Raw genomic sequence first — 45,290 nt, 5'->3', positions numbered from 1 at the left:
TTGGGGGGGGGGGAGCTGCTCTGAGGCTACCTGTTGGGCGGCCCCGCCGTGCCACGGAACGTTCCGTCGACGGGCGCCGATGCATGTAAACCAGCCGGTCCGCAAGGCCGCGCGGACCTGCCTGGGGCGGGGGTCAGTGGATGATGCCCGTTCGCAGGGCGACGGCGACCATTCCGGCGCGGTCTCCGGTGCCGAGCTTGCGGGCGATTCGGGCGAGGTGGCTCTTGACGGTCAGGGCGGACAGGCCCATGGAGACGCCGATGGCCTTGTTGGACTGGCCCTCGGCGACCAGCCGCAGGACCTCGACCTCGCGGCCGGACAGTTCGCGATAGCCGCCCGGGTGGCTCGGGGTGCCGGGGGGCCGGCGGTGCATACGGGCGGCATTGGCGCCGATGGGGGCGACGCCGGGACGGGTGGGGTGGCCGATGTTGGTTCGGGTGCCGGTGACGACGTAGCCCTTCACGCCGCCCGCGAGGGCGTTGCGTACGGCGCCGATGTCATCGGCGGCGGAAAGGGCGAGGCCGTTCGGCCAGCCGGCGGCTCGGGTCTCGGACAACAGGGTCAGCCCGGAACCGTCGGGCAGGTGGACGTCGGCTACGCAGATGTCGCGTGGATTGCCGACGCGGGGACGGGCCTCCGCGATGGACGACGCCTCGATGACGTCACGTACTCCGAGTGCCCACAGATGGCGGGTGACGGTGGAACGGACGCGCGGGTCGGCCACGACGACCATGGCCGTCGGCTTGTTCGGGCGGTAGGCGACCAGGCTTGCGGGCTGCTCTAGGAGAACGGACACCAGGCCTCCTGGGGAGTGGCGGGACGGGCCGGCTCGAGGATGAAGCCGGGGCGAACCGTGCTTGAAGGGTCATTGACCTCTTCGGCAGCAGACCCGTCCTCCTTTAGGGGAAGATCACGATTTGCTGAGTAACAATTAGGGCAAATCGGACGCACAATCGATTGTACGAAAAAAAGGCCGGTAACACCGCGTTTTATGTCACGCAGTGTTACCGGCCTTGAGGGAGAGGTTTCAGGAAACCTGGGGGCCGCGCCGCTGGGGGAGCGTCACCACTGCCGCATCCGCGGTACCCGACGGAGGCAGCCCGGCGATCTGGCAGAGCAGATCGCCCCACGCCATCAGATGCGCCGCTGTGTCCGGCACCCCGCCACGGCCCTCGCGCGGCGTCCATGACGCCCGGATCTCGATCTGCGTCGCCGGGCGGCGCGTGGCCAGTGCACCGAAGTAGTGCGAGCCCGCCCGGGTCACCGTGCCGCCCGCCTCCCCGTACGACAGGCCGCGTGCCTCCAGCGCACCGGTCAGCCACGACCAGCACACCTCCGGCAACAGCGGATCGGAAGCCATCTCCGGCTCCAGCTCGGCCCGCACCAGCGTCACCAGGCGGAAGGTCCCCTGCCAGGCCTCGTGCCCGGCCGGATCATGGAGCAGCACCAGACGGCCGTCGGCGAGATCCTCCTCGCCCTGGACGACCGCCGCTTCCAGCGCGTACGCGTACGGAGCGAGCCGCTTGGGCGGCCTCGTCGACTCCACCTCCAGCTCGGGGCGCAGCCGCGCCGCGTGCAACGCGTCCACCGCCGACCGGAACGCGGGCGGGACGGAACCACCCTCCGCGCTGTCCTTGCTGTCAGCGCCATCGGATTGATCGGAGAACTGTCCCTGAGCCGGAGCCATGCGGGGAAGAGTAGGCGGAATGGCGGCCTCGCGCAGGGAGGGACACCCGGGCGGGCCCCGGCTGCTTGCGGCTTCGTGCGAAGATTCTGTGTGTGAGTGCCAACGACCGCCCCATGGGCCAGCAGACGAAGACCTACGCCACCCATGAGTCGGCGTTCCTGAAGGCATGCCGCCGCGAGCCCGTGCCGCACACGCCGGTCTGGTTCATGCGCCAGGCGGGGCGTTCGCTGCCCGAGTACCTGAAGGTCCGCGAAGGCATCCCGATGCTCGACTCCTGCACGATGCCGGAGCTGGTCGCCGAGATCACGATGCAGCCCGTACGGCGCCACAAGGTGGACGCCGCGGTCTACTACAGCGACATCGTCGTCCCGCTCAAGGCCATCGGGATCGACCTGGACATCAAGCCCGGCGTCGGCCCCGTCATCGCCGACCCGATCCGCACCCGCGCCGATCTGGCCCGGCTGCGCGACCTCACGCCCGAGGACGTCCACTACGTCACCGAGGCCATCGGCCTGCTCACCGCCGAACTGGGCGCCACCCCTCTCATCGGCTTCGCGGGCGCGCCCTTCACCCTCGCGAGCTACCTCGTGGAGGGCGGCCCGTCCCGCAACCACGAGCACACCAAGGCCCTGATGTACGGCGACCCGCAGCTCTGGGCCGACCTGCTCGACCGGCTCGCCGAGATCACCGGTGCCTTCCTCAAGGTCCAGATCGAGGCCGGCGCCTCGGCCGTCCAGCTCTTCGACTCCTGGGTGGGCGCGCTGGCCCCCGCCGACTACCGGCGTTCGGTGCTGCCCGCCTCGGCGAAGGTCTTCGAGGCCGTCGCCCCGTACGGGGTCCCGCGCATCCACTTCGGTGTCGGCACGGGCGAACTCCTCGGCCTGATGGGCGAGGCGGGCGCGGATGTCGTCGGCGTCGACTGGCGGGTTCCGCTGGACGAGGCCGCGCGGCGGGTCGGTCCCGGCAAGGCACTGCAGGGCAACCTCGACCCCGCGGTGCTGTTCGCGCCGACGACGGTGGTGGAGGAGAAGGCCCAGGAGGTGCTGGACGCGGCCGCCGGCCTGGAGGGCCACGTCTTCAACCTGGGCCACGGCGTGATGCCGTCGATGGACCCGGACGCCCTGACGCGGCTCGTGGAGTACGTGCACGAGCGGACCGCGCGCTGAGCGACGGGGGGAACCGGGCACCGCGACTCGGCGGAGCACACAAAATGGGCGCCCGGCTCCCATTTTTGTGAGCTCCTCTCAGGCGGTGCCCGCCTGCCGCACCGCTGTCACCGCCTTGCGGGCCGCCACCAGGATCGGGTCCCAGACGGGGGAGAACGGTGGGGCGTAGCCCAGATCCAGGGCGGTCATCCGGTCCACCGTCATCCCGGCGGTGAGCGCCACGGCCGCGATGTCCACGCGCTTGGCCGCCCCTTCCCGGCCCACGATCTGCACACCGAGCAGCCGCCCCGTGCGGTACTCGGCGAGCATCTTCACCGTCATGGGCTGCGCCCCCGGGTAGTAGCCCGCCCGGCCCGTCGACTCGATCGTCGCCGTGACGTACCGCAGCCCGACCGCGCGCGCGTCCTTCTCGCGCAGCCCGGTGCGGGCGATCTCCAGATCGCACACCTTGCTCACCGCGGTGCCCACCACGCCCGGGAACGTCCCGTACCCGCCGCCCACATTGGCCCCGATGATCTGGCCGTGCTTGTTGGCATGGGTGCCCAGCGCGATATGACGGGTGCGGCCCGCCACCAGGTCGAGGACCTCGACGCAGTCGCCGCCCGCCCAGATGTTGTCGTGCCCGACCACCCGCATCGACAGATCGGTGAGCAGACCGCCGTGCGGCCCCAGCGGGAGGCCGACGGCGCGCGCCAGCGTCGTCTCCGGCTCCACGCCGATGCCGAGCACCACCACATCCGCCGGGCAGGAGGTGTCGCCGGTGGCGACCGCTCTGACCCGCCCGTCCGGTCCGGTGCGGATCGCGGTGACCTCGGCCCCGTTGACCGTGGTGATGCCCAGGCCGTCCATCGCCTCGTGGACCAGCCGCCCCATGTCGGGGTCGAGCGTCGCCATCGGCTGCTCGCCGCGGTTGAGCACGGTCACCTCGAAGCCGCGCTTCAGCATCGCCTCCGCCATCTCGACGCCGATGTAGCCCGCTCCGACCACGACCGCCCGTTTGCGCCCCGGCGCTCGGTCCAGCGACTCCAGCAGCGCCTGCCCGTCGTCCAGCGTCTGCACTCCGTGCACCCCGGGGGCGTCCATGCCGGGCAGCGCCGGACGCACCGGCCGGGCGCCGGTCGCGATCACCAGCTTGTCGAAGGCCGTCCAATACGTCTCACCGGACTCCCGGTCCAGGGCCCGCACCCGCTGCCCGGCGACATCGACCTCGGTGACCTCGGTGCGCATCCGCAGCTCGATGTCGCGGGCCCGGTGCTCCTGCGGTGTACGGGCGATCAGCTCGTCCCGCTCCGCGACATCGCCGCCGACCCAGTACGGGATGCCGCAGGCGGAGTACGAGGTGAAGTGGCCGCGCTCGAAGACGACGATGCTCAGCTCGTCGGGTCCCTTGAGCCTGCGGGCCTGGGACGCGGCGGACATGCCCGCCGCGTCACCACCGATGACCACCAGTCGCTCCGCCGTCATACCTGGTCCCTCCGATCCGGCCTCCGAAGGGAACCACGCTACGACGCCGGGGGTGCGGACGGGGCCTGCGAAGGCTCGGCCGCACGCGGCGCGCGGCGTGCGGCCGACCGGTTCCGCAGCCGCCGCCACAGCGGCAGGAGTACGGCGACCGCGGCCAGGAACGGGGCCGCGGCACCGATCGCCATCGCGAGCCACCGCAGCATCGTGACGAATGCGTGCCAGCCGCCGCCGAGCGCGTCCGGGAAGCCGGGGTCGTCGTCACCGCCCTCGGCCGCCGTCTTTGGCTCGGACAGGTCGAGGGTGATCGTGGCCAGCGTGGTGCGGTCCTTCAACGACGCCTGCTGGGCGAGCAGCGACTCCAAGGACGCCTGACGGCTGCTCAGCTCCCCTTCCAGCGTGACCACATCGGTGAGCTTCTCGGCCCGGTCCATCAGCTTGCGCACCCGTGCCACGCTCGCCCGCTGGGTGGCGATCCGGCTCTCCACGTCGACCACCTGGTCGGTGACGTCCTTCGCGGACGACGTGCGCGAGAGCAGCTTCCCGGCACCCGCGAGATCCCGCAGTGCCGCGCCGTACTCATTCTGTGGAACACGCAGCACGATATGTGACATCTCACGCGTGTCGTCGACCCGCTCGGTCTCCTCGCTCGCCACCAGGCCACCCGCACTCTCCGCGACCGCGCGGGCGGCCGCCGCGGCCTTCGGCACGCTCTTCACCTCCACCGAGAGCGAGGCGGTACGGATGACATGGGTGCCGACGGGCAGGGCATCGGGCTTCTTCCGCTCCGCCGGCGAACCGCCCGCCTCCTGCGGGCCCTGCGCCCTCTTCCCGTCCGCGGCGTCGGCGGCGCCCCGCTCGCCCGCGGAGAAGGCCTTCTTGCTGTCGCCGGAACCCGAATCACTCGCGCTGTCGGAGCCGCCGCAGCCGCTGAGCGCGAGGAGGCCGGCCAGGAGTCCGGCGGCCAGGACCGTGCGCGAACGACGGACGGATGAACGGCCGGAATGCCGGTCTGTCTGCATAACTGCTCCCCCGGGACGGGTGGTTGATGGTGCCGGTTCGACGCGCGGGGCGGGGGTGCGGGTTGCCCGATACCGGTTTCGAAGCGGTCACGTTCAGGACTCGGATGAGGTTTGAGAGAGTGGGGGCATGCAGCGTTCACACAACCGCGCGGACACAGGTACGGGTCATGTCGTCGTCATCGGCGGCGGCATCGCCGGTCTCGCCGCCGCTCACCGGCTCCTCGGGGCCGGGCTGCGGGTCACCCTCCTGGAGGCCACCGACCGGCTCGGCGGCAAGCTCATGACCGGTGAGATCGCGGGGACCCGGGTCGACCTGGGTGCCGAGTCGATGCTCGCCCGGCGCCCGGAAGCGGTCGCCCTGGCACGCGCCGTCGGGCTCGGCGACCGCCTCCAGCCACCCGCCACCGCCACCGCGTCGGTCTGGACGCGCGACGCCCTGCGGCCCATGCCCAAGGGCCATGTGATGGGCGTACCGAGCGACCCGGCGGCGCTCGGCGCGGTGCTCTCCCCGGAGGGCCTCGCCCGCATCGCGCAGGAGCGCGATCTCACCCCGACCCCCGTCGGCGACGATGTCGCGGTCGGTGCGTACGTCGCCGACCGGCTGGGCCGCGAGGTCGTCGACCGGCTCGTGGAGCCGCTGCTCGGCGGGGTGTACGCGGGCGACGCCTACCGGATCTCGATGCGCGCCGCCGTACCCCAGCTCTTCGAGGTGGCACGGGAGGGCGGCTCACTGCTCGACGGCGTCCGGCGTGTTCAGGAGCGGGCTGCGGCCCGGCAGCAGACCGGGCCGGTGTTCCAGGGCATCGACGGCGGCATCGGTACCCTGCCGTACGCCGTTGCCGACGCCGTGCGCGCGGCGGGCGGGGAGATCCTGACCGCCACCCCCGTCCTCGGCCTGACTCGTACCACCGACGGCTGGGACGTCCGCACGGACGCCCGGGTGATCACCGCCGACGGCATCGTGCTGGCCGCGCCCGCCTGGTCCGCCTCCACCCTGCTCGCCGCCGAGTCCCCGGCCGCCTCCGCCGAGCTCGCCGGTGTCGAGTACGCGTCGATGGCACTGATCACCATGGCGTTCCGCCGCTCCGACGTGGCCGGCACCGACGCACTCGAAGGGCGCTCCGGCTTCCTCGTGCCCCCGGTGGACGGTCGCACCATCAAGGCCTCCACCTTCTCCACGCACAAGTGGAACTGGGTCGCCGACGGCGCCCCCGACCTGTTCGTCCTGCGCACCTCCGTCGGCCGGTACGGCGAGGAGGACCATCTGCACCGTGAGGACGGCGAACTGGTCGACGTGTCGCTGCGCGACCTCGCGACGGCGACCGGACTGACCGCGAAGCCCGTGGACACCGAGGTCACCCGGTGGATAGGCGGACTGCCCCAGTACCCCGTGGGCCACCTCTCCCGGGTCGCCCGGATCCGCGACGAGGTCGCCAGGCTGCCGGCGCTGCGCGTCTGCGGAGCGGTCTACGACGGCGTCGGCATCCCGGCGTGCATCGCCAGCGCCCACCGCGCCGCCGACGAGATCGTCCGCGACATCTCGGGCGGTTCCGGGGAAGAGATCATCGCCACGCCGACCCTGGTTCAGGGCACTCGGAGCGAGGCGGGACAATAGCCGTATGAGTGCGCCTGAGACTGTTCAATCAAGCAAGGGTCCCAACGCGGGCAAGAAGGCCAAGGACCTCAACGAGGTCATCCGCTACACGCTGTGGTCCGTCTTCAAGCTGCGCGATGTCCTGCCCGCGGACCGCGCCGGTTACGCCGACGAGGTCCAGGAGCTGTTCGACCAGCTCGCGGCGAAGGACATCACCGTCCGTGGCACCTACGACCTCTCCGGTCTGCGTGCCGACGCCGACATCATGATCTGGTGGCACGCCGAGACCGCGGACGAGCTGCAGGAGGCGTACAACCTCTTCCGGCGCACCAAGCTGGGCCTGGCGCTGGAGCCGGTCTGGTCGAACATGGCGCTGCACCGCCCCGCCGAGTTCAACAAGTCGCACATCCCGGCGTTCCTGGCCGACGAGACGCCGCGCAACTACATCAGCGTCTACCCCTTCGTGCGCTCCTACGACTGGTACCTGCTGCCGGACGAGGACCGCCGCCGCATGCTCGCGGACCACGGCAAGATGGCCCGCGGCTACCCCGACGTCCGGGCCAACACCGTCGCCTCCTTCTCGCTCGGCGACTACGAGTGGATCCTCGCCTTCGAGGCCGACGAGCTGCACCGGATCGTCGACCTGATGCGCCACCTGCGGGCCTCCGAGGCGCGGATGCACGTCCGCGAGGAGGTTCCGTTCTACACGGGCCGCAGGAAGTCGGTCGCAGACCTGGTGGCCGGGCTCGCGTAGCGAGCGGGCTTCGACCACCCCGGCCCGGAAGATCAGACGGCGGGCGTCGGCGCGTTCCGCGCTGCCCGTCGTTCCAGCGACACCGGGTTCGGCTCCGGGTTCGCCGCAGGCACCGGCCTGCGGCGACCCCGGAACCCAGAGACAAGCACGCGGAGCACGGCGCCCTTGCCCGGCGCCGTCGAACGCTCGGCCTCGAAGGGGACAGCTGTCTCTTCGAGCCGACCGCGGGTGGTGTGCGGACGGTGATTCCCCCTTCCACCGCCAACCCCCAGAATGCGACCGCGGTGCCGATGCCGCCGAGGCACAGGGCGAAGGCTGCTTCACGCCAACCGTCCTTTCCCCAGCGGAAGGGACGGTCGAGGGCGAGCCGTCCGGGGCCGATGGTGCTGGGGCGTACGCAGCATCACCAGCCCGGGTTCGCGCTCCAGATGCGCACGGGGCGGTACGTGGGCCTGTTTCTGGGAGAGCCTCACTCGTGCGGGACTTCCTCCATCACGGTCTCCCCGAAGCGCCACGACCCCCGGTTGCCCGCCGCCTCCGCACGCAGCCCCATCTCCCAAGCAATTCGAGCCGCCCGCTGCTGCGACAGATCGGGATACGCCTCCGACGGCACCTTGATGTAACCGCGCCGGTCAGTGGGATGGGTACGCAGAGCCTCCCGGAGCTTCGCCTCCTGCTCCTCCTCCGTGCCGTGGTCACCCGTAACCACCTTGTACGCCCTCCGCACCCCGGACGGCTTCTTCCCCTTCTCCGCATCCCGCCGCCTCGCGGCGTCCGACCCGCGCCACGTCATCCAACCGACGGCGCCCAGCGCCGCGAGAGTAAACGCCGCGGCGCCGATCAAGTAGGGAGTGGCTTCGGTCTGCCCGGGTGTCTGGGGCGCGAGCTTGCCCTCAGGATTGCGTGGCATCGGGGGCCGCCGGGGCCCGCCTCCTGACCGGGTACCAGCAGTGCGGCGGCGCCCATCGCGGCCACCGGCAGAGCCGCTCCCCGCACCACGCGGACCGCGGGGGACTGGCCCAGGGGCCCCATCGCACGGATCACCGTGCGTATGCGGGGCGGGCGGCGCAGCGCCATGGCCGGTTCATCATGCGGACGGTGCGGCGCCGCGGGTGAGGGCGCGGGACACCGCGGGTGTTCAGGAACTGCTGCCGCAACTGGAACCACCCCCACCGCAGCTGGAACCGCTGCTGCTGGAACAACTGGAGCCGCTGGATCCGCCGCAGCTGGACCCCGAGCCGCAGCTGGACCCCGCGCCGCAGTTCGACCCCGAACCGCACCCGCCACCACCTGGGCCGCCGCTGTTCACGCCGCTGGAGCTCCCGCAACTGCCGTTGCCGGGGCCGGTACCTGCGCACCACACCGCCGGTGCGACGAACAGGTTCGAGGAGTCCGACGACGCGTGCGAGCCCGAACCCGGGCCCGCGAGCAGGGGCCGTCCGGCCGGGCGCATCCTCGCCGCCGCGAGCAGCTGCGGCCGCAGTACGGGGTCGGGGAGGGCGCGCAGTCCGAGCGTGGCCACCAGCTCGGCCGGCTGCGGGTCGTACGCGTGGGCGGCGCGGTACGCCTCGGCCGCCCGCCGCCCCGGCTTGGTGACGCGGCCCCGGGAGATGCCCGCGCAGAGGAAGCCGATCGGGAAGCCGATGACCAGGGCCGGGAGGACCTTGAAGACGAAGGGCACGGAGAAGTCCACCTCGGGCGAGTCGTCGGCCATGTACTGCATGGCCGTCACCACGGCGGTGACCGGGATGGCCAGCAGACATACCAGCCCCTGTACGACGCCCCAGCGGCGCCACACGCGGGTCGTCGCGGGCGAAGCCAGCAGACCGCGGGCCGCGAGGCCGTCGCCGATCTCCTGAACCGCGGGGTGCCGCATCACCGCGTCGCGCAGGGTGTGCAGGGCGCCGCTGGGAGCCGTGGCGTGTGTGTGTTGCACCGCGCGCTCGACCGGGTCACGGGCGTCCACCTGCTGGACGGCGACGATGCCGGGGCCGCCGATGGTGAGCCGTCCGTCCGTGTGCATCGCGGTGAGCGTGGTGTCCACGACCCTGCCCGGCCCCCCGTTCAGGAAGGCGACTTCGAGGAGATCGTGGACGGAGCCGCCGGAGCCGCCGGACCCCCGTCGGGCGCGGGCGAGCCCCACGGCCAGGAGGACGGAGGAGACCGCTACGGCGAGGTCCACCAGCAGTGCGAGCGTGTTCGTGTCAGTCATCTTCGGGTCACCTTCCGACCAGGGCCGCGCGGGCCGCTCGGACCAGCCGGGTGGTGCGGCGCGGCGGTCGCGCGCCGGCCCGGTCCTGCCACCAGTGCGTCAGCCGGCGCCGTGCCGCGGCGTCGGCGGGCCGGCCGACGATCAGCAGTCCCTCGGCGAAGTCCAGTGCGTCGCGCCGGTATCCGGCGGACATGGGACGGGTCCTGGCGTATGCGAGGAAGGCGTCCCGGTAGCCGGCGCCCAGGATCTCCGGCAGTTCGGGGGCCACCTTGGCGACGACCCCGGCCCGCTTGGCGGCCAGGGCACGGCTCTGGATCCCGAGCCGGTGGTGGTCGAAGCCGTGCGGGGCGGGGGTGCCCGCGACGAGGGCGGAGAGCAGAGCGGTCTGGGCGACCGCGACCCGGTCGCGCACCGAGTCGGCGTGCGCGGACCCCTCGGCGCCCGGGGCGGGCCGGGAGGCGACCCGTCCAGCGGTTGCGGCCGGGGTGGAGGGGGTCTCCTTGCGAAGGGCCCCGAGGGTGGCCGCCCGGTCCAGCGTGGCGCGGATCGTGGTGAGTTCGTCCGCCAGTTCCGAGGCCGGCGGGAAGTCGTCGTCCCGCTCCAGCAGTACGCCGGGCGGGTCGACCCGGGAGCGGAGTTCGGCCAGGACGTCGAGGACGGGTCGGGTGACCGGGTGGGCGTGGGTGTCGTGCCAGACGCCGTCCTTCTCGACGCCGCCCGCCACATGCACGTACGCGATGGCCTCCACCGGCAGCTCGTCGAGCGCGGTGGCCGGGTCCTCCCCGCGGTTGACATGGTTGGTGTGCAGATTGGCGACATCGATCAGCAGCCGGACGCCGGTGCGCTCGACCAGCTCCGCCAGGAACTGTCCCTCCGTCAGCTCCTCGTCGGGCCAGGAGACCAGCGCCGCGATGTTCTCCAGTGCCAGCGGTACCGGCAGCGAGTCCTGCGCGATCCGTACGTTCTCGCACAGCACGTCCAGCGCGTCCCAGGTCCGGGGGACGGGGAGCAGATGGCCCGCTTCCAGTCCCGGCGAAGCGGTGCGCGGCCCCCCGGCCCGTACGAACGCGATGTGCTCGGTGACCAGCGGACTGCCCAGCAGCTCGGCGCGGGCCGCGAGGTCCGCGAGCCGGCCGGCGTCGGGGCGCTCGGCCCCGCCGAGGCCCAGCGCGACGCCGTGCGGGACGACGGTGACACCGCGGTCCCTGAGCCGTACCAGCGAGTCGGGCAGATGGCCGGTGCAGACGTTCTCCGCGACCGTCTCCACCCAGTCGATCCCCGGCAGTGCCTCGACCGCGTCCGCGATCTCCGGCCGCCAGCCGATACCGATTCCCAGCTTCATGTCGTCCCCCTCCTGCACTCCGTGCAGGGCTGATGGCCCCGGCGAGCAGCGGCCAATCCGAACAGGGGGACGTTCAGAGGTTCATTTGAGGTTCCGGGCCCGGGGAGATCAGCGCGGCGGCACGGTGGAGGCGTGCGAGGCGTGCGAGGCGTGCGAGGCGGCCGACCGGCCCCGCACCGGCCCCCGATCAACCCCGCAGGGCGGGATGGTCGGCGACCACCGTGCACGACCCGGGCGCGATCTCGGTGAATCCGGCGTCGCGCACGACCGGGAGCCCGCTCACCGTGAGTTCCCGCCAGCGGCCCGCCTCCGGGGTGGCGACGGACAGCGGGAAGCCCGCCTCGCGCCAGGCCTTGCGCTCCGTGTCCGACAGCTCCCACCAGGCGAGCTGCGCACCGTGCCCGGCCTGTGCCATCGCCTTGCCGGCCGACATCTCCAGCTCCGGATTGAGCCAGAGCACCGGCCCCGCGGGATCGGGCGCGGCCGGTGGTTCGGGGTCGTCCAGATCCGTCCCCGACACCTGGAGCTTCGCCAGCTCCTTCGGCCAGCCGTCGAGGGGAACCGGCGGGAAGACCCGGACCTCGGCGCTCTCGCCCGTGACCGTGAGTCCGGGCAGCGCGGACGCCTTGCGCCACTCCGCGCCGCGCGCCCGACGTACCACCTTGCGGATCCGGGCGTCCTGCCAGTCCCGCATCGCCCTCGCCCACTCGCCCTGGCCGGCCGACCGCTCGTCGGAGAGCATCACGAGCACCGCGCGGGCGGCGGTCCGCAGCGCGTCGTTGCGCGCCGGGGGCGCCGTCTTCTCGATGTGCACGACCAGCGGCAGGACGTACTGCGGGGCCTCGTCGCGGTTCGTCCGCTCGGACCTGAACGGGCTGTCCGCCGCAGTGCTGCGGGACTCCGGCCGAGACGTGGCCGGAAATTCGGACGGGAGTGCGGGGGTGTCGTTGTCGCTCACCCGGTCCAGTCTGCCAGCCGCCGAAGAAACGCTTCTTGGCGGAATGAATCACTCCGGGTGAGGATGCAGCGCATGAAGAGCGATCTCTTTTCCAACGAGAACCTGGCGCAGCAGGCAACAGCCCCCGGGATGACTCTGCAGAACGCCAAATCCATCAAGTACGCCGTCAACGGCGAGATGCACGCCCGCCAGGGATCGATGATCGCGTTCCGCGGCGATCTGCAGTTCGAGCGCAAGGGGCAGGGCATCGGCGGGATGCTCAAGCGCGCCGTCACCGGTGAGGGGCTGCCGCTGATGGCGGTCCGTGGCCAGGGCGAGGCGTGGTTCGCGCACGAGGCCGCGAACTGTTTCATCGTGGAGATGGAACAGGGCGACGTCCTCACCGTCAACGGCCGCAACGTGCTCTGTTTCGACCCCACGCTCGCCTACGAGATCAAGACAGTGAAGGGCGCCGGAATGACCGGCGGCGGCATCTTCAACAGCGTCTTCACCGGATACGGCAAGCTCGGGCTGATGTGTGAGGGCCACCCCATCGTGATACCCGTCACGCCCCACCAGCCGGTGTGCGTCGACACGGACGCGGTGGTCGGCTGGAGCGCCAGTCTGACCACGTCGCTGCACCGCTCGCAGAGCTTCGGCTCGATGATGCGCGGCGGGTCGGGGGAGGCCGTCCAACTGCGGCTGGACGGTGAGGGCTTCGTGATCGTACGGCCCAGCGAGCTCAAGCAGGAGAAGGCATCGGCCAACTGAGACCGAGTGGGGTCGGCCGCCGGTACGGCCTGCGCGGACCATGGGTGCTGCGCGGGATCGACCTCGACCTGCCCCCGCACGGCCTGGTCCGGATCGAGGGCGCCGGCGCACGTCCGCGGCCGACGGGGGCGTACGCCTCACCGTCGCGGCGGCGCACTCCGACGAGCTGCTGCGCGCCCTGCTCACCGAGCGCCCGCCCTGGCACATCCGACGCCTGACGCCCGCCCCGGATCCCGCCCCGGCCGCCGGTGTCGGCGCACTGTGCACCCGGCCGCTGCTGCACCGGCGCGGGTGGTCCGTCGTCGCCACCGTGCTCGCCGCACTGTCGGCCCTGGTGACCAGCGGTTCGCCCGCGCATCACGCCGTGACGGGGCTGGTCACCGGCTCGCGGACCGGCACGGTGCACATGCCGGTCCTGCCGCTGCTCGCGGCCACCGCCCTCGCGGCTGCGGCGGCCGCGTTCACCTGCAGACTCAGCTCGCCGCGCGGCTGAGTAGGCTCGTCCGCATGGACGAGCGCAAGGACGAGTCGTACTGCGGGACGCCCGCCGTCGCCCCCGCACCCGCCGGGGCGGAGCCCGCCGCGGGACCTCCGTACGCCGAGTGCGTCCTGTGCCGGAAACCGACCGAGTACCCCGAGTCGGTCAAGGGCATCACGCTCTGCCCGGTCTGCGCATGGCAGGAGGCTCAGCGCACGGCGTGCTCGGGCTGACTCCGCCCGGTCAGCCGCGCATCAGGTCAAAGACCCCGCCACGTCTCCCCGCGCAGACACCACGGGCCGGTCAGCCGCGCATCAGGTCGGAGACCTTCACGAAGCGGTACCCGCGCCTGCGCAGCTCCGGGACCACCTGGCCCACCGCCTCGTCCGTGACCGGCGCAGCGCTGCGGGTGCAGTGCATGACGACCAGGGAGCCGGGACGCACCCCGTCCAGCACCTGCCGCGCCACCGCGTCCGCGTTCGTCGCGAACGCGTCGCCGCTGACCACGTCCCACTGCACCGCCGTCACCCTCTCGGGCGCGAGCGCGCGCCGCACCGCGTCGTCGTAGCAGCCGCCGGGGAAGCGGAAGTACGGCACCACATCGCGCACACCGGCCTTCCGGAACGCGGCGAAGGCCCGTTCCACATCACCGCGCATGTCGCCCTTCGCCACGGTCGGCAGCCCGTAGCAGGGGGACGTGAAGGCGTAGTGGCTGTACGAGTGGTTGGCGACCTCGAAGAGCGGATCGGTGCCGATGGACCGGGCCTGCGCCGGGTACTCATCGGCCCACCGCCCCGTCATGAACACCGTCGCGGGCACCTTCAACCGGCGCAGCAGCGCGATCAGTTCGGGGTTGTCGAAGTGCTCGCCCGCGGCCGCACGCGGGCCCTCGTCGGCCGTCATGTCGGCGTCGAAGGTCAGCGCCACCACCTTCTCGCCCGTCCGCGCCCCGTGTGCGAAGACCGGCGTCAGCCCGCCCGGTGCCGGGGCCAGCGTGGGCGGCTGCTTCGTCGCGGTGGGGGTCGCGCCCACGGACGGCGAGGCCGAGGGGGCATGGACGGCATCGGGGCTACGTCCTCCGGCCGAGGGGTGGTCGGTGGAGGACGTTCCGCCGCTCCCACAGCCGGCGAGACTGCCGAGCACCGCACCCAGAACAGTCAGAGCCGTAAGATTTCGTGCAGAGTTGATCACTCGCGGAAAGTATCGGACTATCCGATGAAGGGGCGTATGCGGCGCTCCTGCGCATCGAAGTCGCTCCCGGATTCACTCGGGCCGTCCAGCAGATGCTCCGCGGTGAAGCCGAGGAGTCGTCGCGCGGCCGTGGTGTCCACCGGCGCGGTACGTCCGGGCAGCGGGCGCAGCAGCCGGGCGGTCGGGTGATAGCGGCGCAGGAGTTCCTCCGTCGGGAACGGCACGAGCGTCTCGGGAGCGCACAGATGCACCGCGTGCGCACCCGGGCCGGGTACGTCCAGGGCCAACAGGGCGGCCCGTGCGGCGTCCCGGACCTCCAGGTAGGTCCACAGATCCCGGGCACCGGCGGCCGGTTGTGCGGTGAGACGTGCCGCGTGCGCGCGCAGCCGCTCGTCGAAGCCGCCGACGAACGGGTAGCGCAGGCAGATCACGCTCATCGAGTGCCGCCGTGCCATCATCGTGGCCGTCGTCTCGTCGACCTGCTTGGACAGCCCGTACGCGTCCTCCACCTGGGGCGTCATGGCCTCGTCGACCGGGACGTACGAGGGGTGCGGGGCGGGATCACCCGACCAGGGCAGGCCGGTGACCCCCCAGGAGCCGGCGACCGCCGCGTGCCGCACACCGGCCCGACCCGCCTCCTCCAGGACCGTGAACGTGGTCAGGGTGTTGGTGGTGAAGACCTCCTGCGGGGTGTTGTGCTGCGGTGTGGGGATGGCGGCCAGATGGATCACCGCGTCGGCCCCGTCCAGCGCCGCCCGCACGGTGTCCGTGTCGGCGGCGTCACCCGTCACGACCAGCCGCGCGGGCAGGTCACCCGGGTCCTCCAGCACGAGCGCGTTCGCGGCGATGTCGCGCTCGGCGAGCAGGGCCAGCACCGCCCGGCCGATCCGCCCGGCAGCCCCTGTGACCAGAACCCTGGTGACCATGCGCATGCTCCTATGCGTACGCGCGAACGGCGACGATGTGCGCCGACGCGGCTCCGTTGGTTGCCTCGACGACGATCCTCACCGATGCCGCGGTGACCGGCTCGTCCAGGGTGTGGATCTGGCGGCGGCGCCGGTTGTCCCTCGTGTGGGAGACGGTCCGCCAGGCCCCGTCCGGGCCGCGCGCCTCGACGCGGTAGTCCCGCAGCAGGGTGGGCAGTGTGTCGAACGGGGTCCTGTGGTGGTGCAGGTTGATCAGATCCTCGTTGACGTCGTCGTCGGCGAGGATGTCGATCCGGCTGAGCGTGACAGGCTGCGGCCAGGCCAGCTCCAGCCAGGCTCCGACGTCCTCCTGGAGGGGAGCGGAGACCCACATGTGCGGGCCGGCGTACGGGCGGGCGTAGCCGTCCACGGCCTTGGCCGGGGCGTACGCGGAGGTTTCCCCCGCCCGGAGGCAGAAGGCGCGTCGCCGCAGGCCGGTGTCGGTCCACTCGCGCAGCGGCTGCGGCGACTCGTCCTGCGGTCTCAGCGCAATGCGGGTGAGGCTCAGGACGCCCGGGGCCGGCGCGCCGGTGTTGTACAGGGCGAGATCCTCGTTGGCGCGCACGACGACGAAGGCGTTGCGGGCGCTCTCGGGCGACCACCGCAGTCCTGTCGCGACCCACTGTTTCGCCCCGGCCGCGACCGGGACGGTGACGGAGGCGACGAGGCGGCGGGGGACGTAGTTCTGGCCGAGCTCCGGGTCGTGGAGCTCGACGACGAGTTCCGTGTCCCGCTCGGCGTCGACGAGCAGTTCGAGGCCGGTCAGCTCGGGATCGACGGGCAGCATCAGCCCCGCGTCGGCGGTCAGCGGCCACCGATCCAGCGGTGTCGCGAGCGTGAGAGCGGTCAGGCTGGACGATGCCGTGACGGTGGCGCGCAGGGCCAGGTCGTCCGGGTCGGCCGAGGCCAGACCGACGACGGAGGCGTCCTCGCGCAGCAGGGTGCGTTGCAGCGCCGGCACGTCCAGTGCGCGCGGAGTGACTCCTTCCGTGACACACAGCGCGGCGGCGGTGCCCGCCGCCTGGCCGATCGTGGCGCAGGTCGCCATGACCCGGGTGGAGCCGAAGGCGACATGGCTGGCGGAGATGTTGCGTCCGGCGAAGAGCAGGTTCGTGGTGTTCACCGAGTACAGGCTTCGGTAGGGGATGTGGTAAACGCCGTCCGCGTAGCGCTGCTTGGCCCCGTCCTCGCCGGCGTACATGCCCTTCGGCGGATGCAGATCGATGGACCAGCCGCCGAACGCGACCCGGTCGGCGAACTCGGTCTGGCCGAGTATGTCCCCCTGGTGGAGCACGTGGTCGCCGAGGAAGCGCCGGTACTCGCGCTTGCCGGGCACCGAACCCACCCACTCCAGTGTCATGTTCGCGGCGTCGAACTCCCCGGAGTTCTTGATGTGGTCCCAGATGCCGTGGATGACCGCCCACAACTCGTCACGGATGCGCTCGTTGTCGTGCACCGTGTCGAGCTCTCCGCCGAACTCGATCCACCAGTACGCACAGCCGTTGTCGCCGGACCTGATGACGCGGCGCTGCGGGATGGATGTCTCGGCGATGTTCCTGGCGAAGTCCGGCGGCACGTATTTGACCGGGCGTCCCGCGTCCCTGGTGTAGAAGAGCAGGGTCGACCCCAGCGTGATGCGATCGGCCGTCTCGGGCGCCCACGGTTCGAGGTACTCCGCCCGCGACTCCCGGCCGATGCGGTGGCGGGCACCCGCCAGGGCACCGATGAGGCCGTCTCCCGAGCAGTCCAGGAAGAGCTCGCTCTCGAAGCGGACGCGACGCTCCGAGCCCATCATCCAGCCGGTGACGGCGGTGATGCGCCGGGCGTCCCCGGGCCCGTCCGCGTCCACTTCGCGCACATCGGTATTGAGGTAGAGCGTGATGCCGGGCTCGGCCCGGACGGCGTCCAGGACGACCGTGTCCCAGTAGTAGGGGTTTCCGTCCGGGTTGCGGAACTGGTTCTCGACGAACAGCTCACCCATGATGCCGCCCTCGCGGGCGTGGTGGTTCTTGCCGTGCCCGGTGGCGCCGCAGACCCAGACCCGCACCTCGCTGCTGGAATTGCCGCCCAGCACCGGCCGGTTGTTGATCAGCGCGACGGAACGGCCCAGCCGGGCGGCGGCGATGGCCGCGCAGACTCCGGCCAGCCCGCCGCCGACGACGGTGATGTCATGCCGTGCGGTTTCGTTCCTCATCGCTTACTTCCAATCGGGGCTGGCCGCGAGGCCGTAGTAGATGCGCGGCGCACCGTCGAGACGCAACGAGACCTTGCCGTCGGCCGCCGTGAGGGTGCGTTCCTGGCCGATGCAATTCAACTCCCTCACCACCGTGCCGTTCACGGCAGCGGAGTGCGCCACGACCACCGTCTTCGTCGTCCAGGTGTCGATCCAGGGCTCCGGCGAGGCGTACCAGGAGTCTTCTCCGTGGTCGGAGTTGAGGATGTAGCCGTCCTTGCGGCTCCACAGGATCGAGACCGGGCCGTCCGGCGTGGTGAAGAGCAGGCCCTTGACATCAGGGTCGGCGAAGACGAGCGGGCGGACGAAGGAGGCCCGGTCGAGGACGCGGGCGGCGGTGGCGTAGGCGAGCAGCGAGGGCTTGGCACTCGTGTCGCGGTTCATCAGGCCGAAGTGGTACTCGATGTCGGCGGGGGCGGCCTCCTGGGCGTGCAGAACGGTCGAGTCGTGCAGCTGGTACCAGTTGACACCGCGTACGCCTTCGGACTTGGCGAGGGCGAGGGTCAGCAGTACGTTCTCGGCGGCGTGCCGGTAGGTGTCGGTCCACCAGGCGTTGGGCCGGGTGGACGCGTATGCCTCGGTGAGCCAGAGCTCCTTGTTCCCGCCGTACTCCGCGATGACCTGCTTGGCCTTGCGAAGGGCGCCGAGGAAGTTCCAGTACGTGCCCGCCGCGCCCTGTGTCCACTCCTGCGGCGGCGGGGCGTAGTCAGGGGTGAAATTGCCACGGCCGGGGTGGAAGGCGAAGGCGTCGATGAGATCCCAGCCGCCGACGGCCTTGAATCTCTCGGTCCAGACGTAGTCCATGCCGCCGAGGCCCGCGTTCATGACCTTCATGGTCGATCCGGCGGCGGCCAGCCGGTCCGTGACCTGGCGCAGCCCGTCGCTGATGTACGCCTCGACGCCCCTGCCCTGCATCCAGGGGTTGTTGACCTCGTTGCTCACCTCGAAGTATTGGGCCTTTGCCGCGATCGCCCTGGCGACGTTGGTGTCGGCCCAGCCGGCGATCTGCTCGGGGCTGCCGCCGATCGGGATCCCGCTGAGTTCGACGTTGTGCGCGATGCCGTGCGCGTCCAGGGTCGCGATGTCGATGCCGGGCGCGCCCGCGTAGGCGATCCGGATCCACTTGACGCCGATCGTCTTCAGCAGTCCGAGCACGGCGTCCTTGCCCGGCTTGAGCAGCCAGGGGTAGTTGGCGATGCCGAACATGGACTCCGGCCCCGCCCGGTAGGAGAAGTCCGGCAGTACGGCGAGGTTGGTGCGGGCAAGTGCCCGGTGGCCGCCGCCGACCGCCTCCACCTCGGTGAAGACGATGCCCTGGGACGGCGAGGTGAGGGTGAAGGAGGTGTCCCACGCCGTACCCGGATCCAGCGTCCTGGAGACCGTGCCATCGGCGATCACCGTGCCCGCGTAGTCGCGCGCCCACCAGTTCACGGTCACCGGCTTCGCCGCGGATCCGCCGTTGACGACCTGCGCCTTGAGCGTCATGGTCTGCCCGGCGGCCTGGTACAGATTGAACGGCTGGTCGGTCCACACCTCCACGCCCAGCGGCCGGGCGGTCGCGATCGCCCCCGCGGCACGCGGCCGCAGATCACCGAGTACGAGGTCCGCCTCGGTGACGGCGGTGGCCGGACCGGTCGCCGTACCGGGGGAGTGGACCCACGCGGCGCTGGTGTAGGCGGCGTTGGTGGAGGGCAGGCAGAAGAAGCCCTGGGTGTCCGGCCAGGTCTCGACGTACGCCCCTCCCGCGTTCGTCTCGTACGGAATGCCGCCGCGGGCATCCCGTTCCCAGACGGTCAGTGCCTCGTACGACTCCGCCGCGCTCGTCCCGTACAGGGTGCGGCCGAACATGAAGCCCGTGGGCGTCAGCGTGCCCGAGCCGCCGACCTCCCACTTCAGGTGCGCCCTGTGCGCGGTGACATCGAAGGTGCCCCGTACGGTGACGCCCGGAGCGCCGCTGCCCATGGTGTACGTGACCCGGAGGGCGGGTCTCCCGTCGGGCAGGGTGATCTGCTGCGGCGTGCCGCCGAAGGTGCGCTGCTGGCCCAGCACACTGTCCTTGATCATGAAGTGGGTGAGCAGGACGCGGTCGGTCGCCGCGCTGCCCCGTACGAGCACGCTGCCGTCGCTCCGGCCGATGAGCGTGATGCCCTCGGCGGAGACGATGACCGGGTCCGCGGCGTGCGCGGTGCCCATCGGAAGCAGCGCGGCGCCCGTGGCGACGGCCGTTCCCCGGAGGAATCCGCGGCGGTGAACTGACATGGAGGTGCCTTTCTCTTGTCCCGAAGAGGAAGGAGCATGGGTCGAGTTGCGGTTCAGCCCTTGACGCCGGTGAAGCCGAGCCCGGCGACGATGTACTTCTGGCAGACGGCGAAGACGAGGACGGGCGGGGCGACCGCGAGGACCATCGCGGCGATGAGCTGGTCCTGCGGAGCCTGGGTGGCGAGCTGGGCGAGGGCGACGCTGATCGGCTGCTTCTCGGGGTCGGTGATCGCGACCAGCGGCCAGATGAAGTCCTTCCAGCTGTGCATGACCGCCAGCAGACTGATCACGGCCAGCACCGGCCGGCTCATCGGCAGCACGATCTTCGTCAGCAGCTGGCGGGTGCTCGCGCCGTCGACCCGCGCGGCGTCGAACAGCTCCTTGGGCAGCGCGTCGAAGAACTGCTTGGCGAGCAGCACCGTGAAGGCGTTGGTACCGGCCGGCAGCCAGATCGCCCAGTAGGTGTCACCCAGGTTCAGATGCACGAACGGAACGTCGATCACGGTCATGAAGAGGCTGACCATGTTCACCGTGTACGGCACGAACATCGTCGCCAGGATCGCGCCGTAGACGACCTTGCCGAATCGCGGCCTGAGGACGGACAGCGCGAAACCTGCGGTGGCCGAGACGAACAACTGGACGAACCACGAACCGCCGACCACCAGGAAGGTGTTCATCAGATAGCGCCCGACGCTCAGATCGGTGTACGCGGTGGCGAAGTTGCTTATCACCGGCCGGTCCGGCCACAGGGCGAGCGGCTGCGTGGTGAGCTCGGTCGGCGGTGAGACCGCGCCCTTGACCATCCAGTAGAGCGGCCCGATGCCGATGAGCAGCAGCAGAACGAGGGTGAGCAGCTGAACGGAGCGTACGGCCGCCCGGACACCCGGCCGCTGCCGGTCGTTCACGGAGACGAATGTGGTGGGAGAGGTCATGATGTGCTCCAGCTGCGGGTGGCGCGCAGGTAGATCGCGGAGAGCAGGGCGAGCGCGAGCACCATCAGGAAGGAGAGCGCGGCTGCCTGGCCGTACGCGCCGTCCTGGAAGGCGTAGCGGAAGATCAGCAGCAGCACGGTGAGGGTGGAGTTCTGCGGGCCGCCCCCGGTGAAGACGTACGGCTCGGTGAAGACCTGGACGGTGTTGATGAGCTGCACCAGCAGCAACAGACCGATGACCGGCCGCAGCTGAGGGAGCATGATGTGCCGGATCCGCCGCCCGATCCCGGCGCCGTCGACCTCGGCGGCCTCGTACAGCTCGCCCGGGATGCCGACCATCGCCGCGAGGTAGATCAGCACGGCGCCGCCCATGCCGGCCCACGTCGCCTCCAGGACCAGCGACAGCATCGCGCTGTCGGAGGATTCGAGCCAGTGGAACGGGCCGATCCCGACCGTCCCGAGAGCGTTGTTGAAGAGCCCGCTTCCCGGGTCGTAGAACCACTTCCACAGCAGGATCGCGACCACCGGCGGGATGACCACGGGCAGGTAGACGAGGAAGCGGTACACCCCCGCGCCACGCCGCACCGTGGACATGACGGCGGCCAGCACGAGTGGGGCGGGGAAGCCGATCAGGATACCCAGGCCGACGAAGAGCAGCGTGTTCTGTACGGCGGTCCCCAGCAGCGGATCGTCGAAGACGGCGCGGAAGTTGTCGAGGCCCACCCAGGCGGCCGGGTCGACGAGATTGGTCCGCTGGAAGCTGAGCAGCAGGCTGCGCACGATCGGCCACCAGGCGAAGAGCCCGAAGACCAGGAGCGCCGGGACCAGGAAGAGCCACGCCGTGAACTGCTTGCGGGCGCTCGCGCCGCGCGGACCGGGCCGTCGTCCCGCAGACCGCGGCAGCGGCTGCTCGAACGCGGTGGCGGGACGCCGGGAAGAGGTGAGCAGGCTCATGACGGGCTACTTCTGGTCGGCGGAGAACTTGGCGTTGACGTCCTTCTCGGCCGCGGCCAGCAGGGCGTCGATGTCGGCGCCCCGCTCGGTGAGGACCGACTGGACGACCGGGTCGAGCGCCGTGTAGAGCTGCTGCGCCTGGTACGGCGGCTCCGGCTTGAGGGCGAGCTTCGTCAGACCGTCGGTGTACGGCCGGAAGTTCGCCTGCTCGACATTGACGTACGGCAGAATCGCCGCGTTGATCTCGTTCTGCCGCTTCGCGTCGAACACCGGCAGGGTCGGCACGCCCACCGCGGACTTGGGATCGGCGGAGAGGGTCTCGGCCTGCTGGGCGGCGATGTCCGTGCTGTACTGCGGCTCGGCATAGGCGAAGGTCAGCCACTTGACCGCGGCCGCGGCGCGCTTGCTGTCCACCGACTTCGGGACCATGTAGATGTCACCGCCGGTCAGCGTGGCGTTGCCGCCCGACTGAGGCATCGGACCGACACCGAAGACATCGGTGTTCTTCATGCCGAACTGCATGGTGGCGAGCCGGTAGGTGCCGGGGCTGCCCATGAACATCCCGACCTGCCCGGCCGCGAACTGCTTGATGACGTCGTTCTGGTTGTTCAGCAGATTCCTGCCCAGCGAGTCGTCCTTCCAGCGCATGTCCTTGAGCAGGCCGAGCGCCTTCTTCGTCTCCGCGCCGGTCAGCGTGGCGGTGTATGTGCCGCCCTCCCGCTTCTCCAGCTCGCCGCCGAAGGCGTACGAGAGCATCGTGAGCTGCCAGCCGCCCTGGTTGTCCTTCGACTCGTGGACGAAGCCGGCCTTGCCGGTCCTCTCGCTGATCCTCTTCGCGGCGGTCCGGACCTCCTCCCACGTCGTCGGCGGCTTGTCGGGGTCGAGACCGGCCTTCCGGAACAGCTCGCGGTTGTAGACCAGGCCCTGGGCGTACGGGTTCTGCGGTACGCCGTAGACCTGGCCGGCGCTGTCGCTGACGGGCCCCAGCACCTGCGGGTTGAACTCCTTGAAGTGGTCCCACTCGCTGAGTCGCTCGGTGATCGGCTGGACCTGCTTCTGCTGGATGAGCCGTTGCGGTTCGGTGAGCGGCACCCTGATGACGTCCTCGACATTGCCGCCGGACAGCTTGGCGGAGAACGTCAGCGGGTCGTAGACCGTCGTGGAGCCCTTGACCCGGATGCCCGGATTGGCCTTCTCGAAGTCGGCGACCTGCTTCTTGAACAGGGCCAGCGCCGGCTTGTCGGTGGCCGGCGGCATGCCCTGGACGCGGAGTACGAGGTCTCCTCCCGAGCCGGAGCTGCTCGGGGTGACGGCGGAACAGCCCGTGAGGGCCACGGACACGGCTATGCACCCCAGTACGGCTGCACGGTGGAATGTTCTGGACATTTCGACTCCAAGAAGGGCAGGGGAAAGCAGGGGAGGGCCCGATGCGGGGATTTCAGGAGGTCCGGCGGTGAGGGGTGCTGCTCAGTTGGCGGGGGCGGGACCCGTGGAAGCGCGCGGGATCAGACGGGAGCCGATCTCCACGCACGGGGCCGCGTCGTCCTTCGTCCGGCCGTTGATCGTTTCGATGAGCAGATCGCTGGCCCGGGTGGCGATTTCCTCGGGATCGATCCTGATGGTGGTCAGATTGGGGGTGGAGACCGAGGCCAGCAACGTGTCGTCGATGCCGATGACGCTGATGTCGCCGGGGACGCTGACGCCGAGGCCTGCCATCTGGTGCAGCACACCGAGGGCGACCAGGTCGTTGTGGGCGATGACCGCCGTGGCGCCGTGCGCGGCGACCAGCGTCGCCGCGTGCACGCCGGTCTCGAACCGCGGTTCGTACGGGCCGAGTTCGACGAGGGAGAGGTCCAGCGCCTCGAAGGACTCCTGAATGGACTTGCCGCGGCTGAGCTCGGCCCGTGAGGCGTTGATGAACACACAGCGCCGGTGGCCGTACGCGCACAGGTGCTCGGCGGCCTGGGTGATACCGGCCGACAGCGAGATCCGTACCTCGGGGATGCCCGGCACATGGCGGTTCACGACCACCACCGGCATCTGGGCGGCGAGTTCGCGCAGCCGGTCCTCGGTGAGCGTGGAGGCCCACAGGAGCAGACCGTCGACCCGCTTGGAGAATGCCGCGATCGTCTCCAGCTCGTCGGCCTCGCGCTCGTCGCTGTCGGCGACCAGGATCGTGTAGCCCAGGCGCCGGGCGCGGGCCTGCATCGCCTTGACGATCGGCGGGAAGAACGGGTTGGCGATGTCCGGGACGATCAGCCCGAGGGTACCGGTGCCGCCGCCGCGCAGGCTGCGGGCCGCCGGGTTGGGGGAGTAGCCGAGCTTGGCCGCGGCGTCGAGGATGCGCTGCCGGGTCTTCGGCTGGACCTGATCGGGTGCGGTGAACGCACGGGACACCGTCGACACCGAGACGCCCGCGGCGCTCGCCACCTCCCGGATTGTGACTGCCACGACCGGCCTCCTCGTCTGACCCCTGCTGGATGCGGTGGATCCTTGCGAACGTTCTCGGACGTGTCAAGAGTGTTTCCACGAGGAAAATCCGCTGTGCGCAAGGGGATTGTGCTGGGCCCCACTCATTGCCGATGATGCGTTCTCAACAACTGCCCTGCAATTGCGGGAACGTTTTCATAGAGGAGTGGCATGAAGATCACCGGCCTGGAAGTGCTGACTCTCCCCGACCACGGCGACAGCATGATGCTGGTCGTGGTCGACACCGACGAGGGCATCCACGGCTTGGGCGAGGTCGGAATCAGATCCCGGCAGAAGGCGGTTGCGGGTGGGCTGGAGCACCTGGCCGAGCTGATCACCGGCGAGGACCCGCGGCGGATCGAACACCTCTGGCAGGTGATGTTCCGCCGCGGCTTCTTCCCCGCCGACCGCATCCTCGGCGCCGCCGTCGCCGCCGTGGACGTGGCGCTGTGGGACATCCGCGGCAAGGCACTCGGCGTCCCCGCGCACGAACTTTTCGGCGGCCGGGTGCGTGACCACGTACCCGCCTATGTGCACGTCGGTGACGGCTACCACGACCGGGAGTGGTTCCTCGACCGCTGCCGCGACCTCGTCGCGACGGGCTGGCGCCACCTCCGCTTCGCCGCACCGCACGACGCCGACGGCGTGCTGGACGCCCGTCGTTGCCTGCGCGACACCGTCGAACTCTTCCACCAGGTACGGGACGCCGTGGGCGACGAGGTGGAGCTCGTGCTCGATGTGCACACGCGGCTGGATCCGCCCGAGGCGCTGACCTTGTGCCGGGAGATCGAGGCGGCACGCCCGTACTTCGTCGAGGACCCGCTGCGCTGCGAGAACCCGGACAGCTACCGGATGCTGCGGGCGCGCACGGGGGTGCCGTTGGCAGCCGGCGAACAGTACGGTTCCAAATGGGAGTTCAGGAGCCTCATCGAGGAGGAGCTCATCGACTACGCCCGGGTCGACATCGGCGTCGCCGCCGGTCTCACCGAGGCGAAGAAGATCGCCGCGATGGCGGAGGCCCACCACATCAAACTCGCCACGCACAATCCCCTCGGCCCGGTCACCGCCGCGTCGTCGCTCCAGCTCAACCTCGCCTGCCCCAATGTGGCGATACAGGAGCACCAGACCGACCCCGAACCGGCCATCGCCGGCCTCTTCGCCGAACGGCCCACGGTCCTCCCCGGCCGGGTCGAGCGCAGCGACCTGCCCGGCATCGGTGTCGTCATCGACCGCGAAGAGGCCCGTAAGTACCAGGCCACCGCCGCCGAACGGCCTCATCTGCGCACGACGGACGGGGCGTTCACCAACTGGTAGGAGATCTCGCCCCGAGCAGCGGCACGGGGGACGGGCGACAAGGCCCGCCCCCCGCGCGCGTCAGCGCGTCAGCGCCACGGGCCGGTCACCGCGAACGTCGTCCCCGGCGTATAGCAGTTGACGAACATCGTCCCGCCGTCCGGAGCGAACGTGACCCCGGCGAACTCGCCCCACGCGGGCTCCTCGGGCGTCCCGATGTTCTGGCGGCCCCGCGCCATCGCGTACACCTCGCCGCCCCGCGTCAGGCCGAAAACATGCTGTGCGCCGTCGCCGTCCTCGCACACCATCAGCCCACCGTCGGAGGCCAGACAGATGTTGTCCGGGGACTCGCCGGGCAGTTGGACGTCCGTACCGGGACCGAAGACGATCACCAGCGTGAGGCGGCGCCGCTTCGGCTCGTACCGCCACACCTGGCCGTAGTGGTCGGCCGCCGAACCCTGCGAGCTGTGCGCGAAGCTGGAGACGAAGTAGACCGAGGTCCCGCCCCAGTAGCAGCCCTCCAGCTTCTGCGCGTGCGTGATGCCCTTCGGGCCGAAGTCCTGGAACCGGATCGGGGTCACGGCCGCCTGCGGATCCGGTACGGGCACCCACTCGACGCCGTCGAAGCTCGCGCCGGTCTCCTGGACCACGGAGAGGTCGGGGACGCCCGGCACCCGCATGGCCTCCAGATGGCCGCCCGCCCGCAGCGAGCCCGTCCCGCCGAGCGGCTTGTCCGGCAGGAAGCGGTAGAAGAGCCCGAACGGCTTGTCGAACGCGTCCTCCGTCTCGTACACGATCCCGCTCTTCGGATCGATCGCGATCGCCTCGTGCTGGAAGCGGCCCATCGCGGTGAGCGGCACGGCGCCGGTGCGGCGCGGATCGGCGCCGTCCACCTCGAAGACGAAGCCGTGGTCCTTGGTATAGCCGTTGGTACCGGCCCGGTCCTCGGTCTCCTCGCAGGTCAGCCAGGTGTTCCAAGGGGTGCGGCCACCCGCGCAGTTCACCGCCGTACCGGCGATGGCGACGCGTTCGCCGAGGACGTTGTTGCGGCCGTCCAGCTCCAGAGCTGTACAGCCGCCCTTGCCCATCGGGTCGTAGGTGAGGCCCTCGACGACCGGGACCGGGATCTTGGCTGTGACGCGGTTCTCGTGGTTGCGCACGAGGCGGACGTGACCGTGTCGGCCCGCGAAGGCGGCCATGCCGTCATGGTTGCTGGGGACCTGGCCCTCCCCGGAGCGGAGCGCATCGCCCTCCCGGGACAGGACCCGGTAGCGGAAGCCCTTCGGGAGGTCGAGCAGCCCGTCGGGGTCCGGCACCAGCGGGCCGTAGCCGCTGTGTCCCCGGGCGGCGGCGGTACCCGCGAAGAGTTCGGAGAACGCCCCGGCGAAGGCGATCGAGGCAACGGCCGCGCCGCTGCCTGCCAGGACCTGTCGTCGTGTTGCGAGGTGTCGTGCTGCTGTCGATGACATGAGGCAACTCCCTGCTGGCGGACAGGAGAAGTGACCCGCATGTGTGTACCACGCGTATCGTCGCGCGGAAACCATGCGGGTCACCGTGCCTCGTGCGTGTCACGGGCCCGCGGGGGCCCGTGGGGTCAGGCCAGGGACGCGGTGAGCGTGATCGTCGTACCCGTGAGTGCCTGGCTGACCGGGCAGTTCGCCTTGGCGTCCTCGGCGGCCTTGACGAAGCCCGCCTCGTCGAGTCCGGGCACCTCGCCCTGGACGGTGAGGTGGATACCGGTGATGCCGGTACCGGGCTGGAAGGTCACCTCGGCCCGGGTGTCCAGCCGGGTCGGCGGGGTGCCGGCCGTGGCCAGACCGTTGGACAGCGCCATCGAGAAGCAGCTGGAGTGGGCCGCCGCGATGAGCTCCTCGGGGCTCGTCCTGCCGTTCGCCTTCTCCGCGCGCGACGGCCAGGAGACCTCGTACTCACCGATGCCCGAGGAGTCGAAGGTGACGACGCCCTTGCCCTGGATCAGGTTGCCTTCCCAGATCGTGTGCGCCTGACGCGTGGTAGCCATGCTGGATCCTTTCAAACGGTGTGCGCGGTTGCTGCGGGAGGAACGAGGCGCCCCGGGGCACCTCGGGTGGTACGCCCCCCGAAGGGTGGTACGCCCCCGAACCTACTGCGCCACCAGCCCCTTTGCGTCGCGCGCCAGCGCCGTCAGCCGGGAGATCGCCCGGAAATACTTCTTCCGGTACCCGCCGTTCAGCATCTCCTCGCTGAACAGCCTGTCGAACGGGACCCCGGAGGCGAGCACCGGGACCTCACGGTCGTACAGCCGGTCGGCGAGGACGACGAGCCGCAGCGCGGTCGACTGGTCCGGCACCGGCTGGACCTCGGTCAGGCAGACCGCCCGCAGGCCGTCCGTCAGCGCGCCGTAGCGGCTCGGATGGACCCGGGCGAGATGGTCGAGGAGCGCGGGGAAGTCGTCCAGGCTCGCGCCCTCGGTGGCGTACGCGGCCCGGGTGACCTGCTCGGCGGAGTACGGGGCGGGGGCCTCGGGCAGCCCGCGGTGGCGGTAGTCCTCGCCGTCGATCCGCAGCGGACGGAAGTGCGCGGACAGCCCCTGGATCTCCCGCAGGAAGTCGGCGGCGGCGAACCGGCCCTCGCCGAGCTTGCCGGGCAGCGTGTTGGACGTGGCGGCGAGCGCGACCCCCGCCTCGACGAGCCTGCTGAGCAGCGACGACACCAGGACGGTGTCGCCCGGGTCGTCCAGCTCGAATTCGTCGATGCACAGCAGCCGGTGCCCGCTCAGCGTCTGCACGGTCTGCTGGAAGCCCAGGGCACCGACCAGGTTCGTCAGCTCGACGAACGTGCCGAACGCCTTCAGTGAGGGCGCGGCGGGCGTGGCGTGCCAGAGGGAGGCCAGCAGATGGGTCTTGCCGACGCCGTAGCCGCCGTCGAGATAGACCCCGAGAGGGGCCGCGGGCGCCGTCGGCTTCCTGCTGAACCGCCCACCCGTCGCCCGCCACCACCCCTCCGAGGACGCGCTTCGCGCTCTTTTGTTCTTGCCGGAGCCGCTGGCGTGCGCCCCGCCGAGCCCGGCCGCGAAGCCGCTCAGGACCTCGACCGCCTCGGTCTGGCTCGGCCGGCCCGGGTCCGGGACATAGGTATCGAAACGCACGGAGTCGAAACGCGGCGGCGGCACCATCTCGGCGACCAGTCGGTCGGCGGGAACGTGCGGTTCGAGCGCGCACAGGGACAGCGGGGCCGTTTCGGCTATGGGGCTCTGCCCCGGCACGGCGGTGGAGGACGACACAACCGTCAAGCTTAAGGGCCGTGCCAGACTGCGGGGCATGCGACGCCTCTTCCCTGTGACCGACCCGACACCGGCCGACGACGAGGGGGAGTGGAGTCTGGACGATCTGGCCGACGCCTACGCGTACCCCGAACACGACGGCCCCTGGCTCCGCGCCAACATGGTTTCGACGCTCGACGGCGCCGCTCAGCACGACGGGCGCTCGCAGCCGATCTCGTGCGAGAGCGACATGCGGATCTTCGGCACGCTGCGCGGTCTGGCCGATGTGGTGGTGGCGGGGGCGGAGACGGTGCGGCTGGAGGGCTACCGGCCGGCCAGGGCCCGCGAGGCCTTCGCCGCCCGCCGGGCCGCGGCCGGGCAGGGGCCCGCACCGGCGATCGCCGTGGTGAGCGGCAGCCTGGACCTGGACTTCTCGCTGCCGCTCTTCGTCTCGCCGCTCGTTCCGACCCTCGTGCTGACCGGCGCCGGAGCCCCTGAGGGCCGGATCGAGGAGGCCCTCAGGGCGGGCGCCGAGGTGGTCATCGCGGGGGAGGGGTCCCGGGTGGACCCCGCCAGGGCCGTACGGGAGCTGGCGGACCGGGGACTCAAGCGGCTGCTGACCGAGGGCGGGCCCAGGATGCTGGGTCAGTTCGTGGCGGCCGGGGTGCTGGACGAACTCTGTCTGACCCTCTCGCCGATGCTGACCGCCGGAGACGCGCAGCGGATCGCCGGTGGCCCCTCGGTGGCCGTGCCGGAACGATTCGCCCTGGCATCGATGCTGGAAGAGGCCGGGTTCCTCTTCACCCGATACCGTCGGATCTGACAATCGGCGGAATTTACCGTTCCGCTTAGCTTCCGGTGGGCACAATTACTCTCGCAGACCCCGTGTCGGCACGGGGAAGGATGGTTTCAGCAGAGACCGCCGACGGTCACTGAAGCAGAAGGGCGCCCGTGGTGTTCACCAGCGTTTTGATGATCGAGAAGCCCCTCACTTCCGAGGACGTCGAGTTCGTCACCACCCTGCACGGGGAGGAGCAGACCTCCTTCGTCGTGCTCATGCAGCCGCGCGGTGACCAGGCCGATGTGCTGTTGCGGGCCATCGACGACCTGGCGATGGGAGAGCTGAAGGAGGCCGCCCGTGAGGGTGAGGAGCCGGAGGGCAAGAATGCCAGGCAGTCCGCCGAACTGGCGCTCGAAGTGTCACTCGAAGCGCTGCGGCAGGCAGGCTCGGAAGCGGTCGGGCAGGTGATCGAGGAGCACCCGCTGGACAAGCTGAAGTCCGTGGTCGACGACGCCGAGGCGGACGAGGTCATCGTGCTCACCGCGCCGCACTACGTGGAGGAGTTCTTCCACCGGGACTGGGCGTCGAGGGCCCGGCACAAGGTCGGCGTACCGGTGCTCAAGCTCTTCGCGCACAGCGAATAGGCTGGGGGCGACTCGCATCGACATTTGGGGAGACATACGCATGGCACCCGGTATTCCTGCCGCCATGGAACGGCCGCACTTCATCGGCATCGGCGGCGCCGGAATGTCGGGCATCGCGAAGATCCTCACCCAGCGCGGCGCGAAGGTCGCGGGCAGTGACGCCAAGGAGTCGGGCACGGCCGAGGCGCTGCGGGCGCTGGGGGCGACCGTCCACATCGGGCACGCCGCCGCACATCTGGCGGACGACGCCTCGTGCGTGGTCGTCTCCAGCGCCATCCGCCCCGACAATCCGGAGCTGGTGCGCGCCGCCGAGCTGTCGATCCCCGTCGTGCACCGCTCCGACGCGCTGGCCTCCCTGATGGGCGGCCTGCGTGCGATCGCGGTGGCCGGTACGCACGGCAAGACGACCACCACATCGATGCTGGCCGTCGCCCTGTCCGAACTGAACCTCGACCCCTCGTACGCCATCGGCGGCGACCTCGCGGGGCCCGGCACCAACGCCGCGCACGGCGCGGGCGAGATCTTCGTCGCGGAGGCGGACGAAAGCGATCGCAGCTTCCAGAAGTACGACCCCGAGGTCGCGATCGTCCTCAATGTCGAGCTGGACCACCACGCGAACTACGCCTCGATGGACGAGATCTACGAGTCCTTCGAGACGTTCGCCGGCAAGATCGTTCCCGGTGGCACCCTGGTGATCTCCGCCGATCAGGCCGGCGCCGTCGAGCTGACGAAGCGGGTGCGTGACCTCTCCTCGGTGAAGGTCGTCACCTACGGCGCCTCCGAGACCGCCGACGTACGCGTCCACAAGGTCACCCCGCGTGGTCTGACCAGCGAGGTCACGGTCGTCCTGAACGGGAAGTACCTCACGTTCACGGTCTCCGTGCCCGGCCGCCACTACGCCCTCAACGCGGTCGCGGCCCTTGCCGCCGGTGTCGCCCTCGGCATCCCGGCCCACAACCTGGCCTCGGCCCTCGGCAAGTACACCGGCGTCAAGCGCCGCCTCCAGCTCAAGGGCGAGGCGGCGGGTGTGCAGGTCATCGACTCGTACGCGCACCACCCCACCGAGATGACCGCCGACCTCGAAGCGATGCGCGGCGCCGCGTCCGACGCCCGTCTCCTGGTCGTCTTCCAGCCCCACCTCTTCTCCCGCACCCAGGAACTCGGCACCGAGATGGGGCAGGCACTCGCCCTGGCCGACGCCTCCGTGGTGCTGGACATCTACCCGGCCCGCGAGGACCCGATCCCCGGCATCACCAGCGCCCTGATCATCGACGCGGCGAGGAGCGCGGGAGCCGATGTCGCCGCCGTCCACGAAAAGGCGGCGGTCCCCGAGATCGTCGCGGGAATGGCGAAGCCCGGCGACCTCGTTCTCACCATGGGGGCGGGCGACGTCACGGACCTCGGCCCGCAGATCCTGGACCACCTGTCGAGCTGAGGGAGCGACGTGTCGTACGACATCGAGAAGCCGGACGAGCAGTGGCGGGCGGAGCTGACCCCCGCCGAGTACGCGGTCCTGCGCCGGGCCGGCACCGAACCCGCTTTCGTCGGCGAATACACCGACACCAAGACCACGGGCGTCTACTCCTGCCGCGCCTGTGACGCGGAGCTGTTCCGCTCCGACACCAAATTCGAGTCGCACTGCGGCTGGCCGTCCTTCTACGACCCGAAGGACTCCGATGCCGTCGAACTGATCCAGGACCGCAGCCACGGCATGGTCCGCACCGAGGTCCGCTGTGCCCGCTGCGGATCGCACCTCGGCCATGTCTTCGAGGGCGAGGGCTACCCGACCCCGACGGACCAGCGGTACTGCATCAACTCGATCTCACTGCGCCTGACGCCCGACGAGGGCTGACGGCGAAACGGCCGGGGCACGACGGCCGAGGGCGGCAGGGCGTTCGGCGGCAGGGCGACCCCGTCGACCGGCGGCCGGCCGCCGGACAGCGGGCGGACGCCGGAACGAAGAGGACCGACGACCACGGCCGGTGCCGTGACCGGAAAGGTTCACCGGCCGGAACGGGGGCCGATGCCCGGCATCAGCCCTCGTCCCCGTCCCCGGTGTTCTCCGGTCGCAGCAGCGGATGGACGACCCCCGGAAAGACCCGGGCCCGTACGACGGGCTCCGCCGAGCCGCCCCGGACCGCCGTCTCGACGACTCCCCACGGCCGACCGGGCAGCACCACGGTCAGGATGTACGAGGACGGGCAGCCCATGCAGTCGTAGCGGTCCGCCCAGGTCTCCACGTCCGTGACGCTGCCGGGGTAGCGCGCCACGTGCCGGTGGAGCGCGTGGCAGCGCTCGCACCTCTCGCCGGGCTCGCACGTGCCGCCGCAGGGGCATGGCACATCGGGCGTCTCGGCGGGACGCCAGCGCTGGGTGAGGACCGCCTCACGCGTGGCGCCCATGTCCTTCATCGCCTTCAGATTGCGGGCGGCGACGTTGTACGACTCGCCGGTCGCGGCCATGCGGTCCCGGATGACGTCCTTGCGTCCACGGTTCGTCGTCATCTGTTCCTCATCGGTTCCTCGGGGGGTCACGCAGCCCGCCAGGAGCACACGAGACAGACATGTCACACGGTACCGGTCGCGCCGGACGGCCCACGACGCGCAGGGGCCCGGCCGGGCGGCCGCTGCCCTACGACCGGCGCACCCGTGCCGTCAGCCTGCTGCCGAGCCGTCTGCCGAATCCGTCCGGCCGGTTCCACGCCCGGAACGCCTCCACCGTGCGGCTGCTGCCCGTACGCTCGACGGCCTCCTCCACCGCCGTCACCTCACCGGCGGACAGGCCGCGCACCACCGGTCGCAGCACCTGTGCCAGCAGCGCCGCCCGCGTCTCGCTCCAGGCGCGGCCCGCGTGCGGATGGGAGCTCCAGACGGTGAAGCAGTCGGCCACATAGGCCGGTTCGGAACGCAGCCGGGCAAGGACCGTGTCATGGCGGGCGGCCGTTCCGTAGGCCGCGATGAGGTCCGCGTCGTCGCTGTGGACGAACGCGTACAGCTCCGCCTCGGGCCGGTCCGCAGCGAGCAGCCGTCCCCCCAGGGCGGCGAACGCCTGGTCGCGCACCCCTGGTTCCACCGGCTCGGCCTCGGCACACAGCTTCCGGGCCCGGTCCGCCCAGCCGGGCTCCGCCGCACCCGAGCGCACGTCCCGCGCGAACTCCAGCAGCAGCAGGGCGCCACGCACCCGCGCGTCGATCTCCCGGGGGAAGCCGCGCAGCAGGTCATGGGCGAGTTCCGGGGCCTCCTCGTCGTCGGCCGGGGCGCCGAGCGCCGCCGCGACGAGAGCGGACCACGTACCGGCCGTGCGGTGCGCGTCGGAGGTGGTACCGCCCAGCAGCAGTCGGGCCTCGCCCGCCGTGGGCGTGTCCTCGCCCCACACCAGGCCCACCGCGGTCCGCAGTACCAGCGGTTCGGTGAAAGGTGACATACCACCGGCGCGCAGCACCATGTGTACCGTCTTCACCCGGTCGCCGCCGCACGCCCTGGCGTCCGGCGCCGCCGCGCACATCCGCAGGTGCGGCAGCGCCTGGGTTCCGGTGAAGGGCAGACGGACCCCGGTCAGCAGCCGCTCCGTCGCCGCCGGATCGTGCGGGGCGACCCGGTCCAACTCGCCCAGCAGCGCCGTACGGACGTCGAACTGTTCGTCCAGCAGGTCGAGCAGCACCGGTCCGCAGTCGGCGGCCCCTTCGGCCAGCAGGGACCGGGCCATCCGGCGCACGACATCGGGGAGCAGATCCGCGCAGTCCACATCGAGCAGCCGCGCGATCCGCAGCAGTTGCACCGCGCGCGTCACGGCCCGGCCGGGTGCGCCGGCCGTGGCGGGCGCACCGGTGGCCAGTTCGCTGCGGAGGTCGTCGCCCAGGGCGGTGACGAGCGCGGCGACGGCACGCTCCCCGGCCGGTCCGGCGAAGGCCGAGCGCGCGGGCGGTTCGAGCGCGACATCACCGCCGCGTACCGCCTCCGTCACCAGAAGAGCGGCGAGCGAAGCCGTCGTGGCGGCCGGGGAGCGCCCGTCGAGCGCGGTCAACAGGCGTGCCACACAGGAGAGTTCGGCAGTCGTACGGTCGATTCCCGGTGCCGTCAGCGCATCCGTCAGCAGCCGTGTCCGCTCCTCGTCCAGCGCGTACGGCCGCTCGGCGGCCCAGTCGGCCGCCGCGGCACGCTCGCCGGGGCCGAGATCGATGCCCGCGCACAGCGCGGTGACGGCGAGCGGTCCGGCCGCGAAGGGCTCGCCGGGCAGTTCCGCCGCCGCCCGGAACAGCTCCGGGGACCGGCTCCGCCAGATCCGGGCGCAGGTCTCGGCCCAGGCGTCGTCCACCGGTCCTTCCGGGCGCGCCCCGGCGCAGGTGTGCACCCGCAGCGCGCCGTCGGAGCCGGCCGGTTCCGGTGCGTCCTGGGGCAGCACCCCGACGACCTGGTGCGGGGATCGTTCCGGACGGCGGGTGTATGTCGTGAAGGTCAGCCGCTGCGCGTGCCACGGCGGGAGTACGGCTGTGGCCAGGGCGATCCAGCGGGCCACGTCGGCACTCTGCCGCTCCACGAGAACCACCCGCGCCGCGGACGGCTGCTCGCTCACCCGTCGCAGATCGGCGAAGACCGCCGCCAGCCAGGGACTCCGGGAGACCGCGAAGTCGTTCAGTGCCTCCGGTCCGAAAGCGGCGGAGGCGGGCAGAGAGGTTATTCGGGCGGGCGCGCCGCCGTCCGGCGCGGTGGAGGCCCAGTTCGGCGACCGCCAGGCCGTGATCGGCAGCGCGCCTCCCGGCAGCCTGGCGCCGGCCGGAAGGTGTACCGCGTGTGCGTGGAAACGACCGGTGCCCGGACCGCCGAGCGCCACCGCCCGCCCCAGCAGATGACTGCCGTCGGACAGCGCGCTGAAGCTCAACGCTTCCGGGAACGAACGGAGTTCGGCGGCCGTCGGGTGGTACGGAGCCCCGGCCGGCGGTTCGTATCCGAGGAGTTGCTCGGCCTCGGCCAGCACGGGCGTGGGCAGGCCGGCGCTGACCGCCGTGAACCGTGCGCCGCCCCCGTCGTCGCCCGCAGAGGCAGAGGTGTAGTGCAACTGCGCGAGGCTCATGCGTCGGCCCTCTTCGTCCTTGCCGCGAACGTCCCCGTGCCGTCAGCACGCCCGCTCCCGTCGGCCGTCCGTCGAGGGCAGGGCCGACCGGGCGCAGCGACGACCCCGGCGGGGAGCGGTCCGCAATCGCGGGAGCGACGCTATCAAGCACGCCGCCCCCGCACGCATCCCGCCGAAAGGCCGTCCGGGCAACCCTTGTCCCCCGGGCGCTCGGCCCGGCGGCGGCGCGACCGCGGCCGACCCGGCTCCGGCACGAGGCAAGGCCCTGTTCGATGCTCCTTCATCACCCCAATGGCCTACACACCGTCGGTCCGGTCAGTCGTTGATCGTCTTCGGATTGAAGAATCCCCCGTGGGCGCCGCACTCCGGTCCCAAGGGTCGCTATGCGTACAGGAGTTGCTCGGATGAATCTCAAGACTCTCTCCGCGGTCGCCGCCGTTCTGGCACTCGCCGGTCTCACCGGCGCGTCCACGGCCAACGCGGTGCCCGGCACGGTCTCCGGTGACGGCGGCAACCGGATCGGCACCCTGCGTGCCAACGGTGACGCGTACGTGAAGGAGGGCGGCCTCAGCGCGACCTGGGTCAAGGAGCACGGCAACGTCAAGCAGGTCGCCCTGTCGGGCAACCGCATCGGCGTCCTCACGGGCAACGGTGTCGCGTGGGTGAAGGAGGGCGGTCTCAGCGCGACCTGGGTCCGCGAGTCCGATGACGTCAAGCAGATCGCCCTGTCCGGCAACCGCATCGGCGTCCTGAAGGACAACGGTGACGCGTACGTGAAGGAGGGCGGTCTCAGCGCGAGCTGGGTCAAGGAATCCGACCACATCAAGGAACTGGAGCTGTCGGGCAACCGCATCGGCGTCGTCAAGGGCAACGGCGACGCCTACGTGAAGGAGGGCGGCCTGAGCGCGAGCTGGGTCAAGGAGTCCGACAACGTCATCGGCATCGACCTGTCGGGCAACCGCATCGGCGTCCTCACGGGCAACGGTGTCGCGTGGGTGAAGGAGGGCGGTCTCAGCGCGACCTGGGTCCGTGAGTCCGACGACGTCATCCAGCTCGAACTGTCGGGCAAGCGCATCGGTGTCCTGAAGGACAACGGTGACGCGTACGTGAAGGAGGGCGGCCTCAGCGCGACCTGGGTGCACGAGTACAACCGCGCCATCCAGATCGCCCTGTCGGGCAACCGTATCGGAGTCCTCAAGGGTGACGGGGACGCGCGGGTCAAGGAAGGCGGCCTGAGCGCGACGTGGGTCCTGGAGGCCGACAACGTCACCGAGCTCGCGCTGTCCTGACGCCTGACGCCTCACACCTGCCGCGCCGCGCAACGGAGTTGATCCGATGCGCGGCGCGGTGCCATGTGCGTGCGGAAATGGAATTCACCCCGGCACTTCGGTCCGCTCCCACCATTCGTAGACGGGCAATTGACCCTCGGCGGATTCCTGGTGGCGTGTCGTCGCCCTGAAGTGCTCGTATCCGCCACGGAACGGGATCTTGAGATCGGCCCCCGCTGTGGTGAGGGAGACGATCCGCTCAGGAAGATCGTCGGGCCCGCCTTCGAGGACTGCTTTCATCGCGTTGGTCATGGCGGAAGTCTCCCCGGACGGTGGTCCGGCTTCTTTGTGACGCGCCGGAAGGCCGCGCCCGCCGTTGGCACACCCGCGAGGGGCGAGCCGGCGGTGGCGGTCGCCCGCGACCCCGACGGCCGTGGAGACCCAGGCCTGACCTGCGAAGGTATTACCAAACAGTGACCGGACCGTCCGTACCGGTACGACCGATCGTTGCCATCATACGAGTGGGAAAAACTGATCGAATGACGCGAGGTTCAGGCATGGGTGACGAAATCTACTTCAGTAACAACTACAGCGACCTGTCGCAGCAGCACGGCACCGGTGCGGGTTTCCAGTTCGAATTCAGGTGCTCGCGGTGTTCGGACACCTGGCGCTCGCCGTTCGAGCCGTTCAGATCGGGGCAGGCGGCCAGTTGGATAGGCAAGGGGGCCAATGCCGCCTGGAGCCTGCTGGGCGGCAGCGCCGGCACCATCGGCAACGCGGCCGACGGGCTGGCGGGTGCCACCTGGGGCGGTGCGAGGGACACCGCGTTCCAGCGTGCGATCGACAACGCACAGGGACACTTCAACCGCTGCCCCCGATGCACCTCGTACGTCTGCGGGCGGTGCTGGAACATCGAGCAGGGCCTCTGTCTGCAGTGCGCCCCCGACACCGCCGCCGAGGCGGAGGCGGCCCGTCGGCGCGGGATGAACGACTTCGTGGCGGACCGGGCCTACGCCGCCGGGCAGACCGCCGGGCAGAGTTACGACGTGAGCGCACCTCGGCAGCTGGTCTGCCCGCAGTGCCGTACGGAGACCCATGGCGGCGCGTTCTGTCCGGGGTGCGGCCACCATCTCGCCCAGAGCCCGCAGTGCGGTTCCTGCAGCGCGACCGTTCCACAGGGAGCCGCGTTCTGCCCGGGGTGCGGTTCGAGGCAGTAGGACTTCCGCCAACGGGCGCCGCACCGGGGACGTGCGGCGCCCGGTCCGGTCGGTTCTGCGTCCGCTTCCCCTCCGGTCGCGGCTCCGGCGGTCGGCGAGGCGACAACTCGGCGCGTCCCGGACGTACTTGTCGTCGGTTGCGGTGCTGCGGGCCATGTGAGGACAGGGGCCGGGGTCCGGGCCGTGCCGGCCGGCGCGGATGCGGACCGGGACCCGGAACCGTGCTCCGTGATGGTTCACCCGGGTGGTCATCGGGGCGGACGTGCTCGGGGCGGGTAGGCAGAAGATCTGTGCCACCCCTCCGTATCCCGTATCCGACCCTTTGAGGAGCCGCCGTGAAATTCGGGGTCTCGACCTTCCTTACCGACCAGGGCATCGGGCCGGCCGCCCTCGGGACCGCCCTTGAGGAACGTGCATTCGACTCGTTGTTCATCGCCGAGCACAGCCATGTTCCGGCGAGCCGTCGGACGCCCTACCCGGGCGGTGGCGAACTGCCGGAGATGTACTACCGCACCCTTGATCCCTTCGTCGCCCTGACCGCGGCCGGTGTCGTGACCGAGCGACTGCTGCTGGGCACCGGCATCGCGCTGATCCCGCAGCGCGACCCGATCATCACGGCGAAGGAGGTGGCCTCGCTGGACCTGGTCTCCGGCGGCCGCGTGATCCTCGGCGTCGGTGTCGGCTGGAACCGTGAGGAGATGCGGAACCACGGCACCGATCCTGCCACCCGCGGCCGGCTCACCGACGAGCGGCTGCGTGCCATGCGGGAGCTGTGGACGGCCGAGAAGGCGGAGTTCCACGGCGAGTTCGTGGATTTCGATCCGGTCTTCGCCTGGCCCAAGCCCGTGCAGCGCCCCCATCCGCCGATCTACGTCGGCGGCGGCGAGGGGGCGTTCCCCCGGGTGGCGCGGCTCGGAGACGCGTGGCTGGCCAACAGCATGTCGCCGCAGGAGCTCGGTCCCCGGATCGAGCGGCTGCGCGCCCTGGCCGACCGGGAGGTGCCGGTGACGGTGTACGCGGCGCCGGACGATCCCGGGCAGATCGACGGCTATCTCGCGCTGGGGGTGGAGCGGCTGCTGTTCTACGTACCGACGCTGCCCGAACGGGAGACGCTGGAGTATCTGGACGGGCTGGCCGCCGTCGCCGGCCGGTACCGCTGAGGTGCTGGAAGCCGCCGTGTCCCGGAACCGTGGGACCGACCCGGAGACGCGCGCCCGCGGCGCGGCCCGTGTGCGTCGCGGGCGCCGTGAGCGTCGTGAGGCCCACCGGCAAGGGCCTGAGCGTCGTGAGGCCCACCGGCAAGGGCCGCGATGCCCGCTCTGACGAGTGCTGAGGCACGGGAGCGGTTCGCCGCCGCGCGCATCGCCCGCCTGGCGACGGCCGACACGACGGCCCGCCCGCACCTGGTGCCGGTGGTGTTCGCCGTGGACGACGACACGCTGGTGCTGGCCGTGGACCACAAACCGAAGCGGACGACACGGCTGAAACGCCTGGCCAACATGGCCGCCAACCCCTCGGTCTGTCTGCTCGCCGACCACTACGAGGAGGACTGGGGCCGTCTGTGGTGGGTCCGGGTCGACGGCAGGGCCCGCGTACTTCCGCCGCCGGACCGGTCCCCGCAGGCAGCCCGCCGCATCGGTCTGCTCGTCGCGAAGTACCACCAGTACGCCGACCGGCCGCCCGGCGGACCGGTGGTCGAGGTCTCGGCCCTGCGGTGGAGCGGCTGGCGTGCGACCTGACGCCACATGGCCGCATACTCGCCTGTGCCCGGCGGCCGTTCCGCTGGGCGTGGCGAGGCCTCCGCCCCGCGGACCTGCCGGGGACGCGCGTGGGTGGGACAGGTCAGGCGGCCTGTGTGCGGAAGCGGCGGCGGTAGGCCGCCGGGGCGGTGGCGAGCTGCCTCCTGAACGCCCGGTGCAGGGTCTCCACCGAGCCGAGCCCGGCGGCTGCCGCGACCTGGTCGAGCGGGCAGTCGGAGGTCTCCAGCAGGCGCCGGGCCACCTCGACGCGGGCCGCTTCGACGTAGGCGCCGGGACTGGTGCCGGTCTCCTGTTTGAAGACGCGGGCGAAGTGCCGTTCGCTGAGGCACATCCGGGCAGCCAGGGTGCGTGCGGACAGGTCCGCGTCGAGGTGGTCGGCGATCCACAGCCGCAGTTCGTCGATGTCCCGGCGATCGGCGGCGGGGCGGCTGAGCGGCACGGAGAACTGGCTCTGGCCGCTCTGCCGCTTGAGATACATCACCAGCTGCCGGGCCACCGCCAGCGCGGTCTGCTCGCCGAGGTCCTCCGCCACCAGGGCCAGGGCGAGATCCAGGCAGGCGCTGATCCCCGCCCCGGTCCACAGCCGGCCGCGATCGGTACGGACGAAGATCGGGTCCGGGTCGACCGTGACGTCCGGGTGGTCGGCGGCGAGTTGGGCGGCCGTCGACCAGTGGGTGGTCGCCGTCTTCCCGTCCAGCAGCCCGGCCGCAGCGAGCACATGCGCGCCCACACACACCGAGGCGACCCTGCGGGCGTGCGGGGCGGTCTCCTTCACCCACGCCACGACATCGCTGTCGATCCGGGCGACGGGGCCGCCGTCGGTCATGTCGACCGCGCCCGGCACCAGCAGGGTGTCCACCTGCCCGCCGACGTCGTCGAAGGCCACGTCCGTGAGCAGCCGTACACCCGCCGACGTGCGGACGGCACCGGCAACCGGCCCGGCGAGGCTGACCCGGTAGCCGGCGCGGCCCGCGGTCTCCCGGTTGGCCAGCGCGAAGACCTCGGCCGGGCCGGTGACATCGAGGAGATCGACATCGGGGAAGACCGCGATGACGACCCGGTGCGACATGGGCATGCATCCATGCTGGCCGGTGCGCCTCATGGCCGCAATGACGACTCCCTGTCGCATTCGGACACGCTGATCGACCGTCTCCTCCATCGCGCCGGTTGCCGCGGCCGGGCCGAGGAGCCTTCGGCCCTTTCGCGTTCAAGGGCCTGCCCGGCTTGCGCCGCGATCGCGATGCGCCACCGGCCCCACCGGTGAGGAACGGCGCAGGCCGAGCGGCCCGGACATCGGGCGCTCGGTCCGCGCGGAGCCGTTCGCGGGTGTCTTCCGCGATGCGCGACCGTGCGCTGTTCGTCTGAACGTCGCCCAAGTGTTGCTCATCATCCGTAAGTTGCCGCGCGTGGGAAGCGGCGACGGATGGGGTGAGGGCGGTTGGACGGCTCGGACGTGGGCGCGGGACCGGCGGCCGTGGTCGCGCGGGAGGTGGGGAAGCGGTTCGGCACGACGGTCGCTCTGGAACGGATCGATCTGACCGTCCGGGCCGGGGGAGTCCATGGGCTGCTCGGGCCCAACGGGGCCGGGAAGACGACCTTTCTGCGGATGGTGCTCGGGCTCGTGCGGCCCGACGAGGGCGAACTCGGTGTGCTGGGGCGCGAGGTGCGCAGTGCCGGGGGCGGGGGCATCGAAGGGCTGGCCGGGTTTGTCGAGAGTCCGCGGTTCTATCCGTATCTGTCCGCCGAGCGGAACCTGACGCTGCTGGCCGCCTACGACGGCAACGGGGCCGATGGGACCGCCGTGGGCGAGGCATTGGACCGTGTCGACCTGGGTGGTGCGGCACGGCGGAAGGTCGGTGGATTCTCGTTCGGGATGCGGCAGCGGCTCGGGATCGCGGCCGCGTTGTTGCGCCGGCCCCGGCTTCTGGTGCTCGACGAACCCGCCAACGGGCTGGACCCGGCCGGGGTGCGCGATATGCGGGCCCTGGTGCGGGAGCTCGGCCGGGACGGGCTCACGGTACTGCTGAGCAGCCACAACATGGCCGAGGTCGAGCTGCTCTGCGACACCGTCACGATCATGAACCGTGGCCGGATCGTGTACGCCGGGGGACTCGACGAACTCCGTGACCGTGCCCCCGACCCCGCGCACCGGCTGCTGACCGGCGACGACCGGGCGGCCGTGAAGGCCGCGGCGGACACGGAGGGGCTTTCGGTCGAGGACGAGGGGGTCGCCGGGCTCGCCGTGCGGGCGCGGCAGGAGGCGCTCGACCGGTTCGTGCTGGAACTGGGGCGCGCCGGCATCCCCGTACGGGAACTGCGGCTGGAGACCACCTCCTTGGAACAGCAGTTCCTCCGCCTGACCGAGGAGGCGTCGGACCGATGAGCGATGTGACATATGACAGCCCGGTCGGGGCGACCGAAGCCGTGCGGACCGCCGCGCGCCCCCGCGGCGGGGCCCGTACCGTCTACCTCTGGGAGCTGGAGAAGCTCACCGCGCAGTGGCGGATCAGGGCGGTGCTCGTGCTCTGCCTGGTCGCGCCGTTCCTCTTCGCGCTGGGGCTCAGGGCCCAGGACACCCTGCCGTCGGACACGCTGTTCGGGCGGTGGGCGCACGACTCGGGGTTCGCGGTGCCGCTCGTCGTCCTCGGGTTCGCCGGGCAGTGGGCGCTGCCGCTGCTGGTCTGCCTGGTGGCCGGGGACATCTTCTCGTCCGAGGACCACCACGGCACCTGGAAGACCATCCTCACCCGCTCCCGTACCCGGGGGCAGGTCTTCGCCGGGAAGACCCTCGCGGCGGTCACCTACTCGACCGTGGTCGTGCTGTTGCTCGGCGCGGGAAGCCTGGCCGCCGGAGTGCTGGTCATCGGTCACCAACCGCCGGTCGGGCTGTCCGGACAGGAGATCGGGGCGGGCCGGGCGGCCGGGATCGTCGTGGAGAGCTGGCTGTACATGCTGCTGCCGTGCCTCGCCTTCACCGCGCTCGGGGTGTTCTTCTCGCTGGCCACCCGGCACAGCGCGGCCGGCATCGGCGCACCCGCCGTGCTCGGGCTGCTGTTGCAACTGGCGTCGCTGGTGGACGGGCTCGGGCCGGTCCGTCGCCTCCTGCCGACGACCGCGTTCGACGCCTGGCACGGACTGACCACTGCCCCGGCCTTCCACCAGCCACTGGTGACCGGGGCGTACGTCAGTGCGGGCTGCGCCGTCATGTTCCTGACGGCTAGTCATTTTCTCATGCTGCGACGCGACTTCACGAAGGGATGAACGCGATGACGCGACGGATCGCTCTCGCCGGCGCAGCCGTGGCCGCGGCGATCGTGACGGTCGGCGGATGCGCCGGAACCGACGTCACCAAGGAGCGCCTCGAAGGCGCGGTCGGACCGGAGTTCAGCAATCTGTACATGCTCCAGCAGCGCGCCCGGCACGGCAACGACCGGGCGGAGCGCCCCGACCGCTGGGCGGACTGCAAGCGCGGCTCGAAGTCCTCACCGGACCGGGGTGCCGCCGACGACTGGACATGTGTGGTGCGGTGGCCGTCGCCCGGCGGGGTCACCCGGCCGCTGACGTACGAGGTGCATGTGCTGCCCACCGGGTGTTTCACGGCGCAGGGGCCCGCCACCCAGGTGGGACAGCAGCTGATGAAGGACATCGACGGGGTGAGCCGTACCAATCCGCTCTATGAGTTCGACGGTTGCTTCGACGTGTCGTAACGGACAATTGTCAGCTGTTCAGGGGGTGTTGGGTGCACACTGTTCGCCGAGTGGACGCCGCGGCGACACATGGGCACGGCATGTACCGTTCACGGCCGGCTCCTAGCGTCGCCGTGGCATCCGGACCGGGTGCCACGGTTCTCGACAGGAGAGCAGGATGCTCGGCAAACCCCTCAGGAGAATGAGCGGTACGGCGATCACGGCCGTCGCTCTCGTGGCCGCGCTCGGCACCACGGCAGCCGCCACCGCCGTCGGTATCAACGGCGGACTCGGCGGCTTCGGCGACAGCAAGGTCGACGGGACGACGACCGCCCGCGGCATATTGCTGCCCGGCAACCAGCGCGTCGCCTCGTTCGGCACCCGCCACCTGGTGAACGACGCGCGGATGCTGTCCAGCACACTCAGTCCCGACGGACGCACCCTCGCCGCCCTCACCTATCTGCACGGCACCGGCTATCTGACCCTCATGGACGTCACCACCGGCGCCGTCCTCCAGCGCGTCGGCACCGGGGCGAGCGGAGACAAGAAGATCGGCGACGGCAAGGCCGGCACCGACGGACCGCTCTACTCGTCCGACGGCAGGAGCCTCTGGTTCCCGCAGTCCCACACCCTGCTGCGGTTCACGGTCAACGGCGACGGCACCGTCGTCCCCGCGCCCGCCGCCTCGATCACCCTCAAGGGCCCGCACGGCGACGCCCTGCCCAGTGGCATGGCCCTGTCCGACGACGGCACGAAGCTCTACGCCGCACTCAACGGCAGCAACACCCTCGGCGTCATCGACACCGCGACGAACGCCCTGGTCAAGGAGATCCCGGTCGGCAACGCGCCCCGCCAGGTGGTCCTGACCGGCAGCGAGGCCTATGTGTCCGACGAAGGCGGACGTCCGGCGGAGGACGGCGACCACACCAACCTCTCCAACGGCACCGCGGTGGTCGCCGACACCAGGAACGGCGCCGTCACCAACGGCACCCTCTCGGTCGTCGACCTGGCCGCGGAGAAGGAGACGAAGACCGTACGCGTCGGCCTGGAGCCCAGCGCCCTGCTGCTCCACGGGCGTTCACTGCTCGTCGCCAACTCCAACAACGACAGCGTCTCCGTCGTCGACGTGACCTCGAAGAAGGTCACCCAGACGTTCAACGTCAACCCGTTGCCCGGCTCCTCGGTCGGCAGCGCCCCCAACGCCTTCGCGTTCACCGACGACCACACCCTGCTCGTCAGCCTGGGCCGGGACAACGCCCTGGCCCAGTACCGCTGGAACGGCGGCATCGCCCCCGTCCGCTACGAAGGGCTGATCCCCACCGACTGGTACCCGAGCGGTGTCCAGGTGAGCCGTGCCACCGGCGACGTGGTCGTCACCAACGCCAAGGGCATCGGTACCCGCGGCACCCCCAGCCAGAACAGTCAGGGCCCGAGCGCCGGACCCAACAACGGTGGCACGGCGACCGGTCACAACACCTACAACGACACCGCCTCCGTCACCACCTTCCCGATGCCGTCCAAGCGGCAGCTCGCAGGGCTCACCCACCGGGTCTTCGTCAACAACGACTGGGCGAAGCTGCTGAAGCAGAAGCAGACCTACGGCTCGGCGCGCGACCGCGAGCAGGTCATCCCGGCGAAGCTCGGCAGTCCCTCCAAGATCAAGCACATCTTCCTGATCATCAAGGAGAACCGCACCTACGACCAGGTGCTCGGCGATATCGGCAAGGGCGACAGCGACCCGTCCCTGGCCCAGTTCGGCCGGACCGTCACCCCCAACCAGCACGCGCTGGCGGACGAGTTCGGCATCAACGACAACTTCTACGACGTCGGTACGCTCTCCGCCGACGGACACAACTGGCTGACCCAGGCCGACAACAACGACTACATCGAGCACGAATTCGGTA

The 45,290-nt window shown here is 71.0% G+C and carries 41 protein-coding genes and 4 pseudogenes (1 of these 45 only partly in view); 21 read left to right on the top strand and 24 right to left on the bottom strand.

Annotated elements, in window-relative coordinates; genetic code table 11:
• Window positions 1-133 precede the first annotated feature (133 nt).
• Complete coding sequence (locus tag ABZ826_RS17020) at window positions 134-796, bottom strand: response regulator transcription factor (protein WP_024488613.1); 663 nt, start codon at window positions 794-796, stop codon at window positions 134-136.
• 231 nt (window positions 797-1,027) lie between these two features.
• Window positions 1,028-1,687 (bottom strand): DUF3000 domain-containing protein, encoded by a 660-nt coding sequence (locus tag ABZ826_RS17015; protein WP_361448007.1) that lies wholly within the window; start codon window positions 1,685-1,687, stop codon window positions 1,028-1,030.
• A gap of 113 nt (window positions 1,688-1,800) precedes the next feature.
• Between ABZ826_RS17015 and hemE the strand changes: the two genes are divergently transcribed.
• A complete protein-coding gene (gene hemE, locus ABZ826_RS17010; protein ID WP_361448097.1) occupies window positions 1,801-2,853 on the top strand; it encodes a uroporphyrinogen decarboxylase in 1,053 nt (350 codons plus the stop codon).
• A gap of 78 nt (window positions 2,854-2,931) precedes the next feature.
• Here the strand turns inward: hemE and ABZ826_RS17005 are convergent, their stop codons facing one another.
• Both ABZ826_RS17005 and ABZ826_RS17000 read right to left on the bottom strand, forming a co-directional pair.
• The gene (locus tag ABZ826_RS17005; RefSeq protein WP_361448004.1) at window positions 2,932-4,317 is read right to left on the bottom strand and encodes an FAD-dependent oxidoreductase; all 1,386 of its coding nucleotides are present in this window, start codon (window positions 4,315-4,317) and stop codon (window positions 2,932-2,934) included.
• Between the two features lie 38 nt (window positions 4,318-4,355).
• Window positions 4,356-5,336, bottom strand: a complete 981-nt coding sequence (locus tag ABZ826_RS17000) for a DUF4349 domain-containing protein (protein WP_361448001.1) — start codon at window positions 5,334-5,336, stop codon at window positions 4,356-4,358.
• A gap of 127 nt (window positions 5,337-5,463) precedes the next feature.
• Between ABZ826_RS17000 and hemG the strand changes: the two genes are divergently transcribed.
• Both hemG and hemQ read left to right on the top strand, forming a co-directional pair.
• Window positions 5,464-6,951 (top strand): protoporphyrinogen oxidase, encoded by a 1,488-nt coding sequence (hemG, locus tag ABZ826_RS16995; protein WP_361447998.1) that lies wholly within the window; start codon window positions 5,464-5,466, stop codon window positions 6,949-6,951.
• 4 nt (window positions 6,952-6,955) lie between these two features.
• Entirely contained in the window at window positions 6,956-7,684 is a 729-nt protein-coding gene (hemQ, locus tag ABZ826_RS16990; protein ID WP_361447995.1) for a hydrogen peroxide-dependent heme synthase, read from the top strand.
• A gap of 277 nt (window positions 7,685-7,961) precedes the next feature.
• On the opposite strand, the pseudogene ABZ826_RS16985 reads toward hemQ, so the two are convergent.
• The 5 genes and pseudogenes from ABZ826_RS16985 to ABZ826_RS16965 all read right to left on the bottom strand — a co-directional run.
• A pseudogene (locus tag ABZ826_RS16985) lies at window positions 7,962-8,072 on the bottom strand (DoxX family protein); the annotation flags it as partial.
• 81 nt (window positions 8,073-8,153) lie between these two features.
• On the bottom strand, window positions 8,154-8,594 hold the full coding sequence (locus ABZ826_RS16980; RefSeq protein ID WP_361447992.1) for a hypothetical protein: 441 nt from the start codon (window positions 8,592-8,594) through the stop codon (window positions 8,154-8,156).
• Between the two features lie 228 nt (window positions 8,595-8,822).
• Window positions 8,823-9,896, bottom strand: coding sequence for a TIGR04222 domain-containing membrane protein (locus tag ABZ826_RS16975; protein WP_361447989.1), 1,074 nt, complete (start codon window positions 9,894-9,896; stop codon window positions 8,823-8,825).
• Between the two features lie 7 nt (window positions 9,897-9,903).
• Window positions 9,904-11,238, bottom strand: coding sequence for a DUF692 domain-containing protein (locus tag ABZ826_RS16970; RefSeq protein WP_361447986.1), 1,335 nt, complete (start codon window positions 11,236-11,238; stop codon window positions 9,904-9,906).
• Between the two features lie 187 nt (window positions 11,239-11,425).
• Complete coding sequence (locus tag ABZ826_RS16965; RefSeq protein ID WP_361447983.1) at window positions 11,426-12,196, bottom strand: peptidyl-tRNA hydrolase; 771 nt, start codon at window positions 12,194-12,196, stop codon at window positions 11,426-11,428.
• Window positions 12,197-12,268: 72 nt separating this feature from the next.
• Between ABZ826_RS16965 and ABZ826_RS16960 the strand changes: the two genes are divergently transcribed.
• The 5 genes and pseudogenes from ABZ826_RS16960 (at window position 12,269) to ABZ826_RS16940 (ending at window position 13,657) form a co-directional block, all read left to right on the top strand.
• Window positions 12,269-12,946, top strand: coding sequence for an AIM24 family protein (locus tag ABZ826_RS16960; protein WP_361447980.1), 678 nt, complete (start codon window positions 12,269-12,271; stop codon window positions 12,944-12,946).
• A pseudogene (locus tag ABZ826_RS16955) lies at window positions 12,943-13,050 on the top strand (ABC transporter ATP-binding protein); the annotation flags it as partial. The gene ABZ826_RS16960 and the pseudogene ABZ826_RS16955, both read left to right, overlap by 4 nt.
• Window positions 13,051-13,067: 17 nt before the next feature.
• Window positions 13,068-13,181, top strand: a pseudogene (locus ABZ826_RS16950) (ABC transporter ATP-binding protein); the annotation flags it as partial.
• A gap of 15 nt (window positions 13,182-13,196) precedes the next feature.
• Window positions 13,197-13,439, top strand: a pseudogene (locus tag ABZ826_RS16945) (ABC transporter); the annotation flags it as partial.
• A 14-nt stretch (window positions 13,440-13,453) separates the two neighbouring features.
• The gene (locus ABZ826_RS16940) at window positions 13,454-13,657 is read left to right on the top strand and encodes a hypothetical protein (protein ID WP_361447977.1); all 204 of its coding nucleotides are present in this window, start codon (window positions 13,454-13,456) and stop codon (window positions 13,655-13,657) included.
• Between the two features lie 70 nt (window positions 13,658-13,727).
• On the opposite strand, the gene ABZ826_RS16935 is transcribed toward ABZ826_RS16940, so the two are convergent.
• The 8 genes from ABZ826_RS16935 to ABZ826_RS16900 all read right to left on the bottom strand — a co-directional run bounded on the left by ABZ826_RS16935 (window position 13,728) and on the right by ABZ826_RS16900 (window position 24,408).
• A complete protein-coding gene (locus ABZ826_RS16935) occupies window positions 13,728-14,615 on the bottom strand; it encodes a polysaccharide deacetylase family protein (protein WP_361447974.1) in 888 nt (295 codons plus the stop codon).
• Between the two features lie 17 nt (window positions 14,616-14,632).
• Complete coding sequence (locus ABZ826_RS16930; protein WP_361447971.1) at window positions 14,633-15,541, bottom strand: NAD(P)-dependent oxidoreductase; 909 nt, start codon at window positions 15,539-15,541, stop codon at window positions 14,633-14,635.
• A gap of 10 nt (window positions 15,542-15,551) precedes the next feature.
• A complete protein-coding gene (locus tag ABZ826_RS16925; protein WP_361447968.1) occupies window positions 15,552-17,774 on the bottom strand; it encodes an FAD-dependent oxidoreductase in 2,223 nt (740 codons plus the stop codon).
• Window positions 17,775-17,777: 3 nt separating this feature from the next.
• On the bottom strand, window positions 17,778-20,072 hold the full coding sequence (locus ABZ826_RS16920; protein ID WP_361447965.1) for a hypothetical protein: 2,295 nt from the start codon (window positions 20,070-20,072) through the stop codon (window positions 17,778-17,780).
• Window positions 20,073-20,125: 53 nt separating this feature from the next.
• A complete protein-coding gene (locus tag ABZ826_RS16915; protein WP_361447962.1) occupies window positions 20,126-21,004 on the bottom strand; it encodes a carbohydrate ABC transporter permease in 879 nt (292 codons plus the stop codon).
• The gene (locus tag ABZ826_RS16910; RefSeq protein WP_361447959.1) at window positions 21,001-21,957 is read right to left on the bottom strand and encodes a sugar ABC transporter permease; all 957 of its coding nucleotides are present in this window, start codon (window positions 21,955-21,957) and stop codon (window positions 21,001-21,003) included. Before ABZ826_RS16910 ends, ABZ826_RS16915 begins: the two co-directional genes overlap by 4 nt.
• 6 nt (window positions 21,958-21,963) lie before the next feature.
• Window positions 21,964-23,343, bottom strand: a complete 1,380-nt coding sequence (locus ABZ826_RS16905) for an extracellular solute-binding protein (protein WP_361447956.1) — start codon at window positions 23,341-23,343, stop codon at window positions 21,964-21,966.
• 81 nt (window positions 23,344-23,424) lie between these two features.
• Window positions 23,425-24,408: a LacI family DNA-binding transcriptional regulator gene (locus ABZ826_RS16900; RefSeq protein ID WP_361447953.1), complete on the bottom strand. Its 984-nt coding sequence runs from the start codon at window positions 24,406-24,408 to the stop codon at window positions 23,425-23,427.
• Between the two features lie 189 nt (window positions 24,409-24,597).
• Here ABZ826_RS16900 and ABZ826_RS16895 point away from each other — a divergent pair, with 189 nt between their 5' ends.
• Entirely contained in the window at window positions 24,598-25,740 is a 1,143-nt protein-coding gene (locus ABZ826_RS16895; protein WP_361447950.1) for a mandelate racemase/muconate lactonizing enzyme family protein, read from the top strand.
• Window positions 25,741-25,808: 68 nt separating this feature from the next.
• Here ABZ826_RS16895 and ABZ826_RS16890 read toward each other — a convergent pair whose 3' ends face one another.
• The 3 genes from ABZ826_RS16890 to zapE all read right to left on the bottom strand — a co-directional run bounded on the left by ABZ826_RS16890 (window position 25,809) and on the right by zapE (window position 28,981).
• Window positions 25,809-27,188, bottom strand: a complete 1,380-nt coding sequence (locus tag ABZ826_RS16890) for an alkaline phosphatase PhoX (RefSeq protein ID WP_361447947.1) — start codon at window positions 27,186-27,188, stop codon at window positions 25,809-25,811.
• A 125-nt stretch (window positions 27,189-27,313) separates the two neighbouring features.
• Window positions 27,314-27,739, bottom strand: coding sequence for an OsmC family protein (locus ABZ826_RS16885; protein ID WP_361447944.1), 426 nt, complete (start codon window positions 27,737-27,739; stop codon window positions 27,314-27,316).
• A 102-nt stretch (window positions 27,740-27,841) separates the two neighbouring features.
• The gene (gene zapE / locus ABZ826_RS16880) at window positions 27,842-28,981 is read right to left on the bottom strand and encodes a cell division protein ZapE (protein WP_361447941.1); all 1,140 of its coding nucleotides are present in this window, start codon (window positions 28,979-28,981) and stop codon (window positions 27,842-27,844) included.
• A 37-nt stretch (window positions 28,982-29,018) separates the two neighbouring features.
• On the opposite strand from zapE, the gene ABZ826_RS16875 reads away from it, so the two are divergent.
• From ABZ826_RS16875 to msrB, 4 genes are all read left to right on the top strand, one after another.
• Window positions 29,019-29,783 (top strand): pyrimidine reductase family protein, encoded by a 765-nt coding sequence (locus tag ABZ826_RS16875; RefSeq protein ID WP_361447938.1) that lies wholly within the window; start codon window positions 29,019-29,021, stop codon window positions 29,781-29,783.
• A gap of 149 nt (window positions 29,784-29,932) precedes the next feature.
• Window positions 29,933-30,385, top strand: coding sequence for an indole-3-glycerol phosphate synthase (locus tag ABZ826_RS16870; protein ID WP_093899314.1), 453 nt, complete (start codon window positions 29,933-29,935; stop codon window positions 30,383-30,385).
• 40 nt (window positions 30,386-30,425) lie between these two features.
• On the top strand, window positions 30,426-31,820 hold the full coding sequence (murC, locus tag ABZ826_RS16865; RefSeq protein ID WP_361447936.1) for a UDP-N-acetylmuramate--L-alanine ligase: 1,395 nt from the start codon (window positions 30,426-30,428) through the stop codon (window positions 31,818-31,820).
• A gap of 9 nt (window positions 31,821-31,829) precedes the next feature.
• A complete protein-coding gene (msrB, locus tag ABZ826_RS16860; RefSeq protein ID WP_361447934.1) occupies window positions 31,830-32,237 on the top strand; it encodes a peptide-methionine (R)-S-oxide reductase MsrB in 408 nt (135 codons plus the stop codon).
• 181 nt (window positions 32,238-32,418) lie between these two features.
• Here the strand turns inward: msrB and ABZ826_RS16855 are convergent, their stop codons facing one another.
• A complete protein-coding gene (locus tag ABZ826_RS16855; protein ID WP_361447931.1) occupies window positions 32,419-32,889 on the bottom strand; it encodes a hypothetical protein in 471 nt (156 codons plus the stop codon).
• Window positions 32,890-33,016: 127 nt separating this feature from the next.
• Entirely contained in the window at window positions 33,017-35,455 is a 2,439-nt protein-coding gene (locus ABZ826_RS16850; RefSeq protein WP_361447928.1) for a GTPase-associated protein 1-related protein, read from the bottom strand.
• A gap of 404 nt (window positions 35,456-35,859) precedes the next feature.
• On the opposite strand from ABZ826_RS16850, the gene ABZ826_RS16845 reads away from it, so the two are divergent.
• Window positions 35,860-36,744, top strand: coding sequence for a peptidase S1 (locus tag ABZ826_RS16845; RefSeq protein WP_361447925.1), 885 nt, complete (start codon window positions 35,860-35,862; stop codon window positions 36,742-36,744).
• An 84-nt stretch (window positions 36,745-36,828) separates the two neighbouring features.
• On the opposite strand, the gene ABZ826_RS16840 is transcribed toward ABZ826_RS16845, so the two are convergent.
• On the bottom strand, window positions 36,829-37,035 hold the full coding sequence (locus ABZ826_RS16840) for a DUF5988 family protein (RefSeq protein WP_361447922.1): 207 nt from the start codon (window positions 37,033-37,035) through the stop codon (window positions 36,829-36,831).
• A 245-nt stretch (window positions 37,036-37,280) separates the two neighbouring features.
• Here ABZ826_RS16840 and ABZ826_RS16835 point away from each other — a divergent pair, with 245 nt between their 5' ends.
• From ABZ826_RS16835 to ABZ826_RS16825, 3 genes are all read left to right on the top strand, one after another.
• The gene (locus ABZ826_RS16835) at window positions 37,281-37,940 is read left to right on the top strand and encodes a zinc ribbon domain-containing protein (RefSeq protein WP_361447919.1); all 660 of its coding nucleotides are present in this window, start codon (window positions 37,281-37,283) and stop codon (window positions 37,938-37,940) included.
• Between the two features lie 335 nt (window positions 37,941-38,275).
• Complete coding sequence (locus ABZ826_RS16830) at window positions 38,276-39,100, top strand: LLM class F420-dependent oxidoreductase (protein WP_361447916.1); 825 nt, start codon at window positions 38,276-38,278, stop codon at window positions 39,098-39,100.
• A gap of 150 nt (window positions 39,101-39,250) precedes the next feature.
• Window positions 39,251-39,679 carry a TIGR03668 family PPOX class F420-dependent oxidoreductase gene (locus tag ABZ826_RS16825; protein ID WP_361447913.1) on the top strand — a complete coding sequence of 143 codons (429 nt, stop codon included), beginning with the start codon at window positions 39,251-39,253 and terminating at the stop codon, window positions 39,677-39,679.
• Between the two features lie 103 nt (window positions 39,680-39,782).
• Here the strand turns inward: ABZ826_RS16825 and ABZ826_RS16820 are convergent, their stop codons facing one another.
• Complete coding sequence (locus ABZ826_RS16820; RefSeq protein WP_361447910.1) at window positions 39,783-40,775, bottom strand: helix-turn-helix domain-containing protein; 993 nt, start codon at window positions 40,773-40,775, stop codon at window positions 39,783-39,785.
• Between the two features lie 363 nt (window positions 40,776-41,138).
• Between ABZ826_RS16820 and ABZ826_RS16815 the strand changes: the two genes are divergently transcribed.
• From ABZ826_RS16815 to ABZ826_RS16800, 4 genes are all read left to right on the top strand, one after another.
• Entirely contained in the window at window positions 41,139-42,083 is a 945-nt protein-coding gene (locus ABZ826_RS16815; RefSeq protein WP_361447907.1) for an ABC transporter ATP-binding protein, read from the top strand.
• Window positions 42,080-42,961 carry an ABC transporter permease gene (locus tag ABZ826_RS16810; protein WP_361447904.1) on the top strand — a complete coding sequence of 294 codons (882 nt, stop codon included), beginning with the start codon at window positions 42,080-42,082 and terminating at the stop codon, window positions 42,959-42,961. The genes ABZ826_RS16815 and ABZ826_RS16810 overlap by 4 nt, the downstream gene beginning before the upstream one ends.
• 5 nt (window positions 42,962-42,966) lie before the next feature.
• On the top strand, window positions 42,967-43,407 hold the full coding sequence (locus ABZ826_RS16805) for a hypothetical protein (RefSeq protein WP_361447901.1): 441 nt from the start codon (window positions 42,967-42,969) through the stop codon (window positions 43,405-43,407).
• Window positions 43,408-43,564: 157 nt separating this feature from the next.
• Window positions 43,565-45,290: the 5' portion of a bifunctional YncE family protein/alkaline phosphatase family protein gene (locus tag ABZ826_RS16800; RefSeq protein WP_361447898.1), read on the top strand. The gene runs 1,097 nt beyond the window's last position; 1,726 of the gene's 2,823 nt are visible here — the first part of the coding sequence; its start codon is at window positions 43,565-43,567; the stop codon falls past the right edge of the window.

Source organism: Streptomyces sp. NPDC047515, from assembly GCF_040643055.1.
Classification (GTDB): domain Bacteria; phylum Actinomycetota; class Actinomycetes; order Streptomycetales; family Streptomycetaceae; genus Streptomyces.
Note: the sequence above shows the minus strand (reverse complement) of the source record. Positions and strands in the feature narration are given on the sequence as shown.

Bases quoted from the DNA above. Each gene is read 5' to 3' on its own strand.
- ABZ826_RS16895 (WP_361447950.1), top strand. From the start codon at position 24,598: ATGAAGATCACCGGCCTGGAAGTGCTGACTCTCCCCGACCACGGCGAC.
- ABZ826_RS16835 (WP_361447919.1), top strand. From the start codon at position 37,281: ATGGGTGACGAAATCTACTTCAGTAACAACTACAGCGACCTGTCGCAG.
- ABZ826_RS16960 (WP_361447980.1), top strand. From the start codon at position 12,269: ATGAAGAGCGATCTCTTTTCCAACGAGAACCTGGCGCAGCAGGCAACA.
- ABZ826_RS16980 (WP_361447992.1), bottom strand. From the start codon at position 8,594: ATGCCACGCAATCCTGAGGGCAAGCTCGCGCCCCAGACACCCGGGCAG.
- ABZ826_RS16885 (WP_361447944.1), bottom strand. From the start codon at position 27,739: ATGGCTACCACGCGTCAGGCGCACACGATCTGGGAAGGCAACCTGATC.
- hemQ (WP_361447995.1), top strand. From the start codon at position 6,956: ATGAGTGCGCCTGAGACTGTTCAATCAAGCAAGGGTCCCAACGCGGGC.
- ABZ826_RS16970 (WP_361447986.1), bottom strand. From the start codon at position 11,238: ATGAAGCTGGGAATCGGTATCGGCTGGCGGCCGGAGATCGCGGACGCG.
- ABZ826_RS16875 (WP_361447938.1), top strand. From the start codon at position 29,019: ATGCGACGCCTCTTCCCTGTGACCGACCCGACACCGGCCGACGACGAG.
- ABZ826_RS16825 (WP_361447913.1), top strand. From the start codon at position 39,251: ATGCCCGCTCTGACGAGTGCTGAGGCACGGGAGCGGTTCGCCGCCGCG.
- ABZ826_RS16820 (WP_361447910.1), bottom strand. From the start codon at position 40,775: ATGCCCATGTCGCACCGGGTCGTCATCGCGGTCTTCCCCGATGTCGAT.
- ABZ826_RS17015 (WP_361448007.1), bottom strand. From the start codon at position 1,687: ATGGCTCCGGCTCAGGGACAGTTCTCCGATCAATCCGATGGCGCTGAC.
- ABZ826_RS16905 (WP_361447956.1), bottom strand. From the start codon at position 23,343: ATGTCCAGAACATTCCACCGTGCAGCCGTACTGGGGTGCATAGCCGTG.
- ABZ826_RS16925 (WP_361447968.1), bottom strand. From the start codon at position 17,774: ATGAGGAACGAAACCGCACGGCATGACATCACCGTCGTCGGCGGCGGG.
- ABZ826_RS16840 (WP_361447922.1), bottom strand. From the start codon at position 37,035: ATGACCAACGCGATGAAAGCAGTCCTCGAAGGCGGGCCCGACGATCTT.
- ABZ826_RS16975 (WP_361447989.1), bottom strand. From the start codon at position 9,896: ATGACTGACACGAACACGCTCGCACTGCTGGTGGACCTCGCCGTAGCG.
- ABZ826_RS16940 (WP_361447977.1), top strand. From the start codon at position 13,454: ATGGACGAGCGCAAGGACGAGTCGTACTGCGGGACGCCCGCCGTCGCC.
- murC (WP_361447936.1), top strand. From the start codon at position 30,426: ATGGCACCCGGTATTCCTGCCGCCATGGAACGGCCGCACTTCATCGGC.
- ABZ826_RS16915 (WP_361447962.1), bottom strand. From the start codon at position 21,004: ATGACCTCTCCCACCACATTCGTCTCCGTGAACGACCGGCAGCGGCCG.
- ABZ826_RS16920 (WP_361447965.1), bottom strand. From the start codon at position 20,072: ATGTCAGTTCACCGCCGCGGATTCCTCCGGGGAACGGCCGTCGCCACG.
- ABZ826_RS16930 (WP_361447971.1), bottom strand. From the start codon at position 15,541: ATGGTCACCAGGGTTCTGGTCACAGGGGCTGCCGGGCGGATCGGCCGG.
- ABZ826_RS16870 (WP_093899314.1), top strand. From the start codon at position 29,933: ATGATCGAGAAGCCCCTCACTTCCGAGGACGTCGAGTTCGTCACCACC.
- ABZ826_RS16810 (WP_361447904.1), top strand. From the start codon at position 42,080: ATGAGCGATGTGACATATGACAGCCCGGTCGGGGCGACCGAAGCCGTG.
- ABZ826_RS16805 (WP_361447901.1), top strand. From the start codon at position 42,967: ATGACGCGACGGATCGCTCTCGCCGGCGCAGCCGTGGCCGCGGCGATC.
- ABZ826_RS16850 (WP_361447928.1), bottom strand. From the start codon at position 35,455: ATGAGCCTCGCGCAGTTGCACTACACCTCTGCCTCTGCGGGCGACGAC.
- ABZ826_RS16845 (WP_361447925.1), top strand. From the start codon at position 35,860: ATGAATCTCAAGACTCTCTCCGCGGTCGCCGCCGTTCTGGCACTCGCC.
- ABZ826_RS17005 (WP_361448004.1), bottom strand. From the start codon at position 4,317: ATGACGGCGGAGCGACTGGTGGTCATCGGTGGTGACGCGGCGGGCATG.
- hemE (WP_361448097.1), top strand. From the start codon at position 1,801: ATGGGCCAGCAGACGAAGACCTACGCCACCCATGAGTCGGCGTTCCTG.
- hemG (WP_361447998.1), top strand. From the start codon at position 5,464: ATGCAGCGTTCACACAACCGCGCGGACACAGGTACGGGTCATGTCGTC.
- ABZ826_RS16910 (WP_361447959.1), bottom strand. From the start codon at position 21,957: ATGAGCCTGCTCACCTCTTCCCGGCGTCCCGCCACCGCGTTCGAGCAG.
- ABZ826_RS17000 (WP_361448001.1), bottom strand. From the start codon at position 5,336: ATGCAGACAGACCGGCATTCCGGCCGTTCATCCGTCCGTCGTTCGCGC.
- ABZ826_RS16855 (WP_361447931.1), bottom strand. From the start codon at position 32,889: ATGACGACGAACCGTGGACGCAAGGACGTCATCCGGGACCGCATGGCC.
- ABZ826_RS16890 (WP_361447947.1), bottom strand. From the start codon at position 27,188: ATGTCATCGACAGCAGCACGACACCTCGCAACACGACGACAGGTCCTG.